Origin of the sequence: Tardiphaga sp. OK245 (assembly GCF_900108575.1) — a bacterium.
Taxonomy (GTDB): Bacteria; Pseudomonadota; Alphaproteobacteria; order Rhizobiales; family Xanthobacteraceae; genus Tardiphaga; species Tardiphaga robiniae.
On sequence record NZ_FNWZ01000001.1, the window covers coordinates 632,005 to 688,824 of the forward strand.

Genomic DNA, 56,820 nt, shown 5'->3' on the forward strand with positions numbered 1-56,820 from the left:
GCCAACGCCGCAGGAATACTGGAACACGCCCGGCATATAACGGTAGCCGCTATTGGGGGCTTCGACGGTCTCAATCATGTTTGCCTCTTCAGGTGAAATCAAAGTCAGTCTTCGAGGACGCCGAGATAGGCGTCGCGAATGATGGGATCGGCTAGCAGCTCGGCGCCCTGCCCGGTACGCACGATGCGGCCCATATCCATGATGTAGGCGTGATGGCAGAGGTCGAGCGCCGTGGTGACGTCCTGCTCGACGAGAAGGATCGACATGCCTTCGCTGTTCAACTGCCGCAGTGCTGCGACGAGCTGCTCGACCAGCAGCGGCGACAGACCGAGCGACAATTCGTCGATCATCAGGAGACGTGGCGCACTCATCAAGCCGCGGCCGATGGCGCACATCTGTTGTTCGCCGCCGGATAGCGTCGCTGCCGCCTGGTTGCGGCGCTCACGCAATTTCGGGAACGTCGTATAGACGCGATCCAGATCGCGATTGAGTTCCGTACGGCTGGCGCTGCGCGAATAGGCGCCCATCAGAAGGTTGTCTTCGATGCTCATGGCGCCGAACAGGCGGCGCCCTTCCGGCACATGGACGATGCCGTGGGCCAGCATCTGCGCCGCTGTCGCCTTCGACAGGTCGACGCCTTCGGAGACATATTTGCCTGATGTCAGCGGGATGAGCCCGGACAGCGCGCGCATCAGCGTGGTCTTGCCGGCGCCATTGGAGCCGATCAATGCGGTGATCTCGCCGGAGCGCACCGCCATGTCGATGCCCCACAGCACCTGGATTTCGCCGTAGCCGGCGCAGACCTCATTCAGTTCAAGCATCGGATGATCAGCCACGGGCGGCGTTCCGTTGTGCATATTGCTGGCCCAGATAGGCATCGACGACGGCGGGATCCTTGATGATGTCGCGCGGCGCACCGTCAGCAATCAGCCGGCCGTTATGCAGCACCGCGATGCGGGTGCAGACATTGAGCACGACCTTCATCAGATGTTCGATCATCACGATGGTGATTCCATCGGCGGCGAGTTGATGAATCAGCTTAGTGGCGCGTTCGACTTCGGCACTGTTGAGGCCGGCATTGACCTCGTCGAGAAACAAGAGCTTTGGCTTCATCGCCAGCGCCTTGGCCAGCTCCAGCCGCTTGCGCATGGCCAGCGTCAACGTTGCCGCGGACTGGTCGGCCTGTGCGTCGAGGCCAACGAATGCGAGATGCGCGCGGGCGGCCTCGCGGGCCGATTTCAGGCTCTCGCCCGGCTGCGAGAACAATGCGGCCGCAGCGACATTGTCGAGCGCCGAAAATTCCGCAAAAGGCTGTACGATCTGGAAGGTGCGCGACAGGCCGAGCCGCGCGGACTGATAGGTCTTGATCCGCGTGATGTCCTTGCCATCGAAAGTCACAACGCCCGAGCTAGCCGGCGTTACACCGCAAATGGTGTTGACCAGCGTGGTCTTGCCGGCGCCGTTCGGGCCGATCAGGCCAACCACCTCGCCCTTGTTGACCGAGAGCGAGACGTCGCTCAGCGCCTTCAACCCGCTGAAGTTTCGCGAGACGTTGCTCAGATGCAGGATTTCGTGACGGATCTCAGACATGCTTTGCCTTTCGTCCGCTGAGCCCGCGCCAGATCTTGCCGGCATGCAGCGAGACCAACCCATGCGGCAGGAACAGCAGCAGCAGGATGATGAGCACGCCCAGCACGCCAGAATGGATCTGGATGTAATTACGCCAGACCACTTCCTCGAGGCCGAGATAGACAAAGGCGCCGCAGACCACGCCGAGCGGCGAGCCAAGGCCGCCCATCAGCGCCATCACGATCGGCTTCACCGAATAGAGGATATCGAACACGTCGGACGGATCGATGTAATGCACCCAGGCCGCATAGAGACCGCCGGCCGCGCCGACGAAACAGGCGGACAGGCCGAAGGCGATGGCCTTGTAGAGCGTGGAATTGAGACCGACCATGTTCGAGGCTGTCTCGTTCTGCCGGATGCAGTTGAGACCGAAACCGAGCTTCGACATCGACACCGCGATGACGACGATCGCGGTGATCAGCAGCAATCCCCACATCGCGTAAAAGAAGAACGTCGCGTCGGAGAGGACACTGGAGCCAGACACCAGCGGGATATTCAGGCCCATGCCGCCGCCGGTGAGGTCGGTGGCGTTGTTGACGAGTTCGCGAAACACCTCGACCAGCGACAGGCTGGCGATGGCGAAGTAATGGCCACGCAGCCTGAGCAGCACGGCGCCGAGCGCCGCAGCCAGCACCAGACACAGCACAAGCGAACCAAGCAGCGACACGGTGAGCGGCACGCCCTTGTTCATGAGAATGCCGGTGGTGTAGGCACCGAGCCCGAAGAAGGCCGCCGTCGCGAAGGACGGATAGCCGGCGAAGCCACCGACGATATTCCATGACAGCGCGAAGATCGCATACATGCAGGCCATGGTGCCCAAGCGCAGCGCATAGGCGTCGCCGAACAGCGGCAGCGATGCTACGCAGGCAATGAGGACGAGAAGCGCGATATTGGTCCGGGTCATTCAAAACCCTTTCGGCCGAGCAGGCCCTGCGGCCTGACCACAAGGAAGATGATGAGCAGGACGAAAGACAGCGTCACCGCATGGGCCGGCCCGAGATAGACCGAGCCGACGCCCTCGACCAAAGCCAGCAAGATGCCACCTGCCAGTGCACCTGACACGCTGCCAAGACCGCCGAGGACACAGACCACGAAGGCCTTGCCCAGATAGGCCGATGAGGTCAGCGGCGAGATCGGGAAGATCAGAGCCATCAGCACGCCGGCGCATCCGGCGAGCGCAGCGCCGAGACCGAAAGCGATGGCGTAGATCGATTTGACGTCGACGCCCATCAGTACGGCGGCATCGCGGTCGAGCCGGACGGCGACAATGGCGCGGCCGACTTTCGAGCGACGCAGCAGCAGATAGAGCAGAAAGGTCAGCGCCAGCGCTGAGGCCGTTGCGATCAGACGGTCGACGGGAACGACGACGTCGAAGATCGAGATCGATCCCGTGGGCGGATTGAGGATCAGCTTCCGGTAGTCGGCCTTGAAGTAATAGATCATCGCATTGTTCAGGATCAGATCGAGCCCGAAGGTCAGCGTCAGCGTCACCAGCACCGGCGCGGTGATGACGCGGTTGAGCAGCAGCCGTTGCAACAGATAGCCGAACACGAAGAAGGCCGGCGCGGCGATCAGCAGCGCATACCACGGCGACAGCCCGAGCGAATTATACGCGCCCCAGGCCAGATAGGCGCCAAGCACGATGAACGAGCCGTGGATCAGGTTGATGACGTTGAGCACGCCCCAGACCAGCGAGAAACCGATCGCGATACAGGCATAGAGACACCCAAGCACGAGTGCATTGATCAGGACCTGAATGGCCAGCATATCGATCCCCCGCCGATCCCAGCCGTGCTCAGTTCACGCCGAGCTTGAAGTCGCCCTGCTTGATGGCGTCGGGGAACAGCACCACGGGCTTGCCGGCCTGGATCTGGAAGACCGGAGGTTCGAGTGAGTTGATCTGGCCATTGGCGCCGAACTTCACCGGCCCCCAGAAGGTCACGACGTCCATCTTGGCGAGTTCGTCACGCACCTTGTCGCGATCCAGCGAACCGGCCTTTTCGATGGCCATCTGGAATAGCGCGCCACAGACGGCAGCCGAAGCGTGGGCATAGTCCGGCTCAAGCTTGTACTTGTCCTTGAACAGCTTCACGAAGTTGGCCGTGGTGCCGAAAATGTCCTTGCCGTTGTACTGTTCGGCCGGATGCCACCACGACGCGCTGGAGATGTTCTCGGCGCTCTGCCCGGCGGATTCGATAAATTCTTGATAGGCCGGACCGGCGATCATGGTCACGACATTGGCCTTCATCTGCTGATCGACCATCTGCTTGCGGATCAGCAAGAGATCGTTGGTGTAGCCGGTGACGAACACCCATTGCGGATTCAGTGACTTGATCTGCGACAGGGTTGCGGAATGATCGAGCGTGTTGATGGCGTATTTCTCGAAGTAAACGACTTCGAGACCGTTGGCCTTGGCGGACTTCTCCATTTCCTGCGCGATGGCCAGCGGAAACAGATCGTTGCGCGCGAGGATCGCGACCTTCTTGACGTCGGCAGCCTTGGCCTTGACGAGCTGCGTCAGCGGCGTGGTCAGCGTGTCGTTCGGGGTGAAGGTGCCGAACAGATATTTGTAGTTCTGATCGTAGACCTGCGACGACGACGCCGTCGCGGCCAGCATCGGCACCTTGTATTTCTCGGCGATCGTGCTGGCGGCCTTGGCGGCGCCCGAACCGAACGGGCCGAACATGAAGTTCACCTTGTCCTGGGTGATCATCTGTTCGGTGGTCTGCACCGAGCGCGGCGTGTTGGACTGATAGTCCGAATAGACGATCTCGACCTTGTACTTCTTGCCGCCGACATCGATGCCGCCGGCCTTGTTGGCCTGCTCGGCCCAGAGGTCATAGCCCTGCTGCTGCTTCACGGCTTCCGGCGCCAGCGGCCCGGTGATCGGCAGCGGCGCGCCGAAGCGGATGACATCCTGCGCGGAAGCGATTGATGAGGTCGCTCCCAAACCGGCCGCAGCCAGCAGGAGGGATGCGGAAAAAGCCGAGACAGCAAGCCGGGGATGAAACATCCAAATTCTCCATCGATGACGGGACCGTGACCTGATCAAAACTCTGTCAAATTTAGATTTCGAATAAAAGCATTGAATTTCGATGTGAGAGGTCTGAAAATCAGAACGCTAGTCAGGTCCTGCCATCGCGCTGGGCAGCCAGCCGCGAGGGACTGACGATGATCGAATCCACCGCCATTCGCTATTTTCGCGTGGTTACCGAGTCCGGATCGATCAAACAGGCGGCCGCAGCGCTCCGCATCGCCCCCTCCGCCATCAGCCGGCAGGTGCAGGGGCTGGAGGAGGAGCTTGCGGTCAAGCTGTTCGAGCGCGGCGCGCGCGGCATGAACCTGACCGATGCAGGCCACGTGCTCTATCGCTATGCAGTCGAGAACCGCAGCCAGCTCGACGGGCTGCGCAGCCAGGTCGAGGAATTCGCATCGCTGCGCCGCGGCCAGGTGAAGATCGCCACCGTCGAAGGCATGCTGTCGAGCTTCCTGCCCAACTCTTTCGTCGACCTGTCGCAGCAATATCCGGGGATCGCGCTATCTGTCACCGCCGTGGGCGCTCGCGATGTGGTCGAGATGGTCAGCCAGAACGAGGTCGATCTCGGCCTGATCTTCGGCCGTGCGCCACGACGCGATCTGATCGAACTCGGACGCATGCGACAACCGGTATGCCTGATCGTCGCGCCCACGCATCCGCTGGCCGGCCAGAACTCATACGCGATGAAGGATCTCGCAGGGTTGCGCGTGATCCTTCCGGATCCATCGTTCGGCATTCGTCAAGAACTCGACAAGTCCTGCGCACAGGCCAGCGTGCGGCTGGAAATATGCAGCGAGACCAACTCGCTGGCCTTCACCCAGACCGTCGCTGCCCGCACCGACCTTGCGACCTTCCTGCCGATGGTCTCGGCGACGGCAGCGATCAACGCCGGCGCGCTTGTCGCCATCCCGCCGCGTGACCGCCGGCTAGAATCAACGCAGGTGACGCTGGTGCAGTCGGCCGCACGCATGGCGTCGCCATCAACGCGACTGGTCGCCGAGATGCTGGTGGCGCAGATGAAGGACAGTGAAGAAGGGTAGACGCCTTAAGCAGCGAGCTTTCCAGCCAGCACGCGGAAACGCTCAAGCTGATCCTGCTTCAGCGCGCGGGTCTCATCACGGCCCACGAAGACCTTGAACATCACGCCGCCATCGACATTGAGGAATGCGACGAAAGCCGACGACTTGCCCATGAACGGCCGCTCGACAAACGCGACGCCGCCGCAGCGCTCATGACGCAGATGGCCATGCAGGCCCTTCGGCTGTGTCAGATTGTAGTAGCCATGACCGATGGCGCCCGGCGACAGCGGTGCAGTCGTCTCGAAGATGCCGTCGTCGGTGTGAACGATCAGCGTCACCTCGCCCCACTCGGCGATATCCGTCATCGCCGTGACGAACGCGTCAGCGCCGCCGCCGATGGTCACCATCCCCTCGGGCAGCGCTTCCAGCACCGCACGCGCCGTGACGCCCCGCTCGCGCGCAACGGTCTCGATCACGGCGCCTGGATTCTCCGCCATATAGGTCTTCAGCGCGGCGAGATCCGTATTCAGCATGAGATGGCTCCGTGATCGATCGTTGATGTGAGACGCAGTGCCTGCAATCAGGCCGCAGCGCTCTTGCGGCGCTCGGACTGGATCACTTCGAAACCCTCGAACTTGGGGTGACCGAGATAGAGGCTGGCGCCTTCCGACTTATTGTCCGCGCGGGCATGCGCCTTGCGGAACTGCTCGGACTTGGTCCAGCCCTCGAAGTCCGCCTTGCTGGCCCAGACCGTATGCGACGAATACAGCGTGTGATCCTCGGCCACCGGCCCCTTCAGCAGGCTGAACTCGATGAAGCCCGGCAATTCCGAGAGATAGGATTCGCGGGTCGCCCAGATGTTTTCGAAAGCGGCTTCGGATCCGGTTTTGACCTGAAAGCGGTTCATGGCGATGAACATGGATGTCTTTCCTTTCGTGACGTCGAGAACCTATCATAACCGAAATCGCGCCCGGACATGAGCGCGATTCCTTGGAGGCTGGTGGATGCAGATGGCGATTATGCGCCGCCGAAATGCACGTTGATGCCACCCTTATAAACGATGCCCGGACCAGGCGCAGTCCAGAGAACGTCGTTCTGAGTGGTGCCATCGGCACCCGCGCCTGGAATGGCGTAGGGGCGATAGTACTGATTCAAGATGTTGTCGACGCCGAAGTTGAGGGTGATATCTGGCGTGGGCTGATAGGCCACGTACAGATTGACCAGATCGTAGGCGGTCGATGGTACATAGCCGACTGGGATATCCGTGTTGGCACCGACCGAGGCCCACTGAGCCGAGATGACCAGCTTGCGATCCAGCAAGCGGACACCGCCGGTGGTCGTGACCTTGCGCGGCTGGATCGTCGCCAGACCAACATTGGTCTGGGTGTTCTTGCCGCGCTGAAGCGTGGCGCCGACACCCAGGAACCAGTCGCCTGCATCATACGATGTCTCGGCTTCGAAGCCCTCGATCTTTGCCGAGGCGATATTCTGGTACTGGTAGAACTGGCTGAACAGGCCCGGAATCGGGAAGCCCATGAAGGTCAGCGGCGAAGCGACCGGGGTCGACGCAACCAGATCGATATAGTCGTCGACATCGTTGCGGAAGAAGTTGAACTTGGCACGGAAGCTATCGCCCGCCGTGAAGATGCCGTTGTACTTCAGATTGACGCCGACTTCCTTGTTCTTGCCGACTTCAGCACGCAGGTTCGGGTTCGGTCGGAAGCAGAACAGACCTGAGGTGCCATCGGGACAGTTGAACAGCGTCGGACCGCCACCGGTGGCATGACCACCCGCGATCAGCGTCTCTGTGATCGACGGCGCGCGATAGCCCTCGGCGTAGCTCACATAAGGCGTGAAACCAGCAACCGGCGTAACGCCGACGGTGATCTTCGGCGAAAGGCGATCGCCGCTCGACGAAGTTGTTCCGGCAACCCCTGTGCCCGACGAATTCAGTTCGTAGTGATCGTAACGCAACGCGCTAATGACTTCGAGCCAAGTCGAGTAGTTGTTCTTCAGCTGAATGAAGCCGCCGCCCACCGTCCGGTCGCCGCTCGGTGTGGTGATATTGGAGTTGCCTCGGGAATCGAAGGTCGAGACCTTGTCGTTGAAGACATCGAAACCGTAGGTGACGGCATTACGCCATCCGCCGACATCGAAACGCGAGGTGTTGTTGACGTCCACGCCGATCGTATCCAGCAGGTAACCCCGGCGATCACCGACGCAGCCAGAGATATTGTTGCCAGGGTTAGCGAGCGTACACGTGCCTGAACCCGCGGTGATGCGATTATTATAGGTCTTGACCTGATCGTTGTCGGTGCGATTGCCGTACAGCGTGGCGTTCCAGTCGAACAACATGTCATCCGGCTTGGAGTACTTCCAGGTCACCGTACCGGTATAGGTCTTCGCCGTAGATCCATAGACCGACGAACCGGCGATGGCCGCAGCCGGCGCCGCCGTGGTGGTCCCGCCACGGTTCATCTGACCGATGCTGTACTGATAGTCCTGGAAGATACCGCCGAACTTGATCTCGTGACCATCAGCAGGACGGACCGTCAGCTTCATCAAGCCGGCGGCAATATCATTTCCCGTATTGCCAATCTCGGTACCGGCGCCATCCTTGTAGTTACCCTGCGTCCGGTAAACCGCGCCGCCAAACACGTCGACGGACGGGTCGACACGCACGCCGCCGAATACCGAACCCATGCCACGGGCATTGTTGGAGCCGTAGGAGCCGCTCATATCGACGCCCCAACGCTCGCCCGGCCGGAGGACGTCATTGATGTCCTTGGTGCGGAACGAGGCCACGCCGCCGATGGCACCAGAGCCGTAAATATTGGCAGTCGGGCCGCGGGTGATATCGATGCCGCCGATCAGCTCGGGATCGAGAAAGAACGAGCCATTCGCATTGTGACCGGAGCGCTGATAGTTCTGGCGAGCGCCGTCAACGACAACGGCGACACGTCCGAAATCCTGCAAGCCGCGGATATTGATCGCCGTGGACGGATCATCGCCACGATCCTGCATCCAGACACCGGGGACATTGTAGAAAAGCTGGCTCAGCCGGCTCGGCTGCTGCAGCTGGATCTGCTCCTGCGTCACGACGCTGACGGGCGCCAGCGCATCGATGGCGCGCTCCTGGGTCTTCGAAGCCGTCACCGTGATTTCATCGAGTGACTGGCCGCTGCGGCTGGCCTGCGCATTGGCGTTAGCCACCTGCGCTGGCACGGCCGCCGGCTTGGCGGCTGCACGCTTCTTCTTGGCGGGTTTCGGCTTTTGCGGCTGCACGTCGCCTGCCTGCACGGCGGCCTGTGCCAAGGCGGTCTCGGAGACCAACGCCCCCATTGATACGATCGACACACCCAACAACAAGGCGCGCGTAGTCATGCCCCCAAGAGCCATAGCCTAATCCCCAAACACAAATTTCAACGGATCGTGGCTGGCTGGCGCTGCACGAGGCAGTGAGCTTGCTGGCTCTCGAATGCGACTCGGGGACCCCTGCCACCAAGTTGCCATTTTCGATTACGGTTCATTAACGGGGGGGTCAAGCAATCCCCGCCCTGTTTATACTGATTATAGACTGCAGTGCTTGGCGATGAGGTGCGACAAAACCTATAACGATGACAGAGACTTTTACGGATGGGATAGATCGGCGCTATGGATACGGGTTCTCACGACGGCAGCGCTGCCGCTCACGCCAAATCCTCAGCCGGACGCAATGTGGTCATAAATGGCGACCGGATGGACAGCAAGGAACTGTTCGCGGATCAGCGTGAGTTGCTGATTACGCATGGCGACGAGACTTATCGCCTGCGCCTGACATTCCAGAATAAACTGATCCTCACCAAATGATCACCGGCCTCCCTGTTCGACGTCATCGCATCGCACATGCGCTGCAATGTGTAGTGCTTGCCAGCACGCTGGTACTGTCAGCCGCGGCCGCGGCGGAAGACGCCGTTGTGCGCGACGCACGCGGACGCGACGTCACCATCGGCCACCCGACCCGCATCGTCTCAATCGGCGGCGCGGTGACCGAAATCCTTTATGCCCTCGGCGCTGACGACCGTATCGTCGCCGTCGATACGACCAGCCTTTATCCGCCGAAGGCCATGGCCGACAAACCCAATGTCGGTTACATGCGGCAACTCTCTGCGGAAGGCGTATTGGGGCTGAATCCGCAACTGGTACTGGCGATTGCGGGCTCCGGCCCAAAGGAAACCATCGACGTCATCGACGCCGCCAAGATTCCGCTCATCATGGTGCCGGATACGTTCACCGAAGCCGGCATGGTGGAGAAGATCCGGCTGATCGCCAAGGTCGCGGGTGTCGAGGCACGCGGCGAATGTCTCGCCAACGCCGTGGCCGGCGATCTTGCCGCGCTGCGTGAATTGCGCGCCAAGGTGAAGACCCCGCCACGGGTGATGTTCGTGATGTCCTTCCTCGATGGCCGCGCCATGGTCGCAGGCCAGAAGACGGCAGCCAACGAGATCATCAAACTGGCCGGCGGTGTGAATGTCGCGGACAGCTTCGACGGCTACAAGATCATGAGCGATGAAGCCATCGCCGCAGCCAAGCCGGATACCGTGCTCTCGATGGAGCGCGGCAAGGATACGCTGCAGGCCGACACCGTGTTTGCCAGCCCGGCATTCGCACTGACGCCGGCCGCGAAGACCAGGAGCCTGGTCGCCATGGATGGCCTCTATCTGCTCGGCTTCGGTCCGCGCACGGCCGCCGCCGCACGCGACCTCGCCGTCAAGCTCGACCCGGCGCTGTCGTCCGAGGCTGCAACGTTCAAGCCCGTCTCGCTCGCCGTCAACTGCCGCCAATAAGATGAGCGCTGCCGACGCCAAGCTGACTGCGTTTGTCAGAACGACCGGTCGGGTGCGTCGCCCTGCCACCGTTATCGTGTTGTGCGGCCTGCTCGCGGCACTGCTGCTGACGGTGCTGCTTGCCGCCACCGTGGGTGCCGCCGGTATCCCACTGTCCCGCCTGCCCGCAGCACTTGGCCTCGCGGCCGCCGATCCCGGCAATCAATTTGCCGCGCGCGATCAGCTGATCCTGTGGTCGATCCGGATTCCGCGCATTGCCATCGCCGCCATGATCGGCGGCATGCTGGGCGCCGCCGGCGCGATTATGCAGGGCCTGTTTCGCAATCCCCTCGCCGATCCGGCGCTGGTGGGCGTCTCCAGCGGCGGCGCATTTGCAGCAGCCGGCGCCATCGTCATCAGTGACAGCCGCTTTGCGCATTATGTGCTTTTTCTGCAGCCCTTCCTGCTGCCGCTGGCCGCCTTCATCGGCTCGCTGCTGACGACCATCATTCTGTACCGGATTTCCAGCCGCAGCGGGCGCACCTCCATCGCGCTGTTCCTGCTCGCCGGCATTGCCATCGCCGCGATCGCCAATGCGGGCATCGGCCTTCTGGTGTTCATCGCCGACGACCGGCAATTGCGCGACATCACGTTTTGGCTGCTCGGCTCGCTCAGCGGCGCCACCTGGAGCAAGGCGGCAACGATTGCACCTATGCTGGCGCTGGGCCTGATCGGGATGCTGTTCACCAGCCGCGGCCTCGACGTGCTGATCCTCGGTGAGTCCGAGGCCTTCCATTCCGGCGTCGATGTCGAGCGCCTCAAGCGCATCTGCATTGTGCTGGTGTCGGTCATGACCGGCGCGGCGGTGTCTGTCTGCGGCGTGATCGGCTTCGTCGGCATCGTCGTGCCACACCTGCTACGGCTGATGATTGGACCGGGTCATCGGTTGTTGCTGCCGGCATCCGTCGGTCTCGGCGCGAGCCTGCTGGTCGGCGCCGACACGCTCGCCCGCACCATCGTGGCGCCGGCCGAGATGCCCATCGGTATCCTGACCGCCGCGGTGGGCGCGCCGATCTTCCTGCTGATCCTGCTGCGCCAGCGCGGGCTGGTGGGGCTGTAACGCCGATGGCCGACGCGCCCATCCTCACAGCATCCGGCCTGTCGCTGACCATTGGCCAGGCCACGCTCCTCAATCACGTCGATCTCGCCATCACCAGCGGCGAGATGGTTGCCATCGTCGGTCCCAACGGCGCCGGCAAGTCGACGCTGCTGCGCCTGCTGTCGGCCGATCTGCGTGCGTCGCGCGGCGCCATCACGCTGAAAGGCCGCGACCTCCACGCCTGGTCGCCCGCCGAACTAGCGATGCGGCGCGCGATGCTGTCGCAACATGTCAGTGTGAGCTTTCCATTCACGGTCGAGGAAGTCGTGCAGATGGGTCGGGGCAGCCTGCCGCTGGCTTCTGCGCAATCGCTCGTCAATGCCGCCATCGATGAAGTGGGCCTTGGCGACTTCCGTCATCGCGAATTGCCGACGCTCTCCGGCGGCGAGCAACAGCGCGCGCATTTCGCGCGCATCCTCGTACAGCTCGCCTGCGGTGAAGCTGTGCATGGTCCTGGCATCCTGTTGCTCGACGAGCCGACATCATCGCTCGATCTGCGTCACCAGATCGAACTCGTCGAAATTTCGCGGCAGCGTGCACGCAACGGCACAGCCGTGATCGCAGTGCTGCACGATCTCAATCTCGCGGTTCGGTTTGCGGATCGCATCATCGTAATGCGCAACGGCGCCGTTGCAGCGGAAGGAACGCCTGCGGAAACGATCACCAGCGATGTGATCCGCCGCGTGTTCGATATCGACGTCGTCGTTGCACGAACGGACGATGGCGCGCCCTATCTGCTGCCGCAGATGATGCAGCAGATTGCGACTTCAACTTCCGTAGCGGGTTAGCTGCAGTTCTGCCGAGCGCATCAGCCTGCGCAGGCATGCATATGCATGAGTAACATTGTTGCTCACGGGAACTCACTTTTATCTGAACCCCTGGTGAACTCACGCATTGCCCTCCTGTCGCAACCAAACCACGGAGGCTCCCCCATGGGTTATGCACACAGGTCGACAGCGCTGGTGGTCGAGAACGACGAAGCACAACGCACACTGGTCAGCCTGCTGCTCGAAGAGAGCGAGATGAACGTTATCGAATGCGAAAGCGCGGAGGCGGCCGTGCTGGTGCTGGAGGAATCCGGCGACAATGTTGCGATGGTCTTCACCGACGTGGAACTTGCGGGCATGATGGACGGCATCGAGCTCGCTTATCTCGCCAAGCAACGATACCCCGATATGCATGTGATCGTGACCTCAGGTGCGCCTCGCGTGCGTCGGCTGCCCGACGGCACACTGTTCATGGCCAAGCCATGGAGCCCGATCGATCTGCTCCGCGCCGCACAACAATCGTTTCACTGATACAGGTCAAATCGGCCCGCGCGGACCGGCGGATGCCGCCCGCGTGGGACCGTCTTGCATTGCTGCAGCGCAACGCCGATAATTCGGCGATCACACCTGCAGCAGCAAGGGTTTCATGCCGTTCGACCTCCTCATTCGCAACGCCACGCTTCCCGACGGCCGCATGGGCCAGGATATCGCCATTGAATCGGGCCGTATCGTCGCGGTGCAGCCCAATCTGGCGGGAGAGGCCGGACGTGCGATCGATGCCGCCGGGCACCTGGTCTCGCCGCCATTCGTCGACATCCACTTTCACATGGATGCGACGCTATCGCTCGGCCTGCCGCGGCTGAATGTGTCGGGTACCCTGCTCGAGGGCATCGCGCTGTGGGGCGAATTGAAGCCGCTGCTGACCTATGAGGCCCTGGTCGAACGGGCTCTGCGCTATTGCGATCTCGCGGTGGCACAGGGCCTGCTCGCGGTGCGTACCCATGTGGATATCTGCGACGACCGGCTGCTGGCTGTCGATGCGCTGCTCGACGTCAAGAAAAAGGTCGCGCCCTATCTCGATCTCGAACTGGTCGCGTTCCCACAGGACGGCTATTTCCGCTCGCCCACGGCTGCGCAAAATCTTGCGCGCGCGCTCGATAAGGGCGTCAGCATTGTCGGCGGCATTCCGCATTTCGAGCGGACCATGGCCGATGGCGCCGCGTCGGTGAAGGCACTCTGCGAGATCGCCGCCGCGCGCGGACTGCGCGTCGACATGCATTGCGACGAGAGCGACGATCCGCTCTCGCGCCATATCGAGACCCTCGCCTATGAGACCCAGCGGCTGGGATTGCAGGGCCGCGTTGCCGGCTCGCATCTGACCTCGATGCATTCGATGGACAACTACTATGTCTCGAAGCTGCTGCCGCTGATCGCGGAAGCCGGCGTCGCCGCGATCGCCAATCCGCTGATCAATATCGTGCTGCAGGGGCGCCACGACAGCTATCCGAAGCGGCGCGGCCAGACCCGCGTGCCGGAGATGCGGCCCTACGGCATTAACGTGGCCTTCGGCCAGGATTGCTGCATGGATCCATGGTATTCGCTGGGCTCGGCGGACATGCTGGAGGTCGCGCATATGGGCCTGCATGTCGGGCAGATGACCAGCCGCGATGCGATGCGCTTTTGCTTCGACACCGTCACGACAAATCCCGCTGCCATCATGGGCCTCGAAGGTTACGGCCTCGATGTCGGCTGCAACGGCGACCTCGTACTGCTACAGGCCCGCGACCCTATCGAGGCAATCCGGCTGAAGGCGACACGGCTCGCGGTCGTGCGCCGCGGCAAGGTGATCGCCGAAACGCCAGCACGGATCGGCCGACTCGCGCTCGATGGCCGCCCGGCATCGGTCGATCCCGCCGCTTACGCGCCGCCGAGCTGATATATTCGACATCCTTTCCTCACATCGTCCGGTAGCATGACATCATCTTCCCCCAAATCCCTGCGCGTTGCCGTCATCGGCGGCGGCGTGGCCGGTGCGTTTGCCGCGCTCATTCTGGCGAAGCTGCCGCAGATCGGGACGATCACCGTACTGGATCGCGACGGCGCCTTCGGGCGCGGGCTCGCCTATTCCGCGAAAGCCAAGTGGCACCGCATCAACGTCCCAGCCTCAAAGATGGGCGGACTCGGCGCCGAAGATAACGGCTTCGTCGAATGGTTGACGGAGACGGGCCAGGCAAACTGGCCGGACTATTCAACCTCATTCGTGCCCCGCCGGGTCTATGGCGACTACATCTCGACGAAGTTCAACGAATTGACGGGCAGCGGACGCGTGACGCCGCGGCAGGATGTGGCTCTGAGTGTGACGCGGCAGGGCGATGGCTATCGCGTTGCGACAGCATCGGGCGCGACCATCGACGCCGATCTGGTGTTCCTCTGTCTTGGCAACCAGCCGCCGTCGCCATTTCCCGGCATCGAGGCATCGCCGCGCTCGATCACTAATGTCTGGGCGCCGGGCGCGCTCGATCCGATCGGCAATGACGATCGCGTGCTGGTCATCGGCACTGGCGCCACCGCCGTAGATATGGTGATCGATCTCGTCCATCGCGGCATGCGCGCGCCCATCACGATGGTCTCGCGGCGCGGATTGCTGCCGCTGATCGACGTGCCGGCGCAGACCGATCCAGATCCGATGAACTCATTCCCGGTACCCACCGCACGCGGGCTTCTGGCGGCATTGCTCAGGGACACCCGCCGCAAGGTTGCCGCGGGCATTCCATGGCAGACGATGGTCGACACGTTTCGATTGTCCATTGGTGAACTCTACAGGAACGCCTCTGAGGCCGAACGTGCCCGCTTCGCGCGGCATCTGCGCGCGATCTGGATGGTGCATCGGCATCGGCTGGCGCCCGACGTCGCCGAACTGCTGGAAGAGTTACAGCGAGACAAGCAGCTCGATGTGATCGCGGGTCGCATCACCAGTGCAGTTGCGACACCGTCGGGACATGACGTGACCATCCGCAAGCGCGGACACGGCGAGACGATCAACCTCGCCACCAACTGGATTCTGAACTGTACCGGCCCGGAAGAGCACTATGATCGCCTGGGCGATCCGCTCATCAAGTCGCTGCTCGCAACCGGGCAAGCGCGGACCGGCTTCAACGGCCTCGGCCTCGATGTCGCCCCAACCTGCGAGCTGCGTGACAGCGCCGGTCATGTCCAACCCGGCTTTTATGCCATCGGCCCGGCGACACGCGGCGCGTTCTGGGAAGTGACTGCGGCATCCAATATTCGGCGGCAGTTGCTGGCCGTGAGCGAGCAGTTGAAGACGCTCTAGCCCTTCCGCCACGGCACGATGGCGCGCTCCAGCGCGTCGAAGCCGGCATTCATCACAAAGCCGATAATCGCAATGACAAACAGGCCGACATACATGGTCTGGACGTCGAACAGCTCCCACGCATTCCAGATCATGTAACCGAGCCCCTGCTTGGCGCCGACCATCTCGGCGATGGCGATCAGCACCAGCCCCATGCCCGCGCCGAGCTTGATGCCGGTCATGATCAGCGGCAATGCGCCGGGCAGCGCCACGGTGCGAAACATGTTGAAGCGGCTCGCGCCAAAATTGCGGCCAACATCGAGGAAGATCGGTGCGATCTGGCGCACGCCGGCCGCCGTGTTGATGACCACCGGATAGAACACGCCGATCGCGACCATGGCGATCTTCGAGCTTTCACCGAGACCGAAGATCAGCAGGATCAGCGGCAGCAGGGAGCTCTTCGGAATTGGATAGGTCGCCGAGATCAGAGGATCGAAGGCTGCACGTATCGGTCGATACAGGCCGATCGCGAGCCCGATCACGATCGCTGGCACGCAGCCAACGACAAAACCGGCAGCGAGGCGATAGAGGCTGGCTCCCACATGACGCCACAGCGCGCCGGAGGAAGCGAGTTCAGACAGATGCCCAATGATGTTAGAGGGCGCCGGAAAGAACCTGACATCAACGATGCCGGTGCGCGCGCAGATTTCCCACAGGCCCAGCAGCACCAACGGTGACAGGATGCTGATGGCGCGGTCGCTCCACAGTGAACGGGTGCGAACCGAACTCATGCCTTGCTCCCCGGCTCGCGGCTGCGCGCGCGATCGACCTCTTCACGCAGCTGCGCCCAGATATCATAGACCAGCTCGCCATAGGCCGGCGTGTGCCGGAGTTCGACGACATTGCGCGGCCGCGGCAAGTCGACCGGCACGATGGTCTTGATGCGGCCGGGGCCAGCCGTCATCACCATGATGCGATCGCCGAGCGTCACGGCTTCATCGACGCTATGGGTGATGAAGACCACGGTCTTGCGGGTCTCTTCCCAGATCCGCAGCAGCTCTTCATGCAGCAACGTCTTGTTTTGTTCGTCGAGCGCCGAGAACGGCTCGTCCATCAGCAGGATATCGGGATCGTTGGCAAACGCACGTGCGATGGAGACGCGCTGGCGCATGCCGCCGGACAGCTGATGCGGATAAAGCGTGCGCGCGCCATACATGCCGGTCTTGTTCAGATAATGCCCGACCACGTCATCGATGCGCGCCTTCGGAACATTGCGCATCGTCAGGCCATAGGCCGCGTTGTCCCAGACGGTCATCCAGGGAAACAACGAGTCCCCCTGGAACACCATGGCGTTCTGCGGATGGCCGGGCTGCGGATTGGCGATATCGATCCGGCCTTCCGATGGCGCATCCAGTCCGGCAAGCATGCGCAGCAAGGTCGTCTTGCCGCAGCCGCTTGGACCGACCACCACAAAGAAGGTGCTGGCCGGGATATCGAGCGTGATCCGGTCCAGCGCCAGTTGCGTATCGTGCCGCTTGGTGACGTCGCGCAGGCTGATCTTCGGCGCGGGCACCGGCCCGCTATCCCCGATTGCTGCTGTCGACATCTGCACCGTCATCGCCACGCTTCTCTTCACCGTTTCACTTGGGCCGTGCGAACGGCCCCAGGACTGGCTTCAGTGCATCGACATAGGACATGTCGACGACCTTGGCTGCCTCGATGTCGCTGGTGACCAGCCCGCGCGACTTGAAGTAAGCGAGATCGGTCTCGACACTGGGCAGATTGATCTGGCCGTCGGGATCGATGAACACCGGCACGATCTGATGCAGCAGCGCCGTGTCCTTGATGCCCGTCATCTCGGCAATGTCCTTGATCATGTCCTCGGCGCCGGGCCCCGCGATCTTGCCGTCCTTCAGCGTCGCAGCATAAGCGCGCACCCCGCGCAGATAGGCCTTGAGAAACGCCGTCACTGTTTTGCGGTCCTCGGCAAACTTGCCATTGATCAGCAGCATGGCGGTCTGCTGCACCGGATAGAAATCGTCGAGGCCGACGAAGCGCACGGCGGCATTGTTGCGCACCATCGCCGTCACGCCCGGCTCCGCTGAAATCGCCGCGTCGATCGCCTTGTTGGCGAAGGCGGTGAGATGCTGCGGGAATGGCAGGAAGACCTTTTCGATGTCCTCGTCCTTTAGCCCGGCCTTCTTCAGCGCCTGGTTGATAACGGACTCGTCCGCCGCGCCATTGGCGATGATCGCGACCTTCTTGCCCTTGAGATCCGCAAGCGACTTGAAGGCGCCAGACTCGATCAGATCCTTGCGCACCATCAGCGCCTTGTAGCTATAGCCCGCGATATTGGTGCCTTTGTCCGCCACCATCTTCAGCTTGAGGCCGCGATTGACAGCATTATAGAGCCCGGCGGAGGCCGCGCCTGCCGATGCGTCGAGATCGCCTGCGCCGAGCGGCGCAACCATCTTGGCGCCGGAGTCGAACGGGATCAGTTCAACCTTGACGCCCTCTTCCTTGAAGTAGCCGCGCTTCTCCGCGAGAAACAACCCGATATCCGATGACAGGTTTGTCGTCCCGACCTTGACCGTCTTCATCTCCTGGGCGTTCGCAAGACCCAGTATCGGCATCGCAACACCGGCGGCAACAAGCAGACGTTTCAGCATGATCGGTCCTCTTTATCTCGCATGAAGATGATACGGCAGAACGCACCGCAGCTCAGGGCAAACGTGGAAACAGACGCCTCGGATTGGTTTCAGTAATCAGTTCTATATCGGCAGCGGAAAAGTCCGCAGCCTTGACGCTGGCGAGAGGATCGCGATCCGCCGGTGGGAAGGACTCGTCAGTACCGAGCGCGACACGTTCGATACCCACGGTATCGGCGAGGAAACGCAACGCTTTCGGCGCATGCACGATGCTGTCATAGCCGATGCGCGAGGCGTAGGCCGACGGGTCGCATTGCGCGACGTCGCCCTGTCCCGCGCGATCCATCCGCGCATGCATCACGTCGAAACGGCCCAGCAGATAAGGAAATGTGCCGCCGCCATGGCTGAGGACGATCGAGAGCGCCGGGAAGCGATCGAGCACACCCGAGAAGATGATCGAGCCGATGCCGAGCGTGGTGTCGAACGTATATTGCGCAATCTGCGTCAGCGCGAATTTCGCGGCACGCGGCGCAGCATCCACCAGCACGGGATGCAGGATGACTGGCAGTTCCAACGCTTCCGCCTTGGCCCAGAACGGATCGAGCGGCTTCTCGCCGATATTGACGCCCTCAACATTGGCCGGGACCATGACCGCAACCGCGCCGAGGCCAACGGCACGATCGAGCTCAGCCGCGGCATCGGCCGCATCGACCAGCGGCACCGATGCGACAAAGGAAAAGCGGTCGCTGTTCGTATGGCACCACTCTCCCAGCGTATCGTTGAGCATACGATGCCAATGCGCGCAGGCATCTTTCGCCAGACCGTAGCCGTAGATATCAGGCCATGTGGCGACGAGCTGCCGGTCGAGACCCTGGCGGTCGAGGCTGGCACGGCGTTGCTCAACCGGCTCGACCAGTTGCGGGAAGAACGGCCGAACCCTGAAACCATAATCGAAGCCGAGGGCCGGCGGCTTGCCATTCCCAGCTGGCAGCAGCCTCACGCCGCAATAGGCGCCGCGGCCATCGATCGCGGACAGCAGCTGCGGCGGCACATAATGGGCGTGGATATCGATCGGCACAATCGGTCCCTATACAGCGTTGCTCGCGCGCTCGCGCGCGTCCTTGATGAGGCGCCACAGACGCGGCGGCGTCAGCGGCAGGTGATGAATCTCGACATTGAGCGGCGCCAGCGCTGCCGCCACCGCATTGGCCGTCGCTGCGGCCACGGCAACGATACCGCCCTCGCCCGCACCCTTGGCACCCAGCGGATTGCTCGGCGACGGCCGCAATTCCAGCGTTACCGCGCGCAGCACCGGAAAGTCGCTCGCGGTCGGCACCAGATAATCGGCCAGAGAGGCGTTCAAGAGCTGTCCCTGATCGTCATAGATCAGATGATCGAGGAAAACGCCACCCAGTCCCTGCACGATGGCGCCGATCGCCTGTCCGTGCACGATGGCCGGATTGATGGCGCGACCGACATCTTCGACCGCGATGTAATCGAGAACTTTCACCGCGCCCGTGCGTGGATCGACGGTGACATGCGCCGCATGGGTGCCGTAGCTGTAGGTTCGCACATCGTTGGTGAACGTGCCGTCTGCCTGCAATTCGCGCCCGGCCGCGAGCGCCGCAAACGACACCGACGCGCCGTTATCGGCGACGACGTTCGCATTCACGATCTTCAATTCGCTGTTCGGCCTGCCCAGGTGATTGGACGCCTGCTGCAGGATCTTCTCGCGCAGCCGGGTGGCGCCATCGAGCACGGCCGAACCGCCCATCACGACCGCGCGCGAATGATAGGTGCCGAAGCCCTCATCCAGCAGCGTGGTCGAGCCGTGCAGCACGCGGATGCGATCGAACGGGATCGACAGCGTATCCGACGCGATCTGGCCGAGCACTGTCTCCAGACCCTGCCCCAGCACCGATGAGCCGACGGCCACCGTCAGCGAGCCGTCCTTCTCAAGGGTGAGCGCTGCGTTTTCCTTCGGGCCGGCACCGCCGCTTTCGACGAAACAGCCGAGCCCGATGCCATGACGTACGCCATCGACCAGTTTACCTTGCAAATGACGTTTCTCGGCCCAGCCGATCTCCTTCAAGGCGCGCTCGAACACCTCGACATAGTCGCCGGTGTCGTAGGACGTCGGCCCTTCATAGGGCACGAGGCCATCGATCGGATAAGGCAATTCCTGTTCGGTGATCAGGTTCTTGCGCCGGAATTCGGCGATGTCGATGCCGAGATCGGTCGCGGCCATGTCGATCAGCCGCTCGCGAAAGAAATTCGCCTCGAAGCGGCCCGGCCCGCGATAGGTGCCGACCGGCGTCTTGCTGGTCATGAAGGCTTCGACCGACACGCTGACATGGGGGATGCGATAAGGACCAGGCAGAAACTGCGCCGCCTTGGCCGGCACCACGCCGCCATTGGTGCGGAGATAGGCCCCCATATCGGCGAACACCCGGCCGCGCAGACCCAGCATCAATCCGTCACTGCGGCAGGCGAGCGACAATTCGCAGGCGACATCGCGGGAGTGATTGATCGCCATCAGATGCTCGCGGCGATCCTCGATCCATTTGACCGGGCATGCCAGTTTGCGGGCAGCGAAGGGGATCAGGAAGTCCTCGGGATAGAATTCGCCGCGTACGCCGAAGCCGCCGCCCACATCGATCTCGATCAGGTCGATATCATCCTCGCGAAGGCCCAGCATTTGCGCCAGCGCGCGGCGGTTATAGAACGTAACCTTTGTCGCGCCTGTGACGACGAGCCGACCGGCCGATGAATTCCATTCTGCGAGGAGGCCCCGCGTCTCCATGGGCAGCGCCGTATGGCGCTGCACGCTAAAGCGCTCCGTGCGCACATAGTCCGCCGCCGCGAAGGCCGCATCGGCATCGCCAAAACCGGCATCGTAGCGCAGCGCGACGTTATCTTCGGCGAAGTCGAACAGCGGAGTTTCACTTGCGCCGCGCTCTGTGACTGCAGACAGCGCTTCAAATTCGATGCCGATCCTCTCCAGCGCGTCCTCGGCCAAAGCGCGGCTGTCGGCGACCACGACAGCGATGGGCTCACCGACATAGCGCACCTTGTCGCTTGCCATGACGGGCTGGCGGAATGGCTCGAATTCGGGCAGCGGCGCCAAGCGCAGCGGGATGATGGGGATGGTGTCGCCGATATCCTGCGCCGTGAGCACGGCGTGAATGCCCACCATGGCCAGCGCGGCCGATGCGTCGATCGCCACGATCCGCGCATGGGCGATCGGGCTGCGCAGGATCGCCGCATGCAGCATCCCCTCGACGGCAAGATCGTCTGCAAAATTGCCGGATCCTGACAGGAAACGCGCATCCTCCATACGCTCGACCGCGCTGCCGACCAGGAGTTTGGCGGCTTCGGTCATTGCGCGGCCTCGCATTGCACATCGCTATAGGCAATACGGGCTTCCATGATCGCCGCGATGATCGGCAGATAACCGGTGCAGCGACACAGGTTTCCGGAAATCACCTCGCGGATGCGGTCCTCGTCCGCATGCGGCTCTTCGGTCAGCAATGCATGGGCAGTCGCGAGGATGCCGGCGGTGCAGAAGCCGCACTGCAAAGCGTGATGCTTGCGGAACGCAAGCTGCAATGCACTGAGATGCGCAGCGCTGCCAAGACCCTCGACGGTGGTTATCTCGCGCCCTTCTGCCTGCGCCGCCAGCATCAGGCAGCCGCGGACCGCGGCGCCATCGACGATCACCGTGCAGGCGCCGCAGACACCGTGCTCGCAGCCCAGATGCGTGCCGGTCAGGCGGAGCTCGTTGCGCAGCGCATCCGCCAGCGTGATGCGAGGTTCGACCGTGACGGTCGCCGCGGCACCGTTGACGGTGAAATGGACGGGAAGGGCCGACGTCATGCGGCCTCCGGCAGAGTGATATTGGCTGCGCGCGCCAGCGCCCGCTCCAGCAACACGCCGAGAAGATCGCGGCGATAGGCGGCTTCCGCGTGGATATCATCGGCGGGATCGACCGCGTCCCTTGCGGCAGCCGCAGCCTGTAAAATCACTTCGGCATCGATCCGGCGGCCATCGAGGATGGCCTCGACATCCCGCAGTCGCAGGGGGCGATCCGTGACGCCGATCACTCCGATATGCGCATTATACGCCAGGCCCTGCGCGTCGATGTCGTAGAATGCGGCAACACCCGCCAGCGCAAAATCTCCGCGGCGGCGCGCAAATTCCTCGAAGGCCCAGCGCCGCGCCTTCTTCCAGAGCGGCAGGCGTATGCTGGTCAAGATTTCGTCGGCCCCCAGAACCGTGCTGAGGCCGCCGGTGATGAATTCATCTGCGCGCACGATGCGCGTCCCGGTCGGTCCGACAATCGTCAGCATCGCATCGCAGGTCACCGCAATGCCCGGCATTTCGGCCGCCGGATCGGCATGGGCCATGCTCCCGCCGACGGTGCCGCGGTTACGGACCTGGTAATGCGCGACATGGGCGATGGCAGCCGCCAGTAGCGGATGCGCCTGTGCGAGCCGCGCGTCACGCTCGATATCCCGCCAGGTCACGAGGGCGCCAAAGTCGATGCCCTCAGCGGAAATACTGATACTTTTGAGATCTGGCAGCCGTCCGATATCGACCAGCACGCTTGGCGCCGCCAGCCGGAAAGCAAGCATCGGCATCAGGCTCTGCCCACCCGCGATCACCTTGGCATTGCCACCATGAGCCGCGAGCGCGGCAATCGCCTCGGGCAGCGTGGCAGGGCAAATATAGTCCAGCGGCGGAAGCTTCATGGGCTGATTTGCTACTTCTCAATTGCTGAGAACACTATCTTATCTTATAAGAAGGTACGCGCACGGCAATGTTTGTTGGTGCGCAAATGATATCCACATGCTGCCGTTTCCATTGGCAAGCATTACCGAATGGAGGTTCCGTTGGCCATCAAGAGAGCCGCAACTGCGTCGAAACGCGTCGACCAGACGGACCGTCCTGCCGCTGCAGATGGCAGTTCGCGAAAGATACTTCGCGCCCTGCTGGCCTTCTCCACCGATCGTCCGCGGCATTCCGCAGAAAGCCTGTCTGAACAGATCGGGGTGCCGCTGTCGTCGACCTATCGGTACATCGGCATCCTGCGCGAAGCCGACCTCATCGACGAAGACGGCCGCGGCTCGTTCGTGCTCGCGCCACGCGTGATCGGCCTTGCGCAGGCGGCCCGCGCCGGTACCGATCTTGCCTCCATTGCGCGCCCCTTCATGAAGCGCGTCTCTCAGGAAGTCGGAGAAACCATCATCTTGCTGCGCCGCTCGGCCGATCGCGCCGTGTGCATCGAGCGCGCCGAGTCATCGTCACGTATTCGCCTGACCTTCGAGGTCGGAACGGCGTTGCCGCTGCACCGTGGCGCCGGACCGAAAATGCTGCTCGCGCACATGCCCGAAGCTGAATGCGAGACAATCCTCGACGACGCCGTTCGGCGCGATCCCGGCTTCGCACCACATCGCAGGCTGCTGGTGCGCGAGCTCGCCGTGATCCGCGAGCAGGGATGGTCGGAGTCGCGCGCGGAAATCACACCGCATGTTTATGCCGTCTCCGTTCCCGTCCGCGATTCCGGTGGCGTGATCGCCGCAATCTCTTTCGTGACGCCGGCATTCCGCACGCCGAAAGCCAGCCAGATCAGGTTGCGCGAGCATCTGCAGCACGCAGCCGCAGATATCAGCAAGGCCTACGCAGCCGTCAGCTTCTGACGGCCGCGTGTAACGGACACGATCAGATCGGATAGTGCTGCGGGCCGGTCTCGATGGTGATCCAGCGCAGTTCGGTGAATTCGGCAATGCCGGCCTTGCCGCCGAACCGACCGTAGCCCGACGCCTTCACCCCGCCGAACGGCATCTGCGCCTCGTCATGCACGGTCGCGCCGTTAATGTGGCAAATGCCGGACTCGATCCGCTTGGCGACTTCCAGCGCCCGGGCGATATCGCGGCCGAACACCGCCGCCGATAGTCCGTATTCGGTATCGTTGGCAACGCGCACGGCTTCGTCCACGCCATCGACGCGCACGACACTCACGATCGGCCCGAATGACTCCTCATTGTAGATCCGCATCGCCGAGGTGACGTGATCGAGCACTGTAGCCGACATCAGCGTGCCATCGACGCTGCCACCCGCCACAACACGGGCACCCTTGCCCACGGCGTCCTTGATCAGCGCCTGCATGCGATCCGCAGCATCCTTGCCGATCAGTGAACCGAGCGGCGTATCGCCCTTGCGCGGATCGCCGGCGACTAGGCTACCCGCCTTGGCCGCGAGCTTAGCCACGAAGGTGTCGGCGATCTTCTGATCGACAACAAGCCGCTCGGTGGACATGCAGATCTGCCCCTGGTTCATGAATGCTCCAAAGGCCGCGGCCGCCACTGCTGCATCGAGATCAGCATCGTCGAGCACCACCAGCGGCGCCTTGCCGCCGAGTTCAAGCAGCACTGGCTTGAGATATTTGGCGGCGGTCTCTGCGATGATGCGGCCGACGCGGGTCGAACCGGTAAAGTTGATCCGGCGCACGGCGGGATGCGAGATCAGCGCATCGATCAGCGCGGGCGCATCTTCCGGCGCGTTAGTGATCACATTAAGTACGCCAGGCGGCAGACCGGCCTCGCGCAGGCACTCGCCGATCAACCGATGTGTGCCCGGACAGATTTCCGATGCCTTGAGAATGACAGTGTTGCCGCAGGCCAGCGGCAGCGCCACAGCCCGCACGCCGAGAATGACCGGCGCATTCCACGGCGCGATGCTGAGCACGACGCCTGCGGGCTGGCGGATCGCCATCGAGATGCAGCCAGGCTTATCGGAAGGGATCACCTCGCCGGAAATCTGCGTCGTCATCGACGCCGCTTCGCGCAGCATGTTGGAGGCGAGATGAACGTTGAAGCCGGCCCAGCCGGCAGTCGCGCCGGTTTCCGTCGCCATCAGCTTGATAAAGTCCGGCGCCTTGCCGGCAAGAATGTCCGCGGCCTTCAGCAGGATGGCGCGGCGTGCACCGGGGCCTGTTGCGGACCACGCTGGGAAGGCGGCGGCTGCGGCATCAGCGGCGCGCTTGGCATCGGCGACCTGCGCGGCAGCGGCGCGCGACGCGATATCGCCGGTCATCGGATTGAGACGATCGAATGTCGCGCCGTCGATGGCCTGCACATCCTGGTTCTCGAGCAGCAGATTGATCTGGTTCATGGCGACGTCCTCCGTTGACTGTTTTTGAAATGCTCAGACAGCGCCGCTGGCGAGCCCACCAAGATAGGCGCGGCGCACGGCGTCGTCGGATTGCAGGGCTGCGGCGGTGCCGCTGCCGGTGATCTTGCCGTTTTCGATCAGATAGCCGCGATCCGCGATGGCGAGACCCTCGCGCGCGTTCTGCTCGACCAGCAACAGCCCGACACCCGTCTCACGCACCTTGCGCAAGGCGGCGAACAATTCGCGGACCAGCAGTGGCGACAGGCCGAGCGACGGCTCGTCGAGCAGAAGAATGTCCGGGTTCGACATCAGCGCGCGGCCGATTGCCACCATCTGCTGCTCGCCGCCGCTCATGGTGCGCACCGTCTGCGCCAGGCGTTCGCCGAGCCGAGGAAACAGCGTCATCACCTTGGCACGCTGCGTTGCCTCGACCGCCCGCGCACGCCTTGGATTGGCGCCGAGCAACAGATTTTCGACCACGGTCAACTCTCCGAACACGCCGCGCCCTTCCGGTACCAGCGCGAGTCCGGCTTCCACGATCTCATGAGGCGGCAGACGGGACAGATCACGACCGGCGAGTTTGACGATCTTGGCTGGTGACGGCAGCAAACCGGCAATGGCCTTGAGCAACGACGACTTGCCGGCGCCATTGGCGCCGAGAATGACAATGATCTCGCCGCGCTCCACATGGAGCGCCGCATCGCTCAGCGCGTGATGCTGGCCATAGGTGACGCTGATGTTGGAGACCTCAAGCATCCGCCGGCACTCCCAGATAGGCTTCGATCACCGCGGGGTCGCTCAGCACAGCAGCTACAGGCCCTTCTGCAATCTTGCGGCCGCTGCTCATGACCACGCAGCGATCGCAGAGCGAACGGATCGCATCCATCACATGCTCGACCAGCAGGATCGACAGCCCCTCCTGTTTGAGCGATCTGATCAGCTCGATCCCGATCAGCAATTCGGACGGGTTCAGACCGGCGAGCCATTCATCGAGTAGCAGCAGGCGCGGCTGCAGCGCGAGAGCGCGCGCGAGTTCGAGCCGCTTACGGTCGATATAAGTGAGCTCCGATGCGGGCCGTCCGCCAAATCCGGCGAGACCGACCCGCGCGAGCAGGCCGGCCGCAGCCGCAGCCATCGCGTCACGTGCAAGCGGCGCATGATGAAAGGCCAGTCCGGCTTCGACATTCTCGCCGCAGGTCATGCCGTCGAGCACGCGGACCAATTGGAAGGTGCGTGCCAGACCGAGACGCGCGATGCGATGGGTCGGCCAGCCCGCGATGTCGTGGCCGGCGAAGGCGATCACACCGGCATTGGGCGAGAGCACGCCGGATATCAGGTTGAGCGCCGTGGTCTTGCCCGAACCGTTGGGGCCGAGCAGCCCGACAATCTCGCCGGCATGCACCGTCAGGTCGATGCCGTTGACGGCGACGAGACCGCCGAAAGCGCGGGTCAGGCCTTCGATGCGAAGCACCGGCATTGCACTGGGGGTCATGCCTGCGCTCCCCGCATCTTCGACGCCGTGGGTCGCCAGACTTTGAGCTTCTCCCAGAGGCCGACCACGCCTGATGGCAGCGCATAGACGATCAGGAGGAACACCACGCCCATGATCAAGGTCGATGTGCTGGGGAAGCGTGCGGACAGGAAGTCGAACAACAGCGTCAGCGGAATGGCGCCGAGCGCTGGGCCCCATAGGCGATGCGCGCCGCCGAGCAGTGCCATGATCACCACTTCGAACGAAATGGTCGCGTTGAAGGCGATCGACGGCTCGATATAGGTGAAGCGCGGCGCCATGATCGCACCGACCAGCGTCATGAAGGTGGCCGTGATGGTGAACAGCGCAACTTTGGCGATGGTGACGTTGATGCCGCAATGCCGCGCCACGGTCTCGTCCTCACCGATGATGCGCAGTGCGAAGCCGAAGCGCGAGCGGGCAATCAGCCAGCCGGCACCGAATACGATGACGGCAAGCGCCAGCAGCTGCCAGTAGATGTCGTTCTGGGTGATGTCGACAAAGACGTAACGGCCGAGCACGCGGGTCTTGTTGACCTCGTACCAGACCACGATCTGGCGCACGAGCTCGGCGAGGCCGAAGGTGAAGATGACGAAATGCACACCGCTCAGCCGCAGCGTCGACAGGCCGACGATGACGGCCATAACCGCGCCGATCGCGGCCGCGATCAGCAGCACCAGCGACCACGGCAGTTGCTCGCCCAGCACCGCGACCGTATAGGCGCCAACACCGAAGAAGGCTGTGGTCGCCAGCGACACATAGCGCGTCGGGCCGGAGAACATGCCCCATGCCGTCGCCAGTACCGTGAATTGCAGGAGACTGATCGCGAGCGCGAGGTGATAGGCATCGACAATCATCGGGACGAATGCGAGCGCAACCACGGCTGCGAGACAGATCGCACCAGTCGTCATTTGGGTACGGCTCATCGCTGCGCCCTCCCGAAAATACCGGCCGGCTTCACCAGCAGCACACCGAGGAACAGCGCGAAATTCACCGCAAGCGTTAGGCCGGGATCGATGAAGGTCGCCACCAGCGCTTCGCTCAATCCCAGCGCCAGCCCGGCGACGAGACAGCCCAGCAGATTGCCGACGCCGCCCATCACGACCACGATCAGCGCCTTCATGGTGAACACCACGCCAGAGGTGGCGCTGAAGGTCAGAAACATGCTGATCAGCACGCCGGCAGACGCCACCAGCGCGCCGCCGAGCGCAAAGGCCAGCGCCGATGTCCTGGTGACATCGATGGCAACAAGCTGCGCCGCGATGGGATCGACGGCCACGGCGCGGATCGACGTCCCGATCCGTGTGCGGGTCAGCGTCAGATAGAGCGCAAGGCCGACCACGACCGCAAGCCCGAATGCAATCAGGCGGTTCAGTGCCAGCACCTCGCCGACGATCGTCACCGGCACAGCGAGGAACGAGTAACTGAAGTAAGCGCCGCCAAACATGGTCAGCATGATGCCTTGCACGATGAACATCATGCCGAAGGTGGCGAGAATGCTGTCGACCTCAAGGGCGTCGCGGGTGCGCGCGCGGCGCACCAGCGGCGTGAGCAACACGCGGTACAAGAGATAGCTGATGCCGAAACTGATCGGAATAACAAACGCCAGTCCTGCGAGCGGATTGAGCGCCCAGCCGGTGAACAGCCAATAGGACGCAAAGGCCGCGCCGATCAGGAACTCGCCATAGGACAGGTTCATGATCCGCGCCACGCCATATTGCAGGGTCAGCCCCATGGCGATCAGCGCATACATGCCGCCCAGCACGAGGCCGGTGAGAACCGCGTTTGTCATTCTGTCAGACCAGTTGCAGGAGGGACGCGATCACTGCGCCTTCCATGCCGGCTTCGGCACGACCGGCGCACGCGCGCCCTCGTTACCCGACGGGCCGACGCCATAGAACTCGCCGTCCTGCCACTGCCCGACCCACCAGTATTTGGTCGGCATGTTGTTCTCGAGCTTCACCTTGCCGATCACGGTGTCGAAGGTGCCGCTCTGCAGATCCTTGATGACCGCAGCGCGATCGACCTTGCCAACCCGCTCGATCGCTTGCTGCAGCATCTGCAGGCCGGCATAGGTGACCGCACTGGCCCAGCGATCCGGCTCCGCGCCATTCGCGGCCGACGCCTTGTGCCGCGCCAGGTAGTCCTTGATGGCCGGACTGTCGCCGCTCCAGCCGCCGATGCCCATCACACCTTCCGCATTGGCGCCGAATTTCTGCTTGAACAGCGGAAACGCCGTGCCGACACCGGTGTAGAAGATCTTCGGATTGAAACCAGAGATGCGTGACTGTTCAGTGATCGCGATCGTGTCCGGCGGATAGCTGAAGGCGATGAACACGTCGGGGTTCAGCGCCTTCACCTCATTGATGATCGGGCTGAGATCCTGGGTGCCGACCGGATAGGTCTTGTCATAGGCGAGCTTGAACTTGGCCGCCGTCAGCGCGAGACGTGCCGCACCAGAGAGATCGATGCCGAAGCCGTCGGCGATGCTGGCCATCGCCACGGTGTCGCCGATCTTGCCTTCAGTGCGCAGCTTCGTCAGCAGCTCGACAAGGGTCTTCGCGGCGTCCGCACTGGTGCCGAGCAACCAGAAACTGTTGGGCCAGCGCTTGGCCAGTTCGGGCGCACGGTCGGTGACCGCCGTCGAGGCGATGTGCGGATAGCCCGCCTTGTTGAGGATCGGTCCGACCGCAAGATTCAGGCCGGTGCCCCAGGGTGGCAGGATAAAATCGACCTTGTCCTGGGTGATCAGTCGCTCCAGCGCCTTGGCGGCTTCTTCTGCGCTCGACCGGTCGTCATACTGGACGACCTCGATTGGGACGCGCTTGTCGCCGAGCTTGAGCCCGCCGGCGGCATTCACTTCCTTCACCCACAGCTCGTAGTTGGGAATCGTCGTCACCGCAGCGCCGCCGGCGGCGGGGCCGGTGCGCGAGATGGCATAACCGATCTTGACCGACGTCTGGGCCTCCGCTGCACCGTCCCACCCGACGGACGCCGCACCGGCCACTGCGAGTAGTCCCGCCGCAAGGCGCTTGACTGCTGACACCATGTTATCCTCCCCGAATTCTTTTCACCGACGCCTTGTGGCGTTCGATGGCCGGAGACTAGTCCAGCGTTTGGGGCTGGGAATTGGACGCATCCGGGGAAAGATTGTATTGATCCGTGTAGGCGAGCTATTTCACGCGACGGATTGTCCCAGTGCTCGAGACCGCGCACATCGTTTCTGGTCCCACCGGCTTCGTGGAGAAGCCGCTTCCGGCATTGCATGCGGAAAGATTCGCACCCGGACTGGCGCCGCGCAGCTGGACCATCCGGCAGTCGGTTGCCCGGCGCCCGCATCTGCTGGTGATCGAGACCCGGCGCGGCACCGCCACCATGCGCGGCGCCACGGTTGCCATTCAGTCCCCGGGCCTGTTGTGGCTTCCCGGCGATCACGAGGGCACGTTGGAGGTCGAAGCCGGCGCGCAAGGCTATCTGATTTCAGTGTCGGACGATGTCCTCACCCGTACCGTCGCCGGCAGTGCCGAGGCGCTGCATCTGCGGCGAACCATCGACCGGCTGGTCCTGCGCGAAGGCGCGCAACTCGCGACGACTTTTGCGGCCATCACGGAATCCTGCAGCACGCTGGTGCGTGAATTGAATACGCCGGGCCGCGGCAGCGCGACGATGACATCGTCGCATGTGTTGTTGCTGTGCCTGCATCTCTGGCGCTCGGTGATTTCGGAGGAAGCCCCCGACGATGCAGCACAGCGCGGCGACGGCCCTCGCCTCGTCGGCAATTTCCTGCAGATGGTCGAACTGCATTATCGCGACGGCTGGCCCATCGCACGCTATGCGGCCGCACTCGGCGTCACTGACGACAAGCTGCACGCACATTGCAAGCGCGAGAAAGGTTACAGCCCGCGCGCCATCGTGCATCAGCGCCTGATCCACGAAGCCTGCATGCGGTTGCGACAGCTCGATCTGCCGGTCGAGCAGATCGGCTATGGCCTCGGCTTCCGCGATCCCGGCTATTTCAATCGCTTCTTCCGCAAGTATCAGAATGCGTCGCCAGGCGCCTATCGGCGTCGCGCGCGGCTCGATCCAAGTCAGCACGGTCCGTCCTATGCGGCCTGGCCGTAACTGTCCCACGCTCGATCAGTGCTGTGTCTCTTTGAAACCTGCGTGATCAATTTGGAACAGCGCGCGTTAAGCATGACTCGATATTGAATCGGGGTCACGACATCCATTTCCGCGCTCTGTTTCATATGTCACTTCAAGACGCCGTTCACTATTCGGCCCAAAGCGCTGGCAAATGCTGCCCGACGAGGCGTCGTCGACGTAGGATCGCACCCATAAGACGCATGCGACGGCGCCAAATACCGACTCCAGGTGGAGCGGAATACTACTTGGCGCGGCAGGGCTGCATTTGCTCGACTGTGTCCGAGTGTTTCCGCCGATGTGCCTTATCGCGAAGGTGAAATCTTAGACGTTGTGCTGGTGACAAAAGCCTGCGAAAGCAGGATATTGATGAAATTGCGACTTATCAGCGCACCTACGGTATTGGCGTTCACCCGTTTTCATAATGTCGGCCCATGACCATCGAGATCGTCCAGATCGTCCAGGAGTTGAGTTCGGTCGGCGGCGTTGAAAGCGTGGCCAGCGAACTCGCATGCGCCTTCAGCCGCGCCAAAATTGCCAACACTGTTCTCGCCAGCGCCGTCGGCGACAAGGCAACGCCAGGTACGCGCATCGAGCGCGTCGGCGCTTGGCTTTCGCACATCAAGACGCGCGGCATCCTGCGCTATCTCGGTCGCGCTTTTGTCGTTCCCACCTTCACATTGCTGGCGACGCGCGCCGCCTATCATCATCCCAAGGCCGTCATCATCAGCCACGGCGACAGCCTGACGGGCGACGTACTGGTCGTGCACGCGGTCAACGCGCAGAGCCTCGCCGAAAAGCGCAACGCCGGCTCCTGGTCATGGATGCTGAATCCCATGCATCTGTGGGTGGCCCTGCGTGATCGCTGGATGATCGGCGGCCTGCGCTATCGCATGTATGTCGCGGTCTCGCCGCGCGTCGCAACTGAACTGCAAGAGATCTACAAGGTGCCAGCGTCGCGCATCCGCGTGATCCCCAACGGCATCGACCTCAATCGCTTCGCCCGCGACACCGCGGCCGGTCTCAGGATCCGTCAGGAATTCGGCATCCCGGTGGACGCAAAGCTGCTTCTGTTCGCCGGCCATGAATTCCGCCGCAAGGGTCTGGCACATGCCATCGGCGCGCTCGAACGCCTCGGCCCGGATGTCTGGATGCTTGTGGTGGGCTCGGATAATCCCGCGCCATATCGCAAACTGGCGACAACCTCCGCCGATCGGCTGGTCTTTGCGGGATCGCGTACCGATATGCCGGCCCTCTACGCTGCGGCCGACGCCTTTGTACTGCCGACTGCCTATGAAACTTTCTCGCTGGTCTGCATGGAAGCCATGGCCTGCTCGACGCCGGTTTTTGCAACACCGGTCGGTGGGATCGAGGATTACCTTGTCGACGGCGTGAACGGTTATCAGATCAAGATGGACGGCGCAGACATCGCCGAGAAGATCGCGATGGCCTTCTCCGATCCGGCAGCGCTGGCCCGGCTGTGCGAAGGCGCGCATGCCACGGCGCTGAATTACGGCTGGGATTATGTCGGTTCGCGCTATATCGAACTGCTGGAGCAGGTGCAGGCCTCGAAGAACGAATTTGCGCCGGGCGCCATGGCGGTCGGCGCCTGATCGCAAGCGCCTGCTTCACGGGAGGGACCGGTACGCCCCCCGCTTTGCATCAGCGGCCCGCTGGCAGGCCGACACCAGCGCATTCGCCACCACTTCGTAAGTGAAACGCGTTAGCACGTTGTCGCGCGCGGCTACGCCGCGGTCCAGCAACTGCTGCGGGCCGGCGGCAAGCCGATCCAGCAGTGTCGCCAGCGCATCCGAATCGCGCTCGGGAATGATCCAGCCGCCCTTGCCGACAACATCGGGAATAGCGCCGCCCGTTGAACCGATCACCGGCACGCCGCAAGCCTGCGCCTCGACGATCACCCGGCCGAACTGCTCACGCACGGCGCTGGTGGTGCGCGTCAGCAGGATCATTGCATCGAGACCGCTCAGGAATGACGCGACATCGGCCGGTTTGCCCCAGCCCCGGAATGTGACGCGGTCGGTCAGTCCCAGTTCGTTGACGCGCAGTTTCAACGCAGGCTCATGCGGGCCTTCGCCCATGATCGCCAATGTCACATCCGCCGTGGCGCGTTTCATCGCGTCGAGCGCGTCGTCGAGACCCTTCTCCTCGACAAGACGCCCGACATAGCCAATGCGTAGTCCCCGCCCGGGCGCAATCGGCGCCTGGCGCTCGCCGGTCTGATTGAAGGTCGCAAGATCGACGCCGTAACCAATCGGCGACGTCGGCCCGGTATAACCGCGCGCGCGGACGACTGCTGTCGCCTCCGGACTGCGCGAGAGAATATGGTCGGTGTTCCGCAGCACGTCCTTGCGGATGAACTCGAATGGCGGCGGCAAGCGCTTCAGAATGTTCTGATCGACTTCCAGGACCATCGCGGCGCGCCCCTTGAGGATGCGCGCCTGCATCGCAACGACACTCCACGGCTCTTCCCAGAGATGGATTACATCGGGATCGACCTCACGGATGAGACTCCGCAAGCCTGGATAAAAATGCAGATACCAGCTCATCGGGCCGGCGCGCGGCAGGCGGATCGGCATCACATGCACGGTCATGCCGGGATCGTCGGACGGATCTGCAATGATCGTACGGCCGAACTGATACCAGGTAGCCGGAACGACGAGATGCATATCGACGTCATCGCGCCCGACGAGCGGATAGTATCGCAGACGCCCCGCATCGCGGCTGACAGCGGAATGTGCAATCGAGAGGACCTTGAGACGACGACTGCTAGACACGCCCCGTCATCCTCGCGGCCACACCCGTCAGGCCAGACAGATGGAGCTCCATAGTCGCGAAACTGCGATCCGAACCATTGATCGTGCAGCGTGGCAAATTGTAAGCATCCTGGCCATTGCGCACGAGGCCCTTGCGGGTCGTCGCTGCACTCGCATAACCGGCATCGCGCGCGATCGCGAAATCGCGCGGACCGCAATCGCCCGAACGTCCGTAAGGAAATGCGAAATGCCTGGCGGGGATGCCAAGGCGCTCGACCAACCGGTCGCGGCTGCCCTTGAGTTCGAAGCGTGCCCCATCCGGCGACAACGACGAAATACGGGCATGCGTCACGGTGTGGCCGCCGATCTCCACCAACGGATCGTCGCGCAACTCTTCGAGCATCTCCCAAGTGATCGCATGCTTCCAGTGCATCGCGTCGATGTCGACACCATTGAGCTCGCAAAACTTCTTGTAAGAGGCTGACGCCTGCGGACCATCCCAACTGTCTGCAATACGATGGAACGCCGCACGCTTGGCATCGGACGTCGGCACATCGATCGCACCGTCCTCGAGAATGACCCGGTCGTTGTTGAGCAAAGTATCTTCCAGACCTGCGGCCCACAGCGGAAGCGTACCGTCAGGAATGCCCGTCGTGACAAACAGCGTCACCGGCACATTGTGACGGCGAAACAGCGGGACAATTTCCTCATAGGTATCGCGATAGCAATCGTCGACGGAGAAGTTGACGAAGCGATCGTTGGACTTTCCGGCCTTCGAGCGCTGGATCGCTTCTTCCATCGTCACGACATCCCAGCCGCGTTGCTTCAGATGCGACAGGAACTGATCGAGAAAATTCGTATCGAGATAGAAATCGCGGTTCGGCAGTTTTTCCCAGGCCCGAGCGGAGGCGCCGCGATGAAAGGTCATCAGGCAGCCACGCGTGCCCATGAACATATCGGCAGCCATGCTGATCGGGCGAACCAGCGCTTCGGAAGACGCCATGCGTCGGGCGGCGCTGGATAACAGGTGCTTCATCGAAAAGTCCTCAGACGATCAAGGCACTCTCTAATACAAAAACACATATCAAAATCACAAGCGCCCCCGGACGCGCGCAAATGCCGCAATGTAGACGCCCGGCATCAGCATCGCGACAGACAGCGCGAGGCAGACCAGATAGGCAAAACCACCGGCGAAAAGCCGCTGCCACGGGCCCGTCAGAACCTCGTGAATTTGCCAGCTGAAGAGTGCCATCAGCGCTGCCGGGAAACACGCGAGAAACATCAGGTAGAGCAGCTTGCGCCGGGACCCCAGGACGATCATGACGCCAGCCAGAAGAACGATACCACGGGCGGCTTCGCCCAGTCCAAGCAACAAGGTGCCCCATTCATGCGCCGTGGGCAGGTATGAGGTGAGAAGGTTAACTACGATATTAACCAGATAGGCAGTGACGATGATGGCAGCGGCCGCAAAATTCCGGCCTGCGCCATTGAGGATGCGGATCAGGATCCAGCCAAGCGTCGCAGCCCATAGGCCAAGCGCGATGCCGCGCAAGGCCTGACTGGTCAGGAACAGCGCCTGCTCGTTGAAGGCCCCGCGCAGAAAAACCAGCCGCACGATCTCCGGCGCGAACATGGCGAGAAAGACCGATGCCGGCACCGCGAGTGCGAGAATAGGCCGAGCGATCCCTTCGATCTGCGCGCCGACGTCCTTTGGTGGATGGCTGGACAACACCGCCAGCCCGACCGGCTGGCTGATCAGCAGCAACGCGCTTTCGGTCAGCGTGCGTGCATAATCCAGCGAGGCCACCGCACCGGTCCCGACCCGCGATGCCAGCAGGCGTTCGATCCAGACATTGGCCTGTTCGGCGACCGGTAGCGCGAGCAGCGGTCGCAGCCGACGAAAGAATTCGCGGCCTGACGCCAACACCGATGACAGCGACAGGCCCTTGAAGCTGAGCACCCCTTCGCGCCACATCGTGTAGAGACCCCAGGCGCCAAGCGCGTTGAAGGCAGCCGAGAACGACCAGGCCAGCGTATGGAAGTTGCCGGACACAGCAACGAGAGCAATGCCCATCAGCACGGCGACGTTCAGGATGCTGGCGCGGATATTCGTCAGGCGGGTCCGGCCGAGTGCGATTTCACCCGCAGCCAGTACGTTGATCATCGCCGAGGCCGGCATGCCCAGCGCCATGATGCGAATGAAGTCGAGAGTGAGGCTACGCCCCTCCGCCGAAAAGCCGCCGACCAGCGCGTCCACAGCCCGCTCACCGAGCGCCTGCAGCCCGATCATCAGGATCATGGCAATGCCGGTGATCGCCACCGTCATGGCGCCGAGGCGCTGAGGTCCATTGCCGTCCTTCAGCGCATCCCGGTGCATTGGGATCATTACGGCGGGGACGGTTTCGTTCTGCAGAAAGGCCAGCGGCAGCATTACCGCCGTGATCGCACCACGAAAACCGTCCGCGACCAGCGAAGCGCCAAGCACTTGCGCCATCAAGATCTCGCGGCCGAAACCCAGCATCTTGCTGGTCAGCGCACCGCTGATGAGAATGGCTGTAAACTTCCGCGTCGAGTGCCGGGCGCCGCTCATAAGCGCGCCGCTGCGGTCCGATCAGGGACCGTCCGAGAACTCAAATTGCAAACTGAACGGCGATACGCGGTCACACGGGAGCTCCGGCAGCCGCTCGCCCGATCAGGTTTGAAACCGTCTGCAGCATCTGATCGACGCTGTAATGCGAGCGCGCCCGCGCTTCGGCATATTGCAACTGGCTCGCCAGTTCTGGCGGGCGCGACATGACCTTGGTGATAGCAGCGGCCAGCGCATCGGCATCCCCGGGCGGCACCAGCGTCCCCGCCTTGCCGGCTTCGAGAATATCAGACGCCGCACCGGCATCCGTCGCAATCACAGGCACATCCGCGAGCATGGCTTCGACGAGTGTGCGACCGAAGGGTTCGGGATCAATCGACGGATGAATCATCGCATCGACGGCGCGCATCAGCCTCGGCACGTCGCTGCGCTGGCCGAGGAAATGCACGCGATCGCCGAGACCGAGATCCGCCACCATCCGGTTGAGCTTCTCAGCATAAGGCTCTTCGCCAAACAACGCAGCCCCTGCAATAATACAGCTCACGCCCGGCGTCTTTGCCAGAGCCTGCAACACGATATGCTGCCCCTTCCAGGCCGCGAGGCGGCTGAAGACGCCGACGAGCGGTCCTTCGGGCAATTTCAACTCGCGCCTGATCTCGAGCGGCGTGCTGGCGTCCGGCGGCACATCAAGACCGTTAGGCACGATCGCGACCAGCTTCTTGCGGCCGCCTTGCGCAATGAAGGCATCTGCAGCAGCTTGCGAAGGAACGACCACTTTTGCCGTGCAATAATTCGCCAGTGCCACCTGCACGCGGCGCTGCGTGGCGCCAAAATGCTCGCTGCTGATGATATCGTGCAGATGCCAGATCAGCGGACGCCGCGCCAGCGTGGCGGCGACGGCCGATAACACAAAGGCCTTCTGCGAATTCGCATAGACAACGTCATGACGGCGCGCCTCGCGCGTCAATTCGGCAATGATGGCCCCGAGCCGACCAATCAGCGGAAAGGCTTTCAGGATTGAGCTGTCGCGCCTGACATCCGAGAGCCCCTCGCCCCAGCGCGACACACGCACCTTCAGGCCCTTGGCTGCAAGCGCCTGATGCAGCGGGCCATCCTCGAACAGGAAGGCCGCCTCGCCCACCCATGGCTGAACGAGATCGATCAGAACGAGCTCAGCGCCGGAGATCGAGCCCGTATGGCAGACGAACAGAACGCTGGGAGCGGGCATCACGTCGCTCCGGCATAGGCATTATTCGAAACCCGGTCTGTGCCGCTCGGCGTATTGGCGTCCGGCATCATCGTGACGGCAATGCCGAAGACGCTGCCGCCCGCGACACGGATCGCGCTGGATGTCGCCACTGCCTGCCCGATCGAGGAGCGGCCGGAACGCATGCAGAGCAACACGCCATCGACCTGCCTGGCCAGCACGCCCAGATCGGTCTGGATGCCCGGCGATGGCGCGTCGATCAGGACAACGTCGTAGATCTGGCTCCAGAGCAGGAGATCGCCGAGCGGTTTACGCATCAGCAATTCGGCGGATGCCGAGAACGGCCCGGCAGGAATGACGTCGAGATTGGGAGTCGCGGTGCGGACCACCGCTTCGCGCGGCGTGATGTCGCCGCGCAGAATTCCCTGCAGCCCCATGCTGCTGCGCAAGCCCAAGGCTGTTTCGAACTTCGGCGCGCCGAAATCGCATTCGATCACCAGCACGCTGCGGCCAGCCGTTGCGAGATATTGCGCGAGAGTCAGGGTCAGAAACGTTTTGCCCTCGGCCGTCGTCGGCGACGCGACCAGAATCTTGCGGCGTGTCCTGGCGTCGTTCGACGCGAGCAGGCCCGTCGCCAGATCTCGGAGTGCATCCTGATAGTGCGGATCCTGCAGCGCGAGCGGCAGCGCACGCGCCAGCGAGGCGCCGGACTGCGCCGTGAGGATCGCACCGATCGGCGATTCCGATGGATCGCGCTTGACGGTCGGCAATCGTGCCAGAACGGGCGCGCCGGTGACGACGGCCAATTCCGATGACGACGTCGGCAGTGGCGGTCCGGGACGCGGCGTCACGGGGGCAGTCGCCTGAACAGGGGCCGGAGCGACGGGTGCAGCGACTGCGACAGGTGCAGCTACGGCGGTAGGCGCAGCGGCGGCAGGCGCGTCTGCACGCACCGGGCGAATAGTTGCCGTCCGCAGCCGGGACAGACCCGCAAGATTGACGCGATCGCCGAAGAAGGCTGCGACGAATGCGAGCAGCAGGCCGAGCGTGCCGCCAGCGGCCAGGAACGGAATTTTCTTCGGGAAAAACGGCTTGGTCGGCAGTTCGGCAAGGCTGACCAGCCGTGTATTGCCAATCAGCACGCGGCGCTCGGTTTCGAGTTCGCTGGCGCGCTTGTAGAGATCGGCATATTGCTGGCGCTTGATCTCGGTACTGCGCACCATGCTCTCGATCGAGGCCTCGTCCGATGTCGCCGAGCCGACTTCAGCCTTCACGGCATCCATCTGCTTTTTGAGCGCGTTCACGAGGGCATCATTAGCGTCGAACGCCTTCTGCGCGCTGGCGGCAATGCTCGCCACTTCCGTGGCCATGCGCTCCTTGATCGCGGACTGCTCCTGCTCCAGCGCACGCAGCGACGGATGCCGCGGCCCCAGCACATTGGCCTGGCTGGCAAGCTGCGCGGTGACGACCGTGAGCTGCTGCTTGAGATCGGCGATGGAGCGGTTCGACAGCACGGAAGGCGAGTCCACAGCACGGGCCTGATTGGCCTTGATCTCCTGCAGGCGGGCGAGCGCATCAGCACGCGCGGTCTCGGCGGTCGACAGCTGCTGGCTGATACTGCTCAGCCGCTCCGAGCTGATCGGTGCCAGCGATCCGCGCATCAAGCCCTTGTTGCGGCGAAATGCCTGGATCTTGGCATCGGCATCCCGCAACTCTGCATCCAGCTGCTTGGCTTCCTTCCAGAGATAGGACGCGGCAACCTCGCGGCTGCTCGCACCCGATGTCCGCTGCTCGTCGAGAAACGCATTGGTCAGCGCATTCGCCATCTTCTGCGCGACTTCGGGGATCGACGAAGTGTAGGAAATATTGATGACGCGCGAACGTCCGACAGCACCGATCGCGAAATTTCCCGACACATAGTCGATCAGCGCCGCCGTATCAGTCTTCATCTTTTCGCAGGTGGAGCTGCTGCTCCTGCTCTGACACTCTTCAATCGCGGCTTCCGTGACGCCCGGCTGCTGCATGGCGAGCCGCATCACCCGCGGCGAGCGCGCAATCAGCAGTTGGCTTTCGACGTCGGCGGGGTCGCCGATCTTCTGCGCCCAGGCGGCGGATGCATTGCTATTGCTGGGCTCCTGCTCGGCAACGATCACCGAACCTGTAGCGAGATAGCGCACCGGCAGCACAACCAGCGCAATGACCGTCAGGATCATCACGCCGAGAAACACAGCACCGAACAGGCTACGATTGCGCCAAACCCTGAGCAGCGGACTCTCGCCCGCCGCGCCATCGGCGGCTTCCGTATTCGTAACGATGGCGCGTTTGGTGAACATGCGCGTCAGACTTTACTACGGGGTGCTGGCACCGCACATCCCTGCGCCGTAACGGTGCTCACCCAGCGCAACCACCCATGACCGACCGCGACACGCATACTGAACCCTTTGTCCCCCGAACCACAAATCCACTGCGGGGAGCAGGTCTACTATCCATTCATTAGGGATGTTTTGGTTAAGGGCGGGTTTAAAATGCTAATCAATACCTTTGCGCTGCCCAATTAGTAGGCTGTTACGCATCTCCCCGGGCCGGTGCCGCATTAGCGAGCTAGGTACGTATGGCAGCTTTGGTTGCGAGCCGGAACCAAATCTCGCAGCGGGGCGTTCCGGAACTGCTGCAACCGGAGTTCCCCGATGAGCCTTCTGAAATGGGCGCTGATCTTCTTTCTGATTTCCGTCGCCGCCGGCCTGTTCGGCTTCACCGGCATCTCTGCCGCGACGGCCGACGTCGCGCGTGTGCTTTTTTATATCTTCATCGTGATCTGCATCGTGCTGCTGGTATTGGGGATCACGATCTTTCGGGCCTGACGCGCCGGACGGCACGCCATTCCGGAATCTAGTGAATGCCGACACCGACCAGCCGATCGACCAGCGCGCGGTCGGCGGTCAGCACATCCGGCGTGCCAGTCCAGCTGGTACGGCCCCGCTCCATCACCATGACGCTGCTCGCGAAATCCAACGCGCGCTCGATCTGCTGCTCGACCAGAATGATGGTGACTTCACTGGTGGCGGCCAGCTTCGCCAGCAATGCCATCAGTTCGTCGCAGATCACCGGCGCCAAGCCTTCCAGAGGCTCGTCGAGCAACAGGATCGAGGGCTTGCCCAGCAGCGTGCGGGCCATCGACAGCATCTGCTGCTCGCCGCCTGACAGCTGCTTGCCGTAATTGCCGCGGCGTTCGCGTAGCCGCGGAAACATCGCATAGGCTTCATCGAGCGCCGACGCCGGCCGCCCCTTCAGCCCGGTGCGCAGATTCTCCTCCACCGTCAGCGAGGCGAAAATGTCGCGGGTCTGCGGCACATAGCCGATACCAAGATCGGCGCGCGCCGAGGTCCGCTTGGCCGTGACGTCCTGGTCGCCGATCCTGATCTCACCGCCATGGCGCGTCGTCAGGCCCATCAGCGTCGCCAGCAGCGTGGTCTTGCCCATGCCGTTGCGGCCGAGCACGGCGAGACGATCACCTGCTTTCACCGAGAACGAAATGCCCTCGATGATCCGCGTCGGGCCATAGCCGGCGCTCAGGTTCTGGATATCAAGTGGCGCGGCGGGCATCGGCATAGCTCCCCAAATACGCGCGGCGCACTTCGTGATCGGCGGTGACCTGATCAGGCGATCCCTCGAAGATCAACCGCCCGGCCGCCAGCACCAGCACACGCCTGGCGAACTTGAACACCAGATCCATGTCGTGCTCGATCATCAACACGGCGATATCAGGTGGCAGCCGATTGATCGCCTCAAGGATTTTGGGCGCCTCGTCATGCGGCACGCCCGCGGCGGGCTCGTCGAGCAGGAGCACCTTCGGATGCAGCGCAAGGCCGATGGCCAGCTCGATCAGGCGCTGCTGTCCGTAAGCGAGCTCGACGACCTTGCGATAAGCGAGCTTGGCGAGGCCAAGATGGCTCAGAATCTCGCTCCATTCTGCGCGGACTTCCGGCAGCTCCGTCGAGCTCGAGAAAAACCGCCGCGTGATGCGCTTGCGCTGCATGATCGCCAGCGCGACATTGTCGGCGACAGTGAGATTGGCAAACAGCCGCGTGGTCTGGAACGTGCGCACCAGACCGCGACGCACGCGATCCGGAATGCTGAGACCGGTGATCTCGTCACCGCCCATGAAGAACTGCCCTTCGCTCGGCGCGATGTCGCCGGTGATCAGATTGACCAGCGTGGTCTTGCCAGCGCCGTTCGGGCCGATCAGCGCGACGCGGTCGCCGGCAGTCAATTTGAAATTGACGTCGCGCGTCACATGCAGACCGCCGAACGAGCACGACACGCCGCGAGCTTCGAGGAGATTGGTCATGCCGCCTCTCCCTTGCGCTTGAAGCGGGAGGCCAGCGACAGCACCGGTTCGATCAGCCCGCGCGGCGCGAAGACCACAATCAGGATCAGCAGCAGGCCGACCAGCGTCATCCAGTGGAACGGATTGGCGGCGGCCACGATGTGCTCGAAGATCATGAAGATGATCGTCCCCGCCAGCGCGCCCCACAGATGCCCGGCACCGCCAAGCACCAGCATGACCAGTACTTCCGCCGAGCGCTCGAAGCTGACGCTATCGAGACCGACGACGCCGGTGCTGATCGCCGTCAGCGCTCCACCGATCCCGGCAACGGCACCAGCGACGCCATACATCACGACAAGGCGCGGATAGATCGAGACGCCGATCATCCTGGCGCGCAGATCGTCATCCTTGATGCCGCGGCACATCAGACCAAACGGCGAGCGCACGAAACGCTGCAGCAGCACGAAGACAATGACCAGCACGCCCAGCGAGAACAAAAATGCCGTGCGGCTGTACATGTCGAAATTGAAGATGCCGAACACCTTGCCCGGTGTGATGCCTGACAGGCCGTCGCTGCCGCCCGTCAGCCACGACAGCTTGTTGGCAAGTGCGGCGACCAATTGCCCCACGGCAATCGACAGCACCAGTTGTGGGAGCCCGCGAAACCGCGTGATCAGCGCACCGGAGATCAGCCCCATGACCGTTCCCGCGAATACACCGATCGCCAGCAAAGCGACGGGATCGGTGATGCCACGCACGCAAGCAATGCCGGCGGCATAGGCGCCGACGCCGAATTGCGCGGCATGGCCGAGGGTGGCGACGCCGCAATAACCGGTGACCAGATCGAGCGACAGCACCAGGAATGCGATGCCGATCAGCCGCGTCAGGAACGCCAGATCGTCCGGATACAGAAAGTAGCCGATGGCACCGAGCACGATGATACTCAGCGCACCTGCCGCCTCCTGACCGAAGGGAATGCTGCGCTTGTGCGGAACATGGGTCGCGACGATCTCGCTCATGCGTGCGACCTGCCAAATAGGCCATGCGGAAACAGGAACACGACGACGATCACCGACAGATAGAAGAAGAAGTCGCCGAACTCCGGCGCGAGATATTTGCCGGTGGTGTCGGCGAGGCCGAGCAGGAGCGACGCCGACAGAGCGCCAAGGATCGAGCCTGCGCCGCCGACAGAGACGACAACGAGGAACGTCACCATATAGCGCAGTGCATAGAACGGTTCGATCGGCAGGATCTCCGCGCCGACCACGCCGCCGAATGCGCCGAGCCCGATCGCCAGCGCGAAGGTCACCGCATAGATGATTTCGGTGCGGATGCCCAAGGCGTCCGCCATACCACTATGATCGACCGAGGCGCGTAGCTTGATTCCGAACTCCGTCTTCTCGATCAGCAGCCACAGCGCCAGCGCCGTAACCGCGCCGCAGGCGATGACAAAGATGCGATGGGTCGGCAGCATGCGGAAACCGATATCGAGCGGACCACTGAGGGTCTGTGGCAGCGGAATCGATTTCAGCGACGGGCCGAAGATGAAATTGACGATGCCGATGATGAAGAACGTGATGCCGATGGTCATCAGCACCTGAATCAGCGGATCGGACTTCCGGTAGATCCGGCGATACAGCAAAATCTCGAACGGGATCGACACGATGATGGTGCCGACCACCGCCATCAGGATCGCGACGCTGTAATGCACATGCAGGTCGCGGATCGCATAAGAGGCCAGATAGCCGCCAATCATGGCGAAAGCGCCATGGGCGAGGTTCACGACGCGCATCAGCCCCATCATGATGGACAGGCCGATGGAAATGATGAACAGCACCATCCCGTAGGCGACGGCGTCGGTCATGATGCTGAAGACGGTACGCATGATTGATCCTATGCCGAAGCAGCGCCCGAGCGCCATTCCGGAAACTGCGGCATGGCGTCATGGACGACAGCGCCGCGCACCATGGTGAGCAACACCTTGGTCTCTTTCAGAGGGAGGCAGTCGGCGGCGAAGGGATTGCGATCAAGGGCGATCAGATCGGCCGCCATGCCCGGCATCAGCGTGCCGCGCCAGTCTTCCTGCCTCATCGCGATAGCGCCACCGACCGTATAGCTGTGAATGGCTTCGCGGACGCTGATGGCTTCCCCCTGCCCGATCGGCGCACCGCTGTCCGAGGCGCGGCTCACCGCATCGGCGATGCCATCCCACGGCGACCACGACCCGGTCGGCGCATCGGAGCTGGCGATGTAAGTGACACCCGCGTCGATCACAGAGCGGCCGGGATAGCAACGATCGGCGCGCGGACCGAAGGCGCCGGCAATCGAGCGCCGCATCCGGGTGAGGAAACTTGGCTGGGTGACGACGAGCGCGCCCAATGCCTTCATCCGCGCCAGTCCACCGACGGGCGGCACGAAGTAATGTTCGATGCGATGCCGGACATCGGCGCGGGGATACGCTGCCTGCGCCTTCTCATAGGCTTCGATGATACAGTCGATACCGCGATCGCCGGTACAATGAACGGCAACCTGCCAACCGTCCGCATGCGCCTCGGCGATCACGCGCTGCAGTTCGGTTTCATCGCGCATGAACATGCCGCGAGATGGCGTATCGAAGAAATCCTCGCTCACCGCCGAAGTTCGCGCGCCGACGATGCCATCGGCGAAATATTTCAGCGTCATGGACTGCCAGTCGGCGTCTTGCGTCGGCACCAGCCCACGCGCCGCCGCTTCAGCCGGGTCGAGCTGGTTCATGAAGCCGAGCCGCATTGGCAGCACATCGTCATTTGCGCGGATCTCGTTCCAGATCGCGAATTCATCATCGAAGCCGACGGTGAATCCGACTGCGGCTTCTACGACAGCGACAAGACCTAACCTGGCGCTATCGGCAATTGTGGCGCGCAGAGCCGCGGTGAGCTCATTGCGATCCATCGGCGGCGCAGCACGGAATATCAGTTCGGCTGCGCTTTCTTTGGCGCTGCCGTCCAGTCGGCCATCCTCGGAGCGCCCGAACGTGCCGCCTTCCGGATCGGCGGTGGCATCGTTGATGCCCAGCAGTCGCAGCGCGGCACTGTTGACGATGGCGACATGACCGCAGAAGCGGCGGATCAGCACCGGGTGATCGGGAATGATGACGTCGATCTCGGCCCGTGTCGGCAGCCGATGCTCCGCCAGCCCGTTCTCATCGAGGCCCGCACCGTAGACCCATTTATCACCTGGAATGGCGCGCGCACGCGCAACCAGCAAATCAAGCACATCGGATATCGTGGGCGCATCGCGCGGCGTCACCGGCACCTGCAGCCGCGCATGAGCGATGGCGAACAGATGAATATGCGCGTCGGTGAGGCCCGGAATGACGGTGGCACCCGCGAGATCGATGGTCTCGTCGGCAGCTGGCGCAACATCTGCTGCACCAATCCAGACCACCTTGCCATCGCAGACAACGATGCTGTCCGCTGGGGTTTCATCCCAGGCAGAACGATAGATGCGGGCATTGGTCAATCGAAGCGAGCGCGCGCGGCTGGTCATGTCGAAAGAAATCTCATCTCGCGCGACGATGTCGCAGAAAGAGGGGGATTCCGCAACGAGGCGGAATCCCCGGCATTGCCTACTTCGTGCTCAGCGCCCAGTCCGGCTGATCGGCGAAGGTCTGGCTCTCCTTGTTGATCAGCTTGCCGTCCACCTTCTCCACACTGCGCAGATAGACGTTCTGGCGAATATGACGCGTGGTGGGATCGATCGACACCGGACCGCGTGGGCTGACCCACTTCATGTCCTTGACGGCATCGACCGCCTTGGCGGCATCGCGCTTGCCGTCAGTTGCCTCGATCATCTTGTAGATCAGGCGCGCGCCGTCATAGGCCGCGACCGACGTCATGGTGACTTCGTCGAGGTTGCCGCCGCCCTTCTTGATGGTGGCAAGGAAGGCCGCGTTTTCTTTGGAGTCGTGCGACACCGAATAGTGATAGGTCGAGAGGATACCGATGCCGGCATCGCCGATATTCGGCAGATCCGGCTCGGTGACGACGTCACCGGTCGACATCAGCTTGACGCCGCCTGCCTTCAACCCGTTGTCGATATAGGCCTTGACGAAGCCCAGCGTCGGCGGGCCGGATGGCAGGAACGTGAAGATGGTGTCCGCGCCGGAATCCTTGATGCGCTGCATGATCGGGCTGAAGTCGGTGGTGGCGAGCGGAATGCGAACCGCTTCGACCACCGCGCCGCCCTCACCTTCGAACGTCTTCTTGAATGCCGCTTCAGCATCCACACCCGGACCGTAATCGCTGACCGCGATGGCCACTTTCTTGGCGCCGTTCTTCAACGCAATTTTCGCGGCAGGCACGGTGTTCTGCCACATGGTGAAGGAGGTGCGGACGATATAGGGGCTCTTCTCGACGATCGACGAGGTCGCCGCATTCATCACGATCAGCGGCGTCTTGGATTCTTCCAGCAGCGGCGCGATGGCCATCGCGTTCGGCGTGAAATAGACGCCAGCGAGATATTGCACCTTGTCCTTGACCAGCAGCTCCTGCGCCAGCGCCTTCGACTTGGCGGGATTCGGACTCTCTTCATCGCGATAGATGAATTCGACATCATGCTTGCCTGCTTTGGTGCCATGCTCGGCGACCCAGGCGTCGATCCCCATCTTGAAGTTCTTGCCAAACAGCGCGTAAGGGCCCGACATGGTGCCGATCACGCCGACCTTGATGGTATCGGCGGAGGCCGTGCCGGTCATCAGGCCGAGAATGGCCAGTGCAAGAATGGATTGGCTGCGTCTGTTCATTGCGGTTGTCCCCGTTGGAAAGTTAAGAAAACTATTCGGCAAACCTGTATTCAATAAACGTGCCGAGATGGCCCGTTTGATCCGGCGTGAACGCGCCGAAATGACGCGTCAGAACATCTCGAAATATTCGCGCTGCTCCCAGTCGGAGACTTCCGCCTGGAAGCGATCGATCTCGGCATTCTTGATGTGGGTGTAATAGTCAACCATGGTCGCGCCCATTTTCTCGCGGAAGAACGGATCTTCTTTGAGCGCGAAAGTCGCCTCGCGCAGCGACTTCGGCAGCAGATCGGCATTGGTCTCGTAAGGCGTGTCGGCTGATGGCCCTGGATCGAGCTTGCGATCGACGCCGTCGAGGCCTGAGAGGATCTGCGACGACATATAGAGATAGGGATTGGCGGCGGGTTCGCCGACGCGATTTTCGATGCGTGTTGCGGAATCGCCGGCACCGCCGAGCACACGGAGCATTGCGCCGCGATTGTCGCGGCCCCAGATCGCACGATCCGGCGCCAGCGAATAGGAGCGATAGCGCTTGTAGCCGTTGATGGTCGGTGTCGTGAACACGGTCGCCGCACGCGCATGCGTAAGAAGCCCCGCGAGATAGCCCTGCCCGAACGATGACAGCGGCTGCATGCCCTCGGTCGGCATGAACGCGTTTGCGCCGGTTGCACGCGATACGATCGACTGATGCAAATGCCAGCCAGACGACACGACGTTCGGAATCTTCGGCCGGCACATAAACGTGGCGTGGTAGCCGTGGCGATGGGCGATCTGCTTCACGGCCGAGCGAAACAGCACCATGCTGTCGGCCGGCGTCAGGCCCACCGTCGGCGCGAAAGTGAATTCGCATTGGCTCGGGCCGTATTCGACTTCGACAGACCGCAGCGGCAGGCCGAGCGCGATCACGTCGCGCCGGATGATTTCGAGCACCGGCTCCATCTGGTCGTAGCGCTGCTCGGTGAGGTAATTGTAGCCGTGCGAGAGCAGGCTGACTTCCGGCGGATTGCCGGGCTGGCCGGCATCCTCCGGCTTCATGCGGTTGTTCTCGACGTTGAAGATATGAAATTCAACTTCAAGACCGGCGACGAAATCATAGCCACGTGCGCCGAGATCGCCGAGCACCTTCTTGTAGAGGTTGCGCGTCGCGAACGGCACCGGACGTCCGTCGGCGAAATGCACGTCGCACAGAACCCATCCGGTCTCAGGCGCCCAGGGCAATATCCGAAACGTGCTGGGATCGGGGATCATCAACACGTCGGCCGCGCCCTGCATTTCAGGAATGCCGAAGCCGCCACCGGCGGTGAACACCGGAAACACCGTCTTGTGCGACGTGTCCTTGGCGAACATGGTCGTGGTGATCGAGCAACCGCTTTCGAGACAGCGCAATGCCTCGCTGGCGATCAGCGTCTTGCCGCGCAGGATGCCGTGCTGATCCGGAAACGACAGCCGGATCACTTCGAGCTTGTGCTCTTCGACCATGCTGCGCAGCCGGACGGCTGCTTCCTTTTGCTCCGCGGACCACAAACCGTGACGTTCAACGAAACTCAACGCACTCTCCCGCGGCTGTTCTGATCGATCTTCACTCTGCCGCCGGCAGGTGGATGACATTGGACCCCGGCTCGGTCTGGTCGGCCGGAGCGGCTGCCATCCATGGCGCGCCGCGACGACGGGCGACGTCGACTTCCATCCAGTAGGTTTCCCAGCCCTTGCTCGGCCCGATGCCGTCCATGGTGCCCGGGCCCTGAATGCTGCGTGCGGTGTCCGCATCGAGAGACATCATCGGCCTCTGGCCGCCGGCAACCTTCTCGATCTCCGCACGCAGCAGCTTGCGATAGGCGATGATCGCCTTGTCGCTGGAGCCGAGATGCTCGCGGGTGCGGTCCTGGATCTTGCCCATGGATTCCACTGCCCACTGGTCGTGGACGTTGATGTCGGCGCCCATGCCCGTATAGGTCTCGTGCTTCTGCTCGTGCGGATTGAAGCCGTAGTCGTTGGTCTTGTTCTTGCGCGAGGTGTAGTTCGGCAGCTCGTAAAGTTCGAGCCGCTGGTCGGTCATCTTCTTCTTGTCGACCGGCTGGGTGTAGCTGGTAAAGATCGCATACCAGTAGCAGTTCTCGTCATCGACCGGCACGTGCCACTGGGTGATCGTCATTTCCGTGCTCATGGGGATGACAAAACCATGCGGGAATAGCTGGTTGGTGACACGCACATGGGTGCGCTCGTCGTCGAGCTCCCGCAGCGCGATTAAACGAAGACCGTATTCGGTCGATTCCACATTGATGATCGGGCGATCATATTCGCGCAGGATCTTGGTCATCGGCAGTTCGGTGCCCGCGGAGGCGCCGCGGAACTGCTTGCCATAAGATGCCTTGACGTCCTCGTCCTCGAAGAAGCGGTGCAGGAACGACGCGTGGGCGGGATCGATGCCGACTTCCAGCGCTTGCAGCCAGTTGCATTCGAACAGGCCCTTGAAGGCGAAGGTGTATTGGCCGGGTGCGGCGAAACAGTCGAGCTCGGGGAATGCCGGCGGCTCGCCCTCGCCCAGATAGGCCCAGAGGATGCCGCCCTTCTCGACCACGGGATAAGCCCGCTGCTTGATGCCGGCGCAGAGTTTCGAGGTCTTCGGCTCGGCCGGCGTCTCCAGGCACTTGCCCTCGACGTCGAACAGCCAGCCGTGAAACGCGCAGCGCACGCCGCCGCCTTCGAGACGACCGAAGGCAAGGTCAGCGCCGCGATGCGGACAGTCGCGGTCGAGCAGGCCATAGCGGCCCTGCTCGTCGCGGAACAGGACAAAATCTTCGCCGAGCAATTTGACCGGACGGATCGGACGATCCCCTTCGAGCTCATCGACCAGCGCCGCCGGCTGCCAGTACTGGCGCATCAGCTTGCCCGCGGGCGCCTTGGGCCCGATGCGAGTGATCAGATCGTTCTGCTCTTGGCTCATCATGGCAAAATGTCCTTTATAACTCTGGCGATGCGCCGCTTATCGCTGAAATACAATCTTGCCGCCGACCATCGTCATATCGGCGGTGATGTCCTTGATCTGCTCGTCCGGCACCGTCATGAAGTCGGCGGAGAGCACCACGAGGTCGGCCAGCTTGCCGGCCTCCAGCGTCCCCTTCCGCGTTTCCTCAAACATGTAGCGCGATGCCGCGCTAGTATAGAGGCGAAGCGCCTGTTCGCGCCCGATCGCTTCGGATGCGCCGTAGACCTGGCCGGCCGGGTCCTTCCGCGTCACCATGATATACATCGTGAGGAACGGGTTCAGCGGATTGACCGGGAAATCGGTGCCGGCGCCGAGATTCTCCAGTCCCATTTTCTCGATCAAAGTGCGCGTCGGGACCGCACGATCCGCGGTCGGCCTGCCGAGGAAACGCGCGACCGTCGCCGCCTTGTCCCACATGAAGGCGTTCTGGAAATCGATCCGCGCCCCGACGCGGCGTGCCCGCTCCATCTGTTCGGGGCGGATCAGGCTGGCATGGATCAAAACGAAGCGGCGATCCTTGATCGACTTTTCCTTGTCGGCGGCTTCGAACGCATCCAGCACCTGATCGACGCCGAGGTCGCCAACGACGTGAACGCCGACCCGCCAGCCGCGAAGGTTGGCGATCGATACCAGCTGCTTCAGCCGTTCGGGCGTAACCTGCGCGATTCCATGATAATCGTCATGCGAGTCCGGATAGGCGTCGCGCATCATGGCCGTCTTCAGGGTCATGCCGCCGTCGTAGAAGATCTTGATGCCGCCGAGCTTCAACCAATCGTCGCCGAAACCCGAAGTGGCGCCGTTGCCGCTCATGATGGCGTCCCACCCGGCCGAATCTGCGGGCGGCTCCGGTCGAAACATGGTTCCGACCCGCACCGTCGCATCGCCGGCCAGAGCGAGCTTCTGCAGAATCTGCGTGTCGCGCGCGCTTGTCGCCCCCTCGACGACGCTGGTGATACCGAGGCGGTTGAGCGCGGCCTCGGCGAGACGATATTGCCGCAACTCCTCGTCTTCGGTGTAGGGCGGCACGATGTTCTCGACCAGCGGGATCGCCGTCTCGACGAGCACGCCATTGATGTCGCCGCTTGCGTCCCGCTCGAACGCGCCGCCGGCTGGATCCGGCGTGCTCTTGCTGATGCCCGCCTTCTGCAACGCCAGCGAATTGGCCATCGAAAAATGACCGACGGTCCGCAGATAGACCGGATTGTTGGGGGACACGCTGTCGAGTTCCTGGCGGGTCAGGTAGCGCTTTTCCGCCAGCTGCGACGGCGGATGCCAGCCGCCGGTCGTGATCCACGCGCCGGGCTGCTTCTTCGCAACGAACGCCCGAATGAGATCGAGCGCGCCGGCCACGTCCTTGGCGCCGCCGAGATTGACCACATAGTCGCCGAGCCCGGCCGCCTTGAAATGCGCGTGGGTGTCGATCAGGCCGGGGACAACCGACTTGCCGGCGAGATCGATGACCCGGGTCTGCAGACCGGCCAGCGGCTTGATCGCGGCGTCACTGCCGACCGCGAGGATCTTGCCGTCGCGGATGGCCAGCGCTTGCGCGATCGTCGATTGGCCGTCGAGGGTGAGGATCTTGCCGCCCGTCAGGACGACCTGGGGCGTGTTCGGGTCAGATTGCTGCGCCACCGCCGGCAAGACGGAGGCGCCAATTGCAATGGCTCCTGCAATCAGACATTTCGCACCCAGATGCATCTCGCCGCTCCATCAATAATGTTCAATAGACGAACGAATGTGCGAATATTATCGTTAGACTAATTCCAGGCAAGCAGAATTTTGCAGCAGGATTTGCCGCGTCACTGAGCATATGCAGCAATTCACGCCTAAAGCATCACCTTGCGCAGAACGAACACTTGTTCAATATACGGACGCAATTCGGGAGCTGATGATGTCGAAGACTTTGAATTCGCGGACGGATCGGACCCAGGGAGCGCGCTCGTGAGCGGCCTCGTGATCATCGGCGCCTCTTACGCGGGCGTCCAGGCCGGCATCAGCGCGCGCGAGAAGGGCTATCAGGCGCCGATCCGCATCGTCGCCGATGAAATCCATCTGCCCTATCAGCGACCGCCATTGTCGAAGGCGTTCCTGTCCGGCGATGTGGCGCACAATAGTCTTTTCCTCCGCGGCGAGGACTATTTCAAGACCCAGGGCATCGAACTGGTGCTGGGCCATCGCGCCATCGGGCTCGATCGCGCGGCCGGCCGGATCGCACTGGACGGCGGCGACAGCCTGCCCTTCGATCAGCTTGTCATCGCCACCGGCTCGCGCGCGCGACGGCTCAGCGTGCCCGGCCATGAGCGCGACGGCATCGTCTATCTGCGCACGCTCGATGACGCGCTACATCTCAAGCCCCGGCTCGAAGCAGCCAACGACGTCGTCATCGTCGGCGGCGGCTTCATCGGCCTCGAAGTGGCATCGACTGCCGCCAAGGCCGGCAAGAAGGTGACGCTGATCGAGGCGCAGTCGCGCCTGCTGGAGCGCGCGGTATCGCCGCTGATCTCGCAATTCCTTCTGGATAGCCATCGCTCCCATGGCCTCGACATCCGCTTCAACGAATCCGTCATTGCCATCGAAGGCAACAGCGCCGTGCATGAGGTCGTCTGCTCCAGCGGCTTGCGGGTGCGCGCCGACCTGATCGTCGCCGGGATCGGCGGCATCGCCAATGACGAGTTGGCCGCGCAGGCCGATATCACCTGCACCAATGGCATCGATGTCGACGAACATGGCCTGACCAGCGCGCCGAACATCTATGCCGCCGGCGACGTCAGCAATCACCACAACGGCTTCGCCGGCCGCCGCGTCAGGCTGGAAGCCGTGCAGAACGCCACCGATCAGGGCAAGGCCGTGGGCGCGATGATCGCCGGCAGACCCGAAGCCTATGACGCAGTGCCGCGTTTCTGGTCGGATCAATATGACGCCAAGCTGCAGATTGTCGGCCTCTCCGCGCCGACCGACAGCGCGGTGATCCGCGGGTCGATGGATGATGGCAAGTTCTCGGTGTTTTATTATCGCGACGGCAAGCTCACCGCCGTCGACAGTATCAACCGGCCGGGCGACCAGATGATCGCGCGTCGCCTGATCACCGCGTCACTGTCGCCAACACCAGAACAGGCCGCCGATCTGTCATTCGATCTGAAAAAATTCGAAGCAGGCAAATAGGGCGGACCCACGGCTCATGCCCAAGATCAAGCGCCCCGACGACGAACGCGGCAATACCGACTTCATCGAGAGCCTCGATCGCGGCTTGAGGGTGTTCGAACTGTTCGGCGCACATTCGCGCCCGATGACGCTGAGCGACGTCGCCAAGGCCGCCGAGCTGCCGCGTGCCACTGCGCGCCGCATCCTGTTTACGCTGGAACGCAAAGGCTATGTGACCAGCGACGGCAAGCTGTTCGCGCTCTCGCCCCGCGTCCTGGCACTGGCTGGTTCTTACATGACGTCCAATCAGGTCGTCACCATCCTGCAGCCGGTGCTCGACAGCATCTCCAGCGACGCGCAGGAGATTTCTTCACTCGCGGTGCTCGAGGGCCATGAGGTGATCTTCGTCGCGCGCGCCAGCCCGGCGCGGGTATTCTCTGCCGGCATCGATCTCGGCTATCGGCTGCCCGCGTTCTGCTCGTCGGTGGGCCGCGCCATGCTGGGCAAGTATTCCAACGATGACCTCACTGCAACGCTGGATACCATGGACCTCGTGGCGATGACGCCATTCACGGTGACCGACAAGGAACTGCTGAAGGCCACCATCATCACCGACCGCGAGAAAGGCTACTCGCTGGTCGACCGCGAGGCCGAACCGGGCTTCCGCTCGATCTCCGTGCCGGTGCGGCGCTACGACGGCGCGATCGTCGCCGCCATCAATATGGGCGCCCATGTGGACCGGGTCTCGACCGGGGAAATGATCGACCGCTTCCTGCCGCTGCTGCGCGATGCCGCGGATTTGGTGAAGCCGCTGCTTCTTTAACGCTGTCCCCTCATCCTGAGGAGCGGCCACTTGGCCGCGTCTCGAAGGATGAGGAGCCCTACACTCATGGTTCGAGACGGCGCCAAGTGGCGCCTCCTCACCATGAGGTCCGAGATTGAACACGCACCAGGAATTGTCGTCTCATGCCCCATATCGTCATCGAACATTCCACCGACGGCCATGGCGACGCGCTCGACATCGCCAGCCTGATGCAGGCGTTGCACAATGCCGGCGCCGCCACCGGGGTAATGAAGGCCGCCGACATCAAGGTGCGCGCGATCCCGTATGCGCATCACCTGATGGCCGGCCGGGCCGAAGGCTTCTGCCACCTGTCGGTCTCGATGCTGGAGGGCCGCACACCCGAGCAGAAAGTCGCCGTGAGCGAGGCGTTGCGCGCGGCAATGGTTTTGCTGCTGCCGCATACCAAAAGCCTCAGCGTCGATATCAGGGATATGGACGCGGTCGCCTACAAGAAGCGCGTGAACGATTAGAGCCGCGCTGACTGCCTTCTCCCCGCCCGCGGGGAGAAGGTGGCGTCGCGAAGCGACGACAGATAAGGGGCAGCCTCCGCAGGCGCGGAGCGAATGGAGAGCCCCCTCACCCGACTTCCACGCGCTTCGCGCGTTGCAGTCGACCTCTCCCCGCAAGCGGGGAGAGGTAAGGCACTCCCCCAAAACGAAAACGGCGCGGCATCCCCAGGGAATACCGCGCCGTCCTCAATTCTGGTCGGCTGCGGTCACCTCATGGGCGACCGCGCCGGGGGTCCGCTTAGACCGCGTCCTTCGCAGCCTTAACCGGGCGGGCGCGCACGATCTTGCGGGCCGGCTTGGCCTTGAAGGTCATTGCTTCGCCGGTGAAGGGATTGGTGCCCTTGCGTGCCTTGGTGGCGGGCTTCTTGATGACGACGAACTTGGCGAAGCCGGGAACGAGGAACACGCCGCTCTTCTTCAGCTCTTTATAGCCGAGGGTCGCCATGGTCTCGATAACGCCCTTGACGTCCTTCTTCGAGAGCTCAGTGGTCTCAGCGATTTTCTCGATGAGCTGCGACTTCGTCATTTGGTCTGCCATTTTGCACCTTTTGGTTTGCCGTGATTCGGTGAGACAGACACTATGAGGAATTACGGGAAAAAACCCGTGCTCAATGAAATTTTCACAGATTTTGCCGGGAAAAATGATGTTTTTTGACCATCAAACCCCGATTCGACTTGTACGGCAGGGTTTCAGGACCCTCGCAAGCGCAAAATACTTAGATTAAGGGGCCTACAGAGTCGCGGCAGGCGACAGAAACGCACTGCAAAAATCACCCCCAGATTCGCCCCCTCACCACATGGTCTGGCGCGCCCTTTCCGGCCATTGCCGATCGTATTCCGGACCGCCGACCCGGCGCTCGCTCATCTCCGCCAAGATCTCGCCGGGCGTCGGCAGGGTTTTCGGATCGACGCGTTTATCAGGGTTCCAGAGATCGGACCGCACGATGGCGCGGGCGCATTGGAAATAAATCTCCCCGACCGTCATCACGATCACCGTACGGGGCGCCTTCTCCTCCACGGCGAAGGACGCCAGCAGGTCCGGGTCCGTTGAGAGATGCGCCGTCCCGTTGATGCGGAGCGTGGTGCCGGCACCGGGGATCAGGAACAGCAGCGCGATCTTGGGATCGCGCACGATGTTGCGCAGAGAGTCAACGCGATTGTTGCCGCGGCGGTCCGGCATCATCAAGGTGCGCTCGTCATGGATCCGGACGAAGCCCGGTTTGTCGCCGCGTGGTGAGCAATCCAGCCCCTCCGGGCCGGTGGTCGCCAGAGCGGCGAAGGGCGAGACCTCGATCAGCCGGCGATATTGCGCCGTTACACAGTCCGCGACCTTGGCGGTGGATGCTTCGCCGATGTCATCGAAACGGCCGTAGATCTCTTCGAGCTGCTCGATGGTTTCGATCACCGACATGGCCGCACTGCCCTCCGCCGTATCTATTGACCCCTGATGACCCGTATCAGGTCATCCGCATGATCTTCCGCGACACCAATATTGTTGATCGTGACGTCGGCACCTGACGTCTCGACGCTGCGCTTGAGCCGATCGCCGATCGGCCCATCGGTTGAGCGTCCCCGCGCCGCAAGTCGCGCCGCAAGCACTTCCGGCGGCGCCGTGATCGACACTACGACGACATCTTCATAAGCGGCACGTAGCGCCGGGATAACCGTCCGCGAGATATTGGCAACGACATTGCGGCCGGCGCGAAGCGCATCATCGATCGAGCGCGGAAGCGCATAACAAAGACCATGCGCTTCCCAGTGGACGGCGAAGGCGCCGCTGGCCTGGGCCTGACGGAACGCCTCCGGCGTGACCTGCGCATTATTCTCGAATTCCGACGCCTCGCGCGTCACCACGCGGCGCGTGAACACCACATTGTCGTCATCCGCGCAGGCGGCCTGCGCCAGACCGATCAGCGTATCCTTGCCGGCACCCGACGGGCCGACCACCAGCACCAACCGGCCGGGGCCGATCCGACCTGCTTGCGCTTCGGATATCGCCGCGGTGTCGGTCATGCCACCCGATGTCCTTCGCGCCAGACATTGCGCACCACCGGTACCTCATGCGCCACATGGACGCGGATCACGTCGGCGCGCTTGCCGACCGCAATCTCGCCGCGGTCCATGAGCCCAACGGCTTCCGCGGGCCGCTTGGTCACGGTGCGGATCGCGCTCGCCAGATCTATCGAGGGTACCTTGCTCGAGAGCTGCAGGGCTCCCATCAGAAGGCTCGACGGCACATAGTCCGACGACAGAATATCCAGCATGCCTTCGCGGGCGAGATCGATCGCCGCGATATTGCCGGAATGCGAACCGTTGCGGACGACATTCGGCGCCCCCATCAGGATGCCGATGCCAGCCTTGTGCAGGCCTTGGGCCGCTTCCAGCGTCGTCGGGAATTCGGCCACCGAGACCTTGTCTCCAACGGCTTCGGTCACGTTGTCTTCCGTAGTGTCGTCGTGGCTCGCCAG

At 62.7% G+C, this 56,820-nt stretch carries 55 protein-coding genes (2 of these 55 cut by a window edge); 15 read left to right on the top strand and 40 right to left on the bottom strand.

Going from position 1 to position 56,820, the window contains the following annotated elements:
* The 6 genes in view from cnbZ to BLW80_RS02860 are tightly spaced (at most 28 nt apart) and all read right to left on the bottom strand, a layout consistent with a single transcriptional unit that may run on beyond the window.
* On the bottom strand, positions 1-78 hold the beginning of the coding sequence (cnbZ, locus tag BLW80_RS02835; RefSeq protein ID WP_093756734.1) for a 2-amino-5-chloromuconate deaminase CnbZ. The gene continues 678 nt to the left of window position 1, outside the view; 78 of the gene's 756 nt are visible here — the first part of the coding sequence; the start codon lies at positions 76-78; the stop codon falls past the left edge of the window.
* Between the two features lie 26 nt (positions 79-104).
* Positions 105-821: an ABC transporter ATP-binding protein gene (locus tag BLW80_RS02840; RefSeq protein WP_170849556.1), complete on the bottom strand. Its 717-nt coding sequence runs from the start codon at positions 819-821 to the stop codon at positions 105-107.
* Positions 822-828: 7 nt separating this feature from the next.
* The gene (locus tag BLW80_RS02845; RefSeq protein ID WP_089265320.1) at positions 829-1,590 is read right to left on the bottom strand and encodes an ABC transporter ATP-binding protein; all 762 of its coding nucleotides are present in this window, start codon (positions 1,588-1,590) and stop codon (positions 829-831) included.
* The gene (locus BLW80_RS02850) at positions 1,583-2,533 is read right to left on the bottom strand and encodes a branched-chain amino acid ABC transporter permease (protein WP_093756736.1); all 951 of its coding nucleotides are present in this window, start codon (positions 2,531-2,533) and stop codon (positions 1,583-1,585) included. Before BLW80_RS02850 ends, BLW80_RS02845 begins: the two co-directional genes overlap by 8 nt.
* Positions 2,530-3,396: a branched-chain amino acid ABC transporter permease gene (locus tag BLW80_RS02855; protein ID WP_068735300.1), complete on the bottom strand. Its 867-nt coding sequence runs from the start codon at positions 3,394-3,396 to the stop codon at positions 2,530-2,532. The genes BLW80_RS02850 and BLW80_RS02855 overlap by 4 nt, the downstream gene beginning before the upstream one ends.
* Before the next feature lie 28 nt (positions 3,397-3,424).
* A complete protein-coding gene (locus BLW80_RS02860; RefSeq protein WP_093756737.1) occupies positions 3,425-4,642 on the bottom strand; it encodes an amino acid ABC transporter substrate-binding protein in 1,218 nt (405 codons plus the stop codon).
* A 158-nt stretch (positions 4,643-4,800) separates the two neighbouring features.
* Between BLW80_RS02860 and BLW80_RS02865 the strand changes: the two genes are divergently transcribed.
* Positions 4,801-5,706 (top strand): LysR family transcriptional regulator, encoded by a 906-nt coding sequence (locus BLW80_RS02865; protein WP_093756738.1) that lies wholly within the window; start codon positions 4,801-4,803, stop codon positions 5,704-5,706.
* Between the two features lie 5 nt (positions 5,707-5,711).
* Here the strand turns inward: BLW80_RS02865 and hutX are convergent, their stop codons facing one another.
* The 3 genes from hutX to BLW80_RS02880 all read right to left on the bottom strand — a co-directional run bounded on the left by hutX (position 5,712) and on the right by BLW80_RS02880 (position 9,084).
* Positions 5,712-6,218, bottom strand: a complete 507-nt coding sequence (gene hutX, locus BLW80_RS02870; RefSeq protein WP_093756739.1) for a heme utilization cystosolic carrier protein HutX — start codon at positions 6,216-6,218, stop codon at positions 5,712-5,714.
* A gap of 47 nt (positions 6,219-6,265) precedes the next feature.
* On the bottom strand, positions 6,266-6,604 hold the full coding sequence (gene hmuQ, locus BLW80_RS02875) for a heme-degrading protein HmuQ (protein WP_068735293.1): 339 nt from the start codon (positions 6,602-6,604) through the stop codon (positions 6,266-6,268).
* A 98-nt stretch (positions 6,605-6,702) separates the two neighbouring features.
* The gene (locus tag BLW80_RS02880; RefSeq protein ID WP_170849557.1) at positions 6,703-9,084 is read right to left on the bottom strand and encodes a TonB-dependent hemoglobin/transferrin/lactoferrin family receptor; all 2,382 of its coding nucleotides are present in this window, start codon (positions 9,082-9,084) and stop codon (positions 6,703-6,705) included.
* Positions 9,085-9,339: 255 nt separating this feature from the next.
* Here BLW80_RS02880 and hemP point away from each other — a divergent pair, with 255 nt between their 5' ends.
* From hemP to BLW80_RS02915, 7 genes are all read left to right on the top strand, one after another.
* Positions 9,340-9,534 carry a hemin uptake protein HemP gene (hemP, locus tag BLW80_RS02885; RefSeq protein ID WP_068735289.1) on the top strand — a complete coding sequence of 65 codons (195 nt, stop codon included), beginning with the start codon at positions 9,340-9,342 and terminating at the stop codon, positions 9,532-9,534.
* The gene (locus BLW80_RS02890; RefSeq protein ID WP_093756740.1) at positions 9,531-10,511 is read left to right on the top strand and encodes a heme/hemin ABC transporter substrate-binding protein; all 981 of its coding nucleotides are present in this window, start codon (positions 9,531-9,533) and stop codon (positions 10,509-10,511) included. The genes hemP and BLW80_RS02890 overlap by 4 nt, the downstream gene beginning before the upstream one ends.
* Position 10,512: 1 nt before the next feature.
* A complete protein-coding gene (locus BLW80_RS02895) occupies positions 10,513-11,610 on the top strand; it encodes a FecCD family ABC transporter permease (RefSeq protein WP_093756741.1) in 1,098 nt (365 codons plus the stop codon).
* A gap of 5 nt (positions 11,611-11,615) precedes the next feature.
* Positions 11,616-12,437, top strand: a complete 822-nt coding sequence (locus BLW80_RS02900; protein WP_093756742.1) for a heme ABC transporter ATP-binding protein — start codon at positions 11,616-11,618, stop codon at positions 12,435-12,437.
* A 144-nt stretch (positions 12,438-12,581) separates the two neighbouring features.
* Positions 12,582-12,947 carry a response regulator gene (locus BLW80_RS02905; RefSeq protein WP_089265330.1) on the top strand — a complete coding sequence of 122 codons (366 nt, stop codon included), beginning with the start codon at positions 12,582-12,584 and terminating at the stop codon, positions 12,945-12,947.
* A 115-nt stretch (positions 12,948-13,062) separates the two neighbouring features.
* A complete protein-coding gene (locus BLW80_RS02910; RefSeq protein ID WP_093756743.1) occupies positions 13,063-14,352 on the top strand; it encodes an amidohydrolase family protein in 1,290 nt (429 codons plus the stop codon).
* A 36-nt stretch (positions 14,353-14,388) separates the two neighbouring features.
* The gene (locus tag BLW80_RS02915) at positions 14,389-15,747 is read left to right on the top strand and encodes an FAD/NAD(P)-binding protein (protein ID WP_093756744.1); all 1,359 of its coding nucleotides are present in this window, start codon (positions 14,389-14,391) and stop codon (positions 15,745-15,747) included.
* Here the strand turns inward: BLW80_RS02915 and BLW80_RS02920 are convergent.
* From BLW80_RS02920 to BLW80_RS02950, 7 genes are read right to left on the bottom strand one after another with little or no spacing between them, the layout of a single operon-like run.
* The gene (locus tag BLW80_RS02920; protein ID WP_093756745.1) at positions 15,744-16,517 is read right to left on the bottom strand and encodes an ABC transporter permease; all 774 of its coding nucleotides are present in this window, start codon (positions 16,515-16,517) and stop codon (positions 15,744-15,746) included. The genes BLW80_RS02915 and BLW80_RS02920 overlap by 4 nt on opposite strands.
* Entirely contained in the window at positions 16,514-17,332 is an 819-nt protein-coding gene (locus BLW80_RS02925; protein ID WP_093757320.1) for an ABC transporter ATP-binding protein, read from the bottom strand. The genes BLW80_RS02920 and BLW80_RS02925 overlap by 4 nt, the downstream gene beginning before the upstream one ends.
* Positions 17,333-17,366: 34 nt before the next feature.
* On the bottom strand, positions 17,367-18,395 hold the full coding sequence (locus tag BLW80_RS02930; protein WP_093756746.1) for an ABC transporter substrate-binding protein: 1,029 nt from the start codon (positions 18,393-18,395) through the stop codon (positions 17,367-17,369).
* A 52-nt stretch (positions 18,396-18,447) separates the two neighbouring features.
* Entirely contained in the window at positions 18,448-19,452 is a 1,005-nt protein-coding gene (locus BLW80_RS02935) for an amidohydrolase family protein (protein ID WP_170849558.1), read from the bottom strand.
* 9 nt (positions 19,453-19,461) lie between these two features.
* Positions 19,462-21,756, bottom strand: a complete 2,295-nt coding sequence (locus tag BLW80_RS02940; RefSeq protein WP_244527921.1) for a xanthine dehydrogenase family protein molybdopterin-binding subunit — start codon at positions 21,754-21,756, stop codon at positions 19,462-19,464.
* Positions 21,753-22,250, bottom strand: coding sequence for a (2Fe-2S)-binding protein (locus BLW80_RS02945; protein ID WP_093756749.1), 498 nt, complete (start codon positions 22,248-22,250; stop codon positions 21,753-21,755). Before BLW80_RS02945 ends, BLW80_RS02940 begins: the two co-directional genes overlap by 4 nt.
* Positions 22,247-23,125, bottom strand: coding sequence for an FAD binding domain-containing protein (locus BLW80_RS02950; protein ID WP_093756750.1), 879 nt, complete (start codon positions 23,123-23,125; stop codon positions 22,247-22,249). The genes BLW80_RS02945 and BLW80_RS02950 overlap by 4 nt, the downstream gene beginning before the upstream one ends.
* A 141-nt stretch (positions 23,126-23,266) precedes the next feature.
* Between BLW80_RS02950 and BLW80_RS02955 the strand changes: the two genes are divergently transcribed.
* Positions 23,267-24,073, top strand: coding sequence for an IclR family transcriptional regulator (locus BLW80_RS02955; protein WP_170849559.1), 807 nt, complete (start codon positions 23,267-23,269; stop codon positions 24,071-24,073).
* Between the two features lie 22 nt (positions 24,074-24,095).
* On the opposite strand, the gene BLW80_RS02960 is transcribed toward BLW80_RS02955, so the two are convergent.
* From BLW80_RS02960 to BLW80_RS02985, 6 genes are read right to left on the bottom strand one after another with little or no spacing between them, the layout of a single operon-like run.
* Positions 24,096-25,547, bottom strand: a complete 1,452-nt coding sequence (locus BLW80_RS02960) for an aldehyde dehydrogenase (RefSeq protein ID WP_093756751.1) — start codon at positions 25,545-25,547, stop codon at positions 24,096-24,098.
* A gap of 33 nt (positions 25,548-25,580) precedes the next feature.
* Positions 25,581-26,303: an ABC transporter ATP-binding protein gene (locus BLW80_RS02965; RefSeq protein ID WP_093756752.1), complete on the bottom strand. Its 723-nt coding sequence runs from the start codon at positions 26,301-26,303 to the stop codon at positions 25,581-25,583.
* The gene (locus tag BLW80_RS02970; protein WP_170849560.1) at positions 26,296-27,039 is read right to left on the bottom strand and encodes an ABC transporter ATP-binding protein; all 744 of its coding nucleotides are present in this window, start codon (positions 27,037-27,039) and stop codon (positions 26,296-26,298) included. The genes BLW80_RS02965 and BLW80_RS02970 overlap by 8 nt, the downstream gene beginning before the upstream one ends.
* The gene (locus BLW80_RS02975) at positions 27,036-27,983 is read right to left on the bottom strand and encodes a branched-chain amino acid ABC transporter permease (RefSeq protein WP_093756754.1); all 948 of its coding nucleotides are present in this window, start codon (positions 27,981-27,983) and stop codon (positions 27,036-27,038) included. Before BLW80_RS02975 ends, BLW80_RS02970 begins: the two co-directional genes overlap by 4 nt.
* On the bottom strand, positions 27,980-28,849 hold the full coding sequence (locus tag BLW80_RS02980; RefSeq protein ID WP_093756755.1) for a branched-chain amino acid ABC transporter permease: 870 nt from the start codon (positions 28,847-28,849) through the stop codon (positions 27,980-27,982). The genes BLW80_RS02975 and BLW80_RS02980 overlap by 4 nt, the downstream gene beginning before the upstream one ends.
* Positions 28,850-28,879: 30 nt before the next feature.
* A complete protein-coding gene (locus BLW80_RS02985; RefSeq protein ID WP_093756756.1) occupies positions 28,880-30,106 on the bottom strand; it encodes an amino acid ABC transporter substrate-binding protein in 1,227 nt (408 codons plus the stop codon).
* Between the two features lie 149 nt (positions 30,107-30,255).
* On the opposite strand from BLW80_RS02985, the gene BLW80_RS02990 reads away from it, so the two are divergent.
* Positions 30,256-31,179, top strand: coding sequence for a helix-turn-helix transcriptional regulator (locus BLW80_RS02990; protein WP_093756757.1), 924 nt, complete (start codon positions 30,256-30,258; stop codon positions 31,177-31,179).
* 452 nt (positions 31,180-31,631) lie between these two features.
* Positions 31,632-32,810, top strand: a complete 1,179-nt coding sequence (locus tag BLW80_RS02995; protein ID WP_093756758.1) for a glycosyltransferase family 4 protein — start codon at positions 31,632-31,634, stop codon at positions 32,808-32,810.
* Between the two features lie 15 nt (positions 32,811-32,825).
* Here BLW80_RS02995 and BLW80_RS03000 read toward each other — a convergent pair whose 3' ends face one another.
* From BLW80_RS03000 to BLW80_RS03020, 5 genes are all read right to left on the bottom strand, one after another.
* Positions 32,826-33,992 carry a glycosyltransferase family 4 protein gene (locus tag BLW80_RS03000; protein WP_093756759.1) on the bottom strand — a complete coding sequence of 389 codons (1,167 nt, stop codon included), beginning with the start codon at positions 33,990-33,992 and terminating at the stop codon, positions 32,826-32,828.
* Entirely contained in the window at positions 33,985-35,007 is a 1,023-nt protein-coding gene (locus BLW80_RS03005) for a polysaccharide deacetylase family protein (protein WP_093756760.1), read from the bottom strand. The genes BLW80_RS03000 and BLW80_RS03005 overlap by 8 nt, the downstream gene beginning before the upstream one ends.
* A gap of 54 nt (positions 35,008-35,061) precedes the next feature.
* Positions 35,062-36,561 (bottom strand): lipid II flippase MurJ, encoded by a 1,500-nt coding sequence (locus BLW80_RS03010; RefSeq protein WP_093756761.1) that lies wholly within the window; start codon positions 36,559-36,561, stop codon positions 35,062-35,064.
* Positions 36,562-36,631: 70 nt separating this feature from the next.
* Positions 36,632-37,786, bottom strand: coding sequence for a glycosyltransferase family 4 protein (locus BLW80_RS03015; RefSeq protein WP_170849561.1), 1,155 nt, complete (start codon positions 37,784-37,786; stop codon positions 36,632-36,634).
* Positions 37,786-40,098, bottom strand: coding sequence for a GumC family protein (locus tag BLW80_RS03020; protein WP_093756763.1), 2,313 nt, complete (start codon positions 40,096-40,098; stop codon positions 37,786-37,788). Before BLW80_RS03020 ends, BLW80_RS03015 begins: the two co-directional genes overlap by 1 nt.
* Before the next feature lie 354 nt (positions 40,099-40,452).
* On the opposite strand from BLW80_RS03020, the gene BLW80_RS03025 reads away from it, so the two are divergent.
* Entirely contained in the window at positions 40,453-40,626 is a 174-nt protein-coding gene (locus BLW80_RS03025; RefSeq protein WP_093756764.1) for a DUF1328 domain-containing protein, read from the top strand.
* A gap of 28 nt (positions 40,627-40,654) precedes the next feature.
* Here BLW80_RS03025 and BLW80_RS03030 read toward each other — a convergent pair whose 3' ends face one another.
* The 9 genes from BLW80_RS03030 to BLW80_RS03070 all read right to left on the bottom strand — a co-directional run bounded on the left by BLW80_RS03030 (position 40,655) and on the right by BLW80_RS03070 (position 51,556).
* The gene (locus BLW80_RS03030; RefSeq protein WP_093757321.1) at positions 40,655-41,368 is read right to left on the bottom strand and encodes an ABC transporter ATP-binding protein; all 714 of its coding nucleotides are present in this window, start codon (positions 41,366-41,368) and stop codon (positions 40,655-40,657) included.
* Positions 41,349-42,113, bottom strand: a complete 765-nt coding sequence (locus BLW80_RS03035; protein ID WP_093756765.1) for an ABC transporter ATP-binding protein — start codon at positions 42,111-42,113, stop codon at positions 41,349-41,351. Before BLW80_RS03035 ends, BLW80_RS03030 begins: the two co-directional genes overlap by 20 nt.
* A complete protein-coding gene (locus BLW80_RS03040) occupies positions 42,110-43,111 on the bottom strand; it encodes a branched-chain amino acid ABC transporter permease (protein WP_093756766.1) in 1,002 nt (333 codons plus the stop codon). Before BLW80_RS03040 ends, BLW80_RS03035 begins: the two co-directional genes overlap by 4 nt.
* Complete coding sequence (locus tag BLW80_RS03045; protein ID WP_093757322.1) at positions 43,108-43,977, bottom strand: branched-chain amino acid ABC transporter permease; 870 nt, start codon at positions 43,975-43,977, stop codon at positions 43,108-43,110. The genes BLW80_RS03040 and BLW80_RS03045 overlap by 4 nt, the downstream gene beginning before the upstream one ends.
* Positions 43,978-43,985: 8 nt before the next feature.
* Positions 43,986-45,620: an amidohydrolase gene (locus BLW80_RS03050; RefSeq protein WP_093756767.1), complete on the bottom strand. Its 1,635-nt coding sequence runs from the start codon at positions 45,618-45,620 to the stop codon at positions 43,986-43,988.
* A 79-nt stretch (positions 45,621-45,699) separates the two neighbouring features.
* Positions 45,700-46,875 (bottom strand): ABC transporter substrate-binding protein, encoded by a 1,176-nt coding sequence (locus tag BLW80_RS03055; protein ID WP_089265356.1) that lies wholly within the window; start codon positions 46,873-46,875, stop codon positions 45,700-45,702.
* Positions 46,876-46,983: 108 nt separating this feature from the next.
* A complete protein-coding gene (locus tag BLW80_RS03060; protein WP_093756768.1) occupies positions 46,984-48,420 on the bottom strand; it encodes a glutamine synthetase family protein in 1,437 nt (478 codons plus the stop codon).
* 31 nt (positions 48,421-48,451) lie between these two features.
* Positions 48,452-49,819 (bottom strand): aromatic ring-hydroxylating dioxygenase subunit alpha, encoded by a 1,368-nt coding sequence (locus BLW80_RS03065; RefSeq protein WP_093756769.1) that lies wholly within the window; start codon positions 49,817-49,819, stop codon positions 48,452-48,454.
* 36 nt (positions 49,820-49,855) lie between these two features.
* Positions 49,856-51,556: an amidohydrolase gene (locus BLW80_RS03070; protein WP_093756770.1), complete on the bottom strand. Its 1,701-nt coding sequence runs from the start codon at positions 51,554-51,556 to the stop codon at positions 49,856-49,858.
* Positions 51,557-51,799: 243 nt separating this feature from the next.
* Here BLW80_RS03070 and BLW80_RS03075 point away from each other — a divergent pair, with 243 nt between their 5' ends.
* From BLW80_RS03075 to BLW80_RS03085, 3 genes are all read left to right on the top strand, one after another.
* On the top strand, positions 51,800-53,020 hold the full coding sequence (locus BLW80_RS03075) for an NAD(P)/FAD-dependent oxidoreductase (RefSeq protein ID WP_093756771.1): 1,221 nt from the start codon (positions 51,800-51,802) through the stop codon (positions 53,018-53,020).
* A 16-nt stretch (positions 53,021-53,036) separates the two neighbouring features.
* Entirely contained in the window at positions 53,037-53,822 is a 786-nt protein-coding gene (locus BLW80_RS03080) for an IclR family transcriptional regulator domain-containing protein (protein WP_093756772.1), read from the top strand.
* A 143-nt stretch (positions 53,823-53,965) separates the two neighbouring features.
* Positions 53,966-54,313, top strand: coding sequence for a 5-carboxymethyl-2-hydroxymuconate Delta-isomerase (locus BLW80_RS03085; RefSeq protein WP_089265362.1), 348 nt, complete (start codon positions 53,966-53,968; stop codon positions 54,311-54,313).
* 277 nt (positions 54,314-54,590) lie between these two features.
* Here BLW80_RS03085 and BLW80_RS03090 read toward each other — a convergent pair whose 3' ends face one another.
* The 4 genes from BLW80_RS03090 to BLW80_RS03105 all read right to left on the bottom strand — a co-directional run.
* On the bottom strand, positions 54,591-54,890 hold the full coding sequence (locus BLW80_RS03090) for an HU family DNA-binding protein (RefSeq protein ID WP_068735221.1): 300 nt from the start codon (positions 54,888-54,890) through the stop codon (positions 54,591-54,593).
* 252 nt (positions 54,891-55,142) lie between these two features.
* Complete coding sequence (locus tag BLW80_RS03095) at positions 55,143-55,763, bottom strand: pyridoxamine 5'-phosphate oxidase family protein (protein ID WP_093756773.1); 621 nt, start codon at positions 55,761-55,763, stop codon at positions 55,143-55,145.
* Between the two features lie 23 nt (positions 55,764-55,786).
* The gene (phnN, locus tag BLW80_RS03100; protein WP_093756774.1) at positions 55,787-56,365 is read right to left on the bottom strand and encodes a phosphonate metabolism protein/1,5-bisphosphokinase (PRPP-forming) PhnN; all 579 of its coding nucleotides are present in this window, start codon (positions 56,363-56,365) and stop codon (positions 55,787-55,789) included.
* Positions 56,362-56,820, bottom strand: the end of a protein-coding gene (locus BLW80_RS03105) for an alpha-D-ribose 1-methylphosphonate 5-triphosphate diphosphatase (RefSeq protein WP_093756775.1). It continues 696 nt past the right edge of the window; 459 of the gene's 1,155 nt are visible here — the last part of the coding sequence; its start codon lies off the right edge, out of view; its stop codon occupies positions 56,362-56,364. Before BLW80_RS03105 ends, phnN begins: the two co-directional genes overlap by 4 nt.

Bases quoted from the DNA above. Each gene is read 5' to 3' on its own strand.
- BLW80_RS02840 (WP_170849556.1), bottom strand. From the start codon at position 821: ATGCTTGAACTGAATGAGGTCTGCGCCGGCTACGGCGAAATCCAGGTG.
- BLW80_RS02845 (WP_089265320.1), bottom strand. From the start codon at position 1,590: ATGTCTGAGATCCGTCACGAAATCCTGCATCTGAGCAACGTCTCGCGA.
- BLW80_RS02850 (WP_093756736.1), bottom strand. From the start codon at position 2,533: ATGACCCGGACCAATATCGCGCTTCTCGTCCTCATTGCCTGCGTAGCA.
- BLW80_RS02855 (WP_068735300.1), bottom strand. From the start codon at position 3,396: ATGCTGGCCATTCAGGTCCTGATCAATGCACTCGTGCTTGGGTGTCTC.
- BLW80_RS02860 (WP_093756737.1), bottom strand. From the start codon at position 4,642: ATGTTTCATCCCCGGCTTGCTGTCTCGGCTTTTTCCGCATCCCTCCTG.
- BLW80_RS02865 (WP_093756738.1), top strand. From the start codon at position 4,801: ATGATCGAATCCACCGCCATTCGCTATTTTCGCGTGGTTACCGAGTCC.
- hutX (WP_093756739.1), bottom strand. From the start codon at position 6,218: ATGCTGAATACGGATCTCGCCGCGCTGAAGACCTATATGGCGGAGAAT.
- hmuQ (WP_068735293.1), bottom strand. From the start codon at position 6,604: ATGTTCATCGCCATGAACCGCTTTCAGGTCAAAACCGGATCCGAAGCC.
- BLW80_RS02880 (WP_170849557.1), bottom strand. From the start codon at position 9,084: ATGGCTCTTGGGGGCATGACTACGCGCGCCTTGTTGTTGGGTGTGTCG.
- hemP (WP_068735289.1), top strand. From the start codon at position 9,340: ATGGATACGGGTTCTCACGACGGCAGCGCTGCCGCTCACGCCAAATCC.
- BLW80_RS02890 (WP_093756740.1), top strand. From the start codon at position 9,531: ATGATCACCGGCCTCCCTGTTCGACGTCATCGCATCGCACATGCGCTG.
- BLW80_RS02895 (WP_093756741.1), top strand. From the start codon at position 10,513: ATGAGCGCTGCCGACGCCAAGCTGACTGCGTTTGTCAGAACGACCGGT.
- BLW80_RS02900 (WP_093756742.1), top strand. From the start codon at position 11,616: ATGGCCGACGCGCCCATCCTCACAGCATCCGGCCTGTCGCTGACCATT.
- BLW80_RS02905 (WP_089265330.1), top strand. From the start codon at position 12,582: ATGGGTTATGCACACAGGTCGACAGCGCTGGTGGTCGAGAACGACGAA.
- BLW80_RS02910 (WP_093756743.1), top strand. From the start codon at position 13,063: ATGCCGTTCGACCTCCTCATTCGCAACGCCACGCTTCCCGACGGCCGC.
- BLW80_RS02915 (WP_093756744.1), top strand. From the start codon at position 14,389: ATGACATCATCTTCCCCCAAATCCCTGCGCGTTGCCGTCATCGGCGGC.
- BLW80_RS02920 (WP_093756745.1), bottom strand. From the start codon at position 16,517: ATGAGTTCGGTTCGCACCCGTTCACTGTGGAGCGACCGCGCCATCAGC.
- BLW80_RS02925 (WP_093757320.1), bottom strand. From the start codon at position 17,332: ATGTCGACAGCAGCAATCGGGGATAGCGGGCCGGTGCCCGCGCCGAAG.
- BLW80_RS02930 (WP_093756746.1), bottom strand. From the start codon at position 18,395: ATGCTGAAACGTCTGCTTGTTGCCGCCGGTGTTGCGATGCCGATACTG.
- BLW80_RS02940 (WP_244527921.1), bottom strand. From the start codon at position 21,756: ATGACCGAAGCCGCCAAACTCCTGGTCGGCAGCGCGGTCGAGCGTATG.
- BLW80_RS02945 (WP_093756749.1), bottom strand. From the start codon at position 22,250: ATGACGTCGGCCCTTCCCGTCCATTTCACCGTCAACGGTGCCGCGGCG.
- BLW80_RS02950 (WP_093756750.1), bottom strand. From the start codon at position 23,125: ATGAAGCTTCCGCCGCTGGACTATATTTGCCCTGCCACGCTGCCCGAG.
- BLW80_RS02960 (WP_093756751.1), bottom strand. From the start codon at position 25,547: ATGAACCAGATCAATCTGCTGCTCGAGAACCAGGATGTGCAGGCCATC.
- BLW80_RS02965 (WP_093756752.1), bottom strand. From the start codon at position 26,303: ATGCTTGAGGTCTCCAACATCAGCGTCACCTATGGCCAGCATCACGCG.
- BLW80_RS02970 (WP_170849560.1), bottom strand. From the start codon at position 27,039: ATGACCCCCAGTGCAATGCCGGTGCTTCGCATCGAAGGCCTGACCCGC.
- BLW80_RS02975 (WP_093756754.1), bottom strand. From the start codon at position 27,983: ATGAGCCGTACCCAAATGACGACTGGTGCGATCTGTCTCGCAGCCGTG.
- BLW80_RS02980 (WP_093756755.1), bottom strand. From the start codon at position 28,849: ATGACAAACGCGGTTCTCACCGGCCTCGTGCTGGGCGGCATGTATGCG.
- BLW80_RS02985 (WP_093756756.1), bottom strand. From the start codon at position 30,106: ATGGTGTCAGCAGTCAAGCGCCTTGCGGCGGGACTACTCGCAGTGGCC.
- BLW80_RS02995 (WP_093756758.1), top strand. From the start codon at position 31,632: ATGACCATCGAGATCGTCCAGATCGTCCAGGAGTTGAGTTCGGTCGGC.
- BLW80_RS03005 (WP_093756760.1), bottom strand. From the start codon at position 35,007: ATGAAGCACCTGTTATCCAGCGCCGCCCGACGCATGGCGTCTTCCGAA.
- BLW80_RS03010 (WP_093756761.1), bottom strand. From the start codon at position 36,561: ATGAGCGGCGCCCGGCACTCGACGCGGAAGTTTACAGCCATTCTCATC.
- BLW80_RS03015 (WP_170849561.1), bottom strand. From the start codon at position 37,786: ATGCCCGCTCCCAGCGTTCTGTTCGTCTGCCATACGGGCTCGATCTCC.
- BLW80_RS03020 (WP_093756763.1), bottom strand. From the start codon at position 40,098: ATGTTCACCAAACGCGCCATCGTTACGAATACGGAAGCCGCCGATGGC.
- BLW80_RS03025 (WP_093756764.1), top strand. From the start codon at position 40,453: ATGAGCCTTCTGAAATGGGCGCTGATCTTCTTTCTGATTTCCGTCGCC.
- BLW80_RS03030 (WP_093757321.1), bottom strand. From the start codon at position 41,368: ATGCCCGCCGCGCCACTTGATATCCAGAACCTGAGCGCCGGCTATGGC.
- BLW80_RS03035 (WP_093756765.1), bottom strand. From the start codon at position 42,113: ATGACCAATCTCCTCGAAGCTCGCGGCGTGTCGTGCTCGTTCGGCGGT.
- BLW80_RS03040 (WP_093756766.1), bottom strand. From the start codon at position 43,111: ATGAGCGAGATCGTCGCGACCCATGTTCCGCACAAGCGCAGCATTCCC.
- BLW80_RS03045 (WP_093757322.1), bottom strand. From the start codon at position 43,977: ATGCGTACCGTCTTCAGCATCATGACCGACGCCGTCGCCTACGGGATG.
- BLW80_RS03050 (WP_093756767.1), bottom strand. From the start codon at position 45,620: ATGACCAGCCGCGCGCGCTCGCTTCGATTGACCAATGCCCGCATCTAT.
- BLW80_RS03055 (WP_089265356.1), bottom strand. From the start codon at position 46,875: ATGAACAGACGCAGCCAATCCATTCTTGCACTGGCCATTCTCGGCCTG.
- BLW80_RS03065 (WP_093756769.1), bottom strand. From the start codon at position 49,819: ATGATGAGCCAAGAGCAGAACGATCTGATCACTCGCATCGGGCCCAAG.
- BLW80_RS03070 (WP_093756770.1), bottom strand. From the start codon at position 51,556: ATGCATCTGGGTGCGAAATGTCTGATTGCAGGAGCCATTGCAATTGGC.
- BLW80_RS03080 (WP_093756772.1), top strand. From the start codon at position 53,037: ATGCCCAAGATCAAGCGCCCCGACGACGAACGCGGCAATACCGACTTC.
- BLW80_RS03085 (WP_089265362.1), top strand. From the start codon at position 53,966: ATGCCCCATATCGTCATCGAACATTCCACCGACGGCCATGGCGACGCG.
- BLW80_RS03090 (WP_068735221.1), bottom strand. From the start codon at position 54,890: ATGGCAGACCAAATGACGAAGTCGCAGCTCATCGAGAAAATCGCTGAG.
- BLW80_RS03095 (WP_093756773.1), bottom strand. From the start codon at position 55,763: ATGTCGGTGATCGAAACCATCGAGCAGCTCGAAGAGATCTACGGCCGT.
- phnN (WP_093756774.1), bottom strand. From the start codon at position 56,365: ATGACCGACACCGCGGCGATATCCGAAGCGCAAGCAGGTCGGATCGGC.